The sequence below is a fragment of the Metabacillus rhizolycopersici genome (assembly GCF_020075705.1).
In genome coordinates, this window is the sequence record NZ_JAIQUM010000019.1 from 1 (window position 1) to 57,671 (window position 57,671).

A 57,671-nucleotide genomic window follows, 5' to 3' on the forward strand; every position below is an offset into this window, starting at 1 on the left:
TTCTTCAATCTCTACATTTGAATAGGTGAAATACATACAAAAATCCCTCGTTTTCATTTGATTTACGAGGGATTTTATCGAGATTTTCGCATTTTGTCCATAGACAATTTTGTTTTTCAACAGTATGTAATCTACTAATCTATAGATTAGTAGATTAGGGCTCTTTTTTTTAAGATAAGTATAAATTTTTTGACTTAGTTTTCGTGTCCAGCTCCAGTGCTTTTCTTAAGTGGTTAACCTTAGATGACTTTCATGACATAGACTCCTTTAGCCACATTTCTGTTTCTTTATGCAAGTCTTTCCAAGTGTTTTAAAATTTCATAGGCTAATTTATACTTAATGAAGGTTACACATTATTAGCTGAAATTTCATGTGTAGCCCTATCCTTAAGGACAAGTGAATGAACAGTTTGGCCATGTTAGCATAAAATAGGTTTAAGGTACATTATCGACATAGTCATTTTCTAAAAGTCATCATTATTTAAAACAATTCGAGTAAACCTATCACTTATAAGCGATAATCAGTTCGTTCTCTTATCTGACGTATTAATGCGAGTTTTAGAAAAGCATAATAGACACGCCAGCTTACTCCTAACAAAAGACAAAAGTACGTGATTATTTGACTGAATAATTTTGTTTCTTAAGTAACATTTTTTCTGATAGAATGAAATATAGAATATAAAAATGTCAAATAGATTATAGATACCGATCTTACTGCTTGTTTTGTAATATAATGGAATAAGATCAGTGATTTTGGGTTTTATCGGAGGTGAAATGAATGATTAAGTCTGTAGATAGGGCATTAACAATTATTACACTAGTAAGCAAACATAAAGAAGGTGTAGGTGTAACTGAATTAGCTTCTGATCTTGAAATAAATAAAAGTTCAATATTCAGATTGTTAAGCACACTTGTCAAACATGGATTTATTGAACAAAATCCTGAGACGAAAAAATATCGACTAGGTTATAAATATTTAGAATTAGGTTCAATGCTACTAGAATCCATTGATTTTAGAACTCAGGCAAAACCTTTTCTAGAAGAATTAAATTCGCATATTAATGAAGTGATTCACCTAGTGGTCTATGACCAAGGAGAAGTAGTCTATATTGAAAAAATTGAGGGAAATGAAACTCTCAGAACACATTCACGAGTGGGTAGAAGGGCTCCGTTGCACTGTACAAGTGTTGGTAAAGTCATTTTGGCACATCTTCCAAGTGATGAAATATTAGAACTCATAGATAAGAATGGATTACCAAAACATACTGAACATACAATTACAGATAAAGACGTTTTACTTCAAGAATTGAAAAAGATTAAGGATCAAGGATATGGAACTGAAGTTGAAGAAAACGAGTCAGATATTACTTGTATCGCAGCCCCAATTTTCGATAATCGGAAGAAAATAACTGCAGCAGTTAGTATTTCTGGTCCAAGTATGAGAATGTCAGATGAGAGATTGACTGAAATTAAGCCAATTCTGATTGAGATAGGCAAAAAGATTTCAAGCCGACTCGGATATATAGATAATTAAACAGATTGAATCGAAACGTATTTGACATGTAAAAACTAAGTTTATTTTAAGGCGAATTCTATACGAATCCGTCTTTTTTTTGCTGTTTTCTAAATGATTGTTGTTTTTGGTGGGTAGAAGCCCTAATCAAGGAAAAAAAGCAAAATTGGACAACTTTAAGGGATTTTCGTGACTGATTTCTAAAATATGGAGCCTAGGCGGTCAACTTTAATGTGTTTTCGTGACCGATTTCTGAAATATGGAGCCTTAGCGGACAACTTTAATGTGTTTTCGTGGCCAATTTCTGAAATATGGAGCCGAATCGGTCACTGTTGGTGGCACTCTACATGACAATAGCAACAAAGTTTGCGAAAACAGCCTTCTTTTATAGAAAACTATAAAATTCTCGTACTGCGGATAAGCGCACGACATCCAGTTCCAAGCGCCTAGCCCCTCTTGGGTCTACACAGCCACTTTTGAATTGAAGGCAAAATACACCTTCTATTCAAAACGCCTTATGCTTGCCTTAGGCTGATCAAGGCGCTTCCACTTTTGTCCTTTTCAATAATAAGAATTTTCCGAGGTAGAAAACATGTATAAGTGAAAAAGCGCAGGTAGTCATGATTAAAAGCTTTCTTTAAGAAGGGTAAAACCTGTAGAAGATAATAGAAATGACGTGTGCATTTCTGGGGCCACTGAAAAAGGGATTACTTTGAGAAAGTCATGTGCATATTTATCAATATATAACAAAAAGAAGTTAACCACCTATACAGTAGGTGATTAGCTTTTTTTCTCTTTACATGGACCTTTTTAGTGCCCTCGCATAGAAGGTAAAGTCTATTTGCTAATTCATAAAGTGTATTCTTTTTTGAAAGCGTTCTCTGTTAAAAAAAGAATTTGATAGATTTCAACAAAAAATTATAAAATAATACTTGAAATATTCAGAAAGCGGTGTTAGTATTTAATTACGGAACACAGTTAGCTAATAAGCAACAGATATTAGCCAATAAGCAACAATAATTAAACGATATTTTTTTAATCAAAAATAGAAACGTTGTTGCATAATAAGAAACAAATAGGAGGGTTATTAGTGGCTTTTTCGAAACAAAAGACTGAATTTTATTATGATTTAACTAAGAGTATACGCCGGCACATTGTAAAAATGACGAATCATGCTGGGAGTGGACATCCAGGTGGTTCCTTATCTGCAACAGAACTTTTAGCTGTTCTTTTCAATGACCACATGAACATAGATCCAAAGAACCCAGATTGGGATGATCGTGATTGTTTCTTCCTATCTAAAGGGCATTGTACTCCAGTTTATTATTCTGTATTAGCTGAAAAAGGATTCTTCCCAGTAGAAGAGTTAATGACATTTAGAGATGTAGACGGTAGATTACACGGCCATCCATGTGCAGAACATATTCCTGGTGTTGATATTTCTTCTGGTTCATTAGGCCAAGGTTTATCGGTTGGAAACGGTGTTGCTTTAGCTGCAAAGCTAGATGGAAGCAACAGAAGATCATATGTAATGATCGGTGACGGTGAGCTTCAAGAAGGCCAATTATGGGAAGCAGCAATGACAAGTGCACATTTCAACCTTGATAACGTTTGTGCAATTATCGACTGGAACAAAATCCAACTTGATGATTTTGTAGAAAACGTTAAAGGTCTTAAGAATCTTGGTGACAAATATAGAGCTTTCGGATGGCATGTAATCGAAATTGACGGACATGACATTAACCAAGTAGACGAAGCTTTAAAAGAAGCTAAACGTACGAAAGGTAAACCGACAGCAATCTTAGCTCATACGGTTAAAGGGAAAGGTATTTCTTTCATGGAAGATACACATGACTGGCATGGAATGGCTCCAAATGATGAGCAATTAGAAATCGCTTTAAAGGAGTTGGCATAATATGACTAAAATGGAAGCACCTCGTCAAGGTTTCGCTAACGCGTTAATTAAACTTGGTAAACAACATGAAGATTTAGTAGTTCTTGATGCAGACTGCGCTAAATCAAATATGACAAACTTATTCAAAGCTGAATACCCAAATCGTTTCTTCAATATTGGGATCTCAGAATGTGACATCGTAGGTACTGGAGCAGGTATGGCAGTAGCTGGTAAAGTGCCATTCGTTAATGCTTATGCAAACTTCTTAACTGGTCGTGGGTTCGACCAAATGAGAATTTCAGTATGCTACTCGAACCAAAATGTGAAAATTTGTGGACACAATGCTGGTACTTCAGCTGCTCAAGAAGGAGCAACTCACTTACCACTTGAAGATATTTCATTAATGCGTTCACTTCCACGAATGACTGTAATCGTTCCTGCTGATTCACTTGAAATGGAAAAAGCAGTAGAAGCAGCATACAATTTCGACGGTCCTGTATACCTTCGTGTAGGTAAATTACCTGTACCGATTGTTACTAAACCTGAAGATAAATTTGAAATCGGTAAAGCAATTAAATACCGTGAAGGTTCAGATATTACACTTATTTCAACTGGTATTATGCTAGATGAAACATTCAAAGCTGCTGATGAATTAGAGGCTCTTGGTGTAAGCGCTGAAGTATTACATATTCACACAATTAAACCAATCGATAAAGAAGCTGTGCTTGCTTCAGTTGTAAAAACTAATAAAGTAATCACTGTTGAAGAGCATTCAATCATTGGTGGTTTAGGTAGTGCAGTAGCTGAAGTATTAGCTGAAAATCACCCAGCTGCATTAAGAAGAATTGGTACAAACGACCGCTTCGGTGTATCTGGTAAAATGGATGAGCTTTTAGACTTCTTCGAATTAAGAGCTAGCCGTATCGTGAGAACAGCTAATGAATTATTAGGGGCTAAAGTTACTAACTAATTGTTAATTAGATATAGAAAGGGGGAGGGTTTTTTGACAAACGCAACTCATTATCAAGATATGAAGGATGCATTAGAAAATCCTCTCTTCTCTAAATCAGATGATAGTTTAAGAGGCAAGATCAGAGATCATTTAAAAAAGACAAAACATAAGTTTATCGTTTTAGATGATGATCCAACTGGAGTTCAAACTGTACATGATATTTATGTTATTACGGATTGGAGTAAAGATTGGATAAGAAAAGGCTTATCTGATGAGAGAAGTGTACTTTATATTTTAACAAACACAAGAAGCTACAACGGGGAAAAAGCTGAAAGTATTAATAGAGAGATTGTCAAAAATGTTGTGGCAGTAACGAAAGAAATGGGCATTGACTTCACATTTATTAGTAGAGGTGACTCCACATTAAGAGGACATTATCCACTTGAAATTGATGTGATGCAAGACCAAATGTTGAAATCTGCAAACATTGAGATTTCAGGCCATATAATCGTTCCAGCTTTTTTTGAAGGACATCGTTATACACTTGATAATACACATTATTTAGGAGTAGACGGCAATCTTGTACCTGTTAGTGAAACAGAATTTGCAAACGATTCCGTGTTCGGTTTTAGCACAGCTAATTTACCGGCATGGGTTGAAGAGAAAACGAATGGTGAGGTTAAATCTGACGCAACATTGATTATTTCATTAGAAGATATTCATAATGGCGGAGTAGATAAAGTTTATGAAATTCTGCTTACAGCGAAAGAGAACACTCCTATTATTGTAAATGCTAAATCTTACTATGACTTAGATATTGTATCACTAGCAGTCTTAAAAGCTATTGATTCAGGAAAGCATTTCCTATTTAGAACTGCTGCTTCATTAGTGAAGTCAATTGCTGGTATTAGTGATCGACCTTATTTATCTGCTAATGAAATCGTTGCAGATGATGAAAGTAAAAACAACGGCGGTTTTATTGTTGTCGGTTCACATACAAATAAAACGACTAGTCAAATTAATGAATTAATAAAGAGTTTTCCAATTGAACAAATTGAGATTAATGTTCCTAAAGTTTTAGATGAAGCAACTAGAGCTGAAGAACTAAACCGTGTTTGTCAATTGGTTGATGAAAATATTTCTTCTGGTCGCGATACTCTCGTTTATACAAGTAGGGATGTTATTATCGCAAAAGATAAAGAAGAGAACTTAAAAATTAGTCAATCTGTTTCAGGTTCATTAGTTGAAGTTGTTCAATCATTAAAAGTTAAACCAAAATTTATCATTGCCAAAGGCGGTATAACTTCTAGTGATGTCGCAACTGAAGGTTTGGGAATAAAATATGCAAAAATCTTAGGACAAGCAATTGCCGGTGTTCCAGTATGGTTAACTGGCAGTGAAGCAAAGTTTAAAGATACACCTTATATAGTATTTCCGGGCAATGTTGGGGAAAAAGAATCGATTGCTCAAATCTTTGAAAATATTAAAAACAATCAAAAGGGAGAGATTTAAATGGCTAAACAAAAAATGACTGCTGCAGAATTAATCGCACGATACTTAGAAAAAAGAGGGGTTAAGCATCTTTACGGTGTACCAGGTGCTGCAATTCTTCCATTCTACGATGCAATCAAAGAATTAACGAACATTGAATCGTTTGTTGTTCGTCATGAGCAAACAGGTGCTTTCATGGCTGATGGTTACTCAAGAGCAACAGGTGAAGTTGGTGTGTGTGCCGCGACTTCAGGTCCTGGTGGAACGAACTTCTTAACAGGTCTTTACAGTGCATGGATGGATTCTATCCCAATGATCGCTATCACTGGCCAACAAAAAAATAGTTTAATTGGAACAATGCAATTCCAAGAAGCTCCAATCGTTGAAATGGCTAAGCCTGTTACTAAAGCTTCATACCGTTTAACTGATGGTTCAAAGGCTGCTGAATTTATCCATGAAGCTTGGGTAACAGCTACAACTGGTAGAAAAGGTCCAGTTCTTATTGACTTACCAGTAGACCAACAAAAAGTTGAAATTGAAGTCGATATTGATGCACTTATCGCATCTACTCCAGTAGATAACTTACCACAAGCTACTGACGCTGATATTGAGAAGACGTTAGAACTATTAAAAGATGCTAAGAAACCAGTATTACTTTCTGGCGGTGGGGTTAACCTTGCAAACGCTACAGCTGAATTAAAAGCTTTAGCTGAAGAGCTTCAAATACCTGTTGTAACTTCTGGTATGGGTATGGATACATTCCCTAACGATCATCCATTATTCGCTGGACGTATGGGAACAATGCTTGATACGCCATTCGGTAACAAAACAATTATTGAAGCTGATTTAGTAATCAACCTTGGTGGACGTTTCGCTGACCGATCTACAGGTAATGTTTCTGTATTTGTACAAAACGGTAAGAAAATTATCCACATAAACCTTGATAATAAAGAGATTGGTAAAGTTGTACCAACTGCTTTAGGGATCGTTTCTGATGTAAAAACATTCATGGTTAAACTTACAGAAACGCATAAAGCACTTGGTGCTTATGTAGCTGCAACTGCTGAAGCGGGTACTAAAATCGATTTAAAAGAAGAGCGTGAAAAATGGGCTCGTAAAACTGATTACACATCACTTCCAATCAGACAAGAGCGTGCATTACGCGAACTTCGTGAATTCTTAGATCGCGATGCATTCGTATCACATGACTGCGGTATCAGCCAAATCTGGTCTTGCCAATTATTCGAAACTTACGAACCACGTACTTATTTACTAACTGGTGGAGCAGGTACAATGGGTTGGGGTCTTGGTGCAGCAATGGCAGCGAAACTTGCATTCCCTGAAAGACAAAGTGTAAACATCCTTGGTGACGGAAGCTTAGGTATGTCATTACAAGATATCGCGACAGCTGCAAAACATGATATTCCAGTAATTATTTTCTGCATGAATAACTCATTACTTGGATTAATTCGTCAACAACAAAACTGGTTCTATGATAACCGTCGTATTTCTACAGACTTAGAATATATCAACGAATTATCTGAAGATCAAAATGCACGTGGAATTGATTTCGTTAAAACAGCAGAAGGCATGGGTGTACGTGGCGAACGTGTAACTCATTATGATGATATCAAATCAGCATTACAACGTGCAGTTGATTCAGGCAAACCATATATCATCGAAGTTATTGTAGATGGTGATCCAGAAAAAGCATGCGAATTCTCTAATAACGGTGCAATTAGCGGATTCAAATACTCTAAAGATATCAACTTTTCTTAATAATCATTGCTCTTAATATATGTGAGATTTGAAGCGATGGGTTAATCACCGATTGCTTCAAATCTCGCTAATAAATATCTAATAGTAAGAAAAATGTTATATGTGTTAAGTTGATTGCTACTCAAGTGTGATGAAATGATAAAAAAATTCGAATTATTAAGGGAGGGAAGCCGATCTATCGGCGAATTAATGTCTAATCTTCATAATTCTATGAAAGTCGGAATTGTTCATTTTATGGCTTACCCGGAAACAATGGGTGGAGACGGTCCAACAGTTGAAACAATTAAGAAAATTGTCCAAGATGACTTTTTCTCTGGAATTGAAATTACATCTATTAACAATCTTGAAGATCGTAAAGAGGCAGCTCAAATTCTACAATCTGGTGGAATGACTGTAGGATTTGGTGCACAACCGATTCTATTAAGAAACAAAGGTAACCTTAACTCTTTTGATGAAGCTGAGCGTAGAAGAGCTGTCGATTTAGTTAAAGGTGGAATTGATCAAGCCTACGAATTAAATGCTTCTAAATTTGGTTTCTTAAGTGGTGCTAAACCAGATACTCAACAAGATGTTGCATTACAATTACTAACGGATTCTATCAAAGAATTATGTGAATATGCAAAATCTAAAGGTGATTTAGTCCTTTCACTTGAAACATTTGATGATGAGACAGATAAAAAATGTTTAATCGGTTCGAATGCACTTGCTGTTGAAGTGGCAAAAGAAGTTCGTAAAGTAGATCCTACTTTCGGTTTAATGCTTGATTTAAGTCATTTACCAATGCAACGCGAAACTTCTATTGACGCATTAACTGTTGCTCGTGATTATATTAATCATGCTCATATCGGGAATTGCTATATTAAAGATACTTCTGACCCTGCTTACGGTGATCAGCATCCACGTTTCGGCTATCCAGGAAGTGAAGTTGATGTTCCAGAATTAGCAGAGTACTTACGAGCTCTACTAGAAATTGGTTACATCGGAGAAGGAAATAAGAACATGGTTGCTTTTGAAGTAAAACCTGTAGGTACAGAATCATCAGATATTGTAATTGCACAATCAAAACGTACTCTCGTTGATGCATGGTCATTATTACATTCAAAAAAGGGTCGTTTAGTTAGCCTATCTAAATAGATATTATTTGCATTAATTTAGCGACAAGTATTTTTACTTGTCGCTAATTAATCTAAATTTTAGTTGGTTAATTATTCAGAATTATATATTGTATAGCATCTAACTAGGGTGTTATCATTGTTTAGAAAATAACGAAGTTTTGTAATTAACAATATAAAGTTTTTTTAGATCAAATTGGCAAGGATGTGATTGTTTGGTTAAACTTCAGCAGGACGTTGATGCTAAAAGAATTAGTGCTAGAATCGAAGAACTTGCTACTTGTTCATCTACATCTGTTGGTGTCACAAGACTACCATTTACTGCGGAAAGTACAAAAGCAGAAAAACTAGTCGAAGAGTGGATGAAGGCAGCTGGTATGTCAGTAAGAAAAGATAGCCTTAACAATATAATCGGTCGTTATGAAGGAAAAGATCCTTCAGCTCCAGTCTTAATGATCGGTTCCCATTTAGATAGCGTGATCGAAGCAGGTAAATTTGATGGGATTTTAGGAGTAATAACTGGAATTGAAGTTGTTCAAACTCTTCAAGATAATGGAATTATATTAGACAATCCAATCGAAGTGGTTGGTTTCTGTGATGAGGAAGGAGTAAGATTTCATTCAACTTTCCTTGGAAGTAAGGCAATTGCAGGAACTTTTACTGCTGAAGATTTAGAAAGAGCAGATGAGCAAGGAATAACAATTGCAGAAGCATTAAAAGGAATTGGCATCGCTGACCCTTATGCTTATAAAAACGCTAGTCGTACTCCAGAAGAACTTCTCGCTTATTTAGAACTTCATATCGAACAAGGGCCTGTCCTTGAGAAGAAGAATGAACCTGTTGGTGTAGTTAGTGGGATTGCTGGTGCTACTAGATTTTCTTTTGAAATTATCGGAAAACCTGGACATGCAGGGACAGTTCCTGTTGCGATTAGACAAGATGCACTTTTAGGTGCAAGTGATCTCATATCTTACATTGAGAAAATTGCCATTCAAAATGAACCATTAGTTGCAACGGTTGGTAAACTCACGGTTGGTCCGGGTGCTAGTAATGTTATACCTGGTCTTGTAACAGGAACGCTAGATATCCGTGATTTAAATGTTGAACGTAAACAAAAAGCTATTGATGCTATTTTAACTGAAAGTAAAAGAGTAGCAGAAGCTAGAGGACTTCAAATTACGTTTGACCAAGTCATGGAAGCCGATCCTGTATACTGTAACGAACAAATGATTACATTAATCGAAGAGTCCATTAGTGAGCAAAGTGGAAGCGTTGTCAGACTTGTGAGTGGTGCTGGTCATGATGCAATGGCTATGGCTGATGTAACTAATGTTGCAATGATTTTCGTTCGTTGTAAAGATGGACTTAGTCATCACCCAGACGAATTCGTTACTGTAGAAGATATGGGCGCCGGAGCTAAAGTTCTATACTCCACAGTCATTAAAATAGCTACAAAACAATAACGAATAAGTCAATCTATTAAAAAGAACTTAAATGAAAACTTGTGATTCGATTGTTCGAGTCACAAGTTTTTTCTAACTAGCTAGTTAGAAAGATTTGATATGCGTGTGATAGTTAATCGAAAGCATTTAATCGGTGATATAGAACTTATCACTTGGATCATAATAATGTCTAAAGAAACCTTATTATCAATTAAGGAATAGTAACGAACAATATTTTTAAGAACAGCACTTAATTAAAGGAGGACTTACTTTGAAGCTTGCGTTTATTGGTTTAGGAAATATGGGTTTCCCAATGTCGCGTAATTTAGTAAACGCTGGGTATAGCGTTTATGGTGTAAACAGAAGTAAACAAAGAGAAAACGAGTTTGAGAAAATAGGTGGGTTTGTCGGTAAAACGATTAAAGAACTCGCTAACGAAATGGATGTCATTATGACATGCTTACCTTTACCGAGCGATGTCGAGGATGTTTATCTTGGTGAGGAAGGTTTAATTACACATGGAAGAGAAAATTTAGTGCTAATAGATTTTAGTACGGTCTCACCTAATTTAAATAAAAAGATTAATAATAAAGCAAAAGTAAAAAAAATTGAGTTTCTTGATGCACCCATAAGTGGAGGCACGATAGGGGCAAACGCTGGAACTCTTAGTATTATGGTTGGCGGAGAAAAGACTACATTTGATAAAGTTCTTCCCGTTTTTGATATATTAGGTGAAAATGTTTACCATGTTGGTGATGTAGGTAGTGGTTCAAGTATTAAATTATTAAATCAATATATGGTAAGTGTGCATTCACAGGCTGTCAGTGAGGCTTTTGTTCTTGCAGAAAAGGCAGGAATCAATTTAGAATTACTACATGAAATTTTAAGCGTAAGTTATGCGCAAAGTAAAATATTAACGAGACATTATACAGATTTTATTTCTGTCAATAATTATCAGCCTGGATTTGAATTAGGTTTATTACATAAGGATGTTACAATTGTAAATGAAATGGCAGAAACGTATAATGTTGATCTAGCTTTAGGGGATAAGGTAGTCACCCAACTTAGTGAAGCGCTTGAAGCGGGTCTTGGTAAAGAAGATATGTCAGCGATGATTAAGTTAGTGAGGGAAAAAGTAAAATAAGCTTACAAGAATATTAGTCATACAATAGATGAAATGTCAGAAGCATCCGTTCTCACCTAAAACCGAAAAGCTATTACAAAAATATTGATAGGAAAGATCCAATATGAAATTTAGAACAAAATTATATTTAGGTTTTGGCTTTTTTCTCGCCTTATTTATTGTCCTCTTACTCATTCTTATTATGATGATGAGTCAAATTAATCAAAATATGACTAATACAGTCAAAAACTATGAATACTCAAAGCTAGCTAATACAATTCAAAATTCAGTATATATTAATAGTAGGGAAACTAGGGGCCTCATTGCTAATCCACCTGAAAAACTCAGAAAATCATTTCAAGAACGAAAGGATAAAGCTTTAGCGGATGCTGAAATTGCCATTAAGTCTCTGCTGCAAATAGATAATCGTGAAGAATCTCAGAAATTAGCAAATGAACTTTTAACATTATTAAATAGTTTACGTGAAATTGAGGCTGAAATAAGCCAGCTTAATAGTGAGGGGAAACACCAAGAAGCAATGGAGTTATTTTGGTTCGATAGCTGGAATATTATTGATGCAATGGACAAAGCTGCAGGTGATTTGCAGAAAATACAAGAAAAATCAGTTGAAACGGAATTAAAACGATCAAGCGATACTTATAACTTAGCTGTAATATTAATAGTTGTTTATGCGATTATTGGCTTTTTAGCTTTTATTTTCCTGTTGATATGGATAATGAGAAGTATGACAAAAAATTTAAATCATGTAACATCAATCATGACTTCGGTTACATTTGAAAGTGCCGAAAAGTTACCAAGGATAGAAGTGAAGAGTAAAGATGAAATTGGTGCGATTTCTGTAGCTTATAATAGGATGGCACAAGAGATCGAAGAATATACAAAAAAAGAAAAAGAATTAAAAAATAATGCAGAAGAACAGAGTTGGTTGCAAACTAGAATTGCCAAGATTGCAACGATGTATTCCGGAATAGATCAGTTAGAACAGCTTGCACAGAAGTTAATTACAAAGCTAGCGCCAATGGTTGGTGCTAAATTTGGAATTTTTTATCTTAAGAAGAGAAGTGGGGATGGAGAACGTTTTGAAAAGCTAGCGTCCTATGCAGACAACAATCAGAACATTGGGAAACAAAGCTTTAAATACGGAGAAGGAATTGTTGGTCAATGTGCGTTAGAAAATAAATTAATACAGATTAAGGAAGTACCACATAATTATATTAAGATTACTTCTGGTTTAGGTGATGCAGTTCCAAATTATATTTTAACAATTCCCGTATCTTATGAAGGGGAAGTTCTCGCTGTGATTGAGCTCGCTTCTTTTCATTCTTTTACTGAATTGGAACAAGCTTTATTAAAAGAAGTTATTGGAAATATAGGTATTAATATACAAAGTATCATAAGACAGAATCAAGTGAAAATGCTACTATTAGAATCTCAGTCTTTAACTGAAGAACTGCAAGCTCAATCAGAAGAGCTTAATGTGCAGCAAGAGGAATTAAGAATTGTAAATGAACAATTGGAAAAACAGTATGAACAGTCTGAGCAAAAAACGAAAGAGTTAGAAAAAATAAAAAAAATACTTGAAGAAAAAGCAAATCAACTTTCACTTAGCTCAAAATATAAATCGGAATTCCTTGCTAATATGTCTCATGAACTAAGGACGCCGCTTAATAGCTTACTCATTTTAGCGCAAATATTAGCCAAAAACTCAGAAAATAATTTAACCCAAACACAAATGAAATATGCTAAAACGATTTATTCTTCTGGCAATGATCTATTACATTTAATTAATGACATTTTAGATCTAGCAAAAGTTGAGGCTGGGAAAATGGAAGTTTATTATGCTAAAGTACAAATAGATGAAATTATAAGATTTGTGGAAGAACAATTTAACCATGTTGCACAACAAAAAGGAATTGAGTTTAAGATTGAGTTACAATCTCATTTATCATCATTTATTTGGACGGATAAACAACGTCTACAGCAAATTTTAATGAATTTATTATCAAATGCCTTCAAATTTACAGAGAAAGGCGAAGTCTCTTTATTTATTGGAAGCGAAAAGAGTAATGTCATTGCTGAAAAACAGGTGGATGATGTTGTTACTTTTTCTGTTAAAGATTCAGGAGTGGGGATTTCAATAGAAAACCAGCCTACAATATTTGAGGCTTTCAATCAGGCCGATGGAACTACTAGTCGAAAATATGGTGGCACAGGTTTAGGTCTGTCAATTAGTAGAGAAATTGCCCGTTTGTTGGATGGAGAAATTAAAGTAAGCAGTAGTAAGGGAATAGGAAGCACATTTACTTTATATGTACCTAGTCAAGAACCTCGGATAGAGAAAGAGATTTATAATGCGTTAAATGAAGTAGCTGTTGGTGTTTCGACCGAAAGTGACATACTCTCTGATAAAAACGAACTTGGAAAAGATTATTATGAAGCATATGTAGAGCATTTTGATTCGGAAATGCCGCTCAAAGGTAAAAAAGTTCTAGTTGTAGATGATGATATACGTAATATATTTGCCATTACTACAGCTTTAGAGAGCCGTGAAGTCGAGGTTGATTTTGCGGAAAATGGTAAAGAGGGGATTCAAAAGCTAATCGAGAACCCGACAATTGATCTCATATTAATGGATATTATGATGCCAGAGATGGATGGACTTCAGGCGATTAATGAGATACGAAAAATGGAAGAGTTTAAGGATATCCCGATCATAGTACTTACAGCTAAGGCGATGAAAGATGATAGTAGACAATCTATTGAAGCTGGTGCATCTGACTATATTAGTAAACCGGTGAACATAGAGCAGCTATTCTCGGTAATGAGGGTCTGGCTTTATCCCAGATTAAATAAAAGGTAGTAAACGCTTATTTTAAAGAAACGAAGAGGAATATGTGATTTAGATTAAACTTGAACAATTATACACATGTTTACATGTCCTCTAAGTAATTTTGTAAGGGCTGTCCCATAAGTCAACTTAAGTGACTTATGGGACAGCCCTTTCTTATGCTATAGGAGACTACTGTGGATAAGTGCACGACATCAAGCGCGCTTTTTTTGATTAAAACGCTGCACCTTAAGTGAACGTTGAACGTAAAAGTAAAGCAATGCGTAAATGAAGTGTGTTTTGTGAATCATGAACGGAATAATTTAAAATGTCCTCACATTTTGCAATTCGATATTTGACAGTATTACGATGAACATACAATTTCCTGGCAGTAATCGCAATTTCACAATTGTTATCCAAATATACAAATAATGTATTTACTAAGTCTTCATCATCTCTACTTTTAGGGTATGCCAGTGAGCGCAATGTATTTTCATAAAACTTCCGAAGATCTTTTTCGGGAATTAATCGCATCAGTTCTTTTAATTGCTTTGTTTCGTAAAAGTTTATGAATTTGTTTTGGAACAATGTTTCACCTTGTTTCCATGCATTCACTGCTTCTTCGTAAGTAATCGGAATATAGGTAATGTCATTAAATACGTTGCCGACACCAAATGAAAGTGAAATTTTTAAATGTGAACAAGCTTCATTCTGAAATTCCTTTAGTCTTTCTTCTATTATGCTTTTAATAGGGTCATCAATATTCGTAGGTAATTGCATTAATATGACAAAATAAGCATCCTTCATAAAGACGATGTTTTTTGTATCTATTTTTAAAAATGATTTTTTAAAGAATTTATATAAATAATCGTATAAACTTTTCATAAAATCTGTACTTTTCTGTAAATCTTCTTGCTCATCATTATCAATTTTACATACAATGCAAACATATTTCAGATTGTCGATTAGGCCATGTTGCTTTCCCCTAAGAATCATTTCCTGCTTAGTAGCAATGTTTCCATCAACTAGGGAAGAAAAAAAGTTATTTTGTAGCAAACGACTGTTTTCTTTAATCGCTTCATTTTTAAGTAGCGTGAATGAAATGATTGTTGATGCTTGCTCTATAGCTATTTGTGAAGAAGGATATGCAAGCTTTTCAGGGGAAAAAATAACTAATAAGTATGGATATTGATACATTGTTTTTACTTCGAACATTTTTATCGAAATACTTGAATAGTGTGAATTCTGGATGTCGAGTGTTAGTTCACTTTTTTTATGGTAGTTACCAATATCACTTTTAAGGTGCTCCGCAACATTTTCCATTGCCATTTTCATCGTCTCCGTACGGAAATGGTGGGAAAAGGAAGTAATATCTCCAATAGGATCAAGTAGAAGAACTGGACATTTTAATAAAGATCCAAGGTTTTCGATTAAAGAATGTAAGCTGTAGCCTTTTATCATCATATTAGTAAATTTCTTGTGCACATGGATCGCATAATATAATTCTTCAATCTTATTATCCCATAGGAAGCTTAATAATTGGTGAGCAACCATACCTAATGTTAGCGACGCTGGAATTTGGATAATTGGAAAATTTAGCGAATTAGCTAAGTCAATTACTTCTTGCGGAATTTTATCAATAAACCTTTTTAGTTTTATAGCAATACCTGCACAGGAGCGTTCATTAATTTGTGAAATAAGATTACATAATGTACGAGGGTCGTCTTTAAAGGCATACCCTGTTGTTAATAATAGGGAGTTCTCAGCCAAAAAATGACTAACATCAGGTGTTTCTGAAATCTCTATTGACTCTACTTCTCTAGTAAGTCCGGCATGACCAGCAATAATTTTTGCTTCTTGTAATACATCCACGATAAATAAATCTTCAACTTTTTTCATCATACACCTCTATATCAATCTTTTAGCCATTTTATTTTACGACCTAGGTACGAGTAATTAAATGTACTATTTAGACAAAAAATCAAATGTAAATTAGTTATTTTGAATAATGATTTTGGGAAGAAATTCATATAAAATCAATTGTATAAATAAAGAATCTTTAATGAAACTATTTTTAATAAAATTTTAGAACTTAATTAAGGAGATGCTTATGGATATGGGAATTTTTGCCGTTAAAAGAGTAGTTATTAAAAAAATGTAGGGGGTGGTATGTAATAGAAAATATGGTATATTATTAAAAATAAATTAACTTTTGTACTGCGCAAAAAGTTATTTATATATAATTATACCAAAAATGAAAACGAATACAACCCATGTATTTACATGCGGAAATTGTGGAGCATCCTTTGATCTTACATATCTTAATAATCACACTTTCTGTTTTTTCTTGTTTAATAGTAAGCGCTATTATTTGTGTGTTTTTAATGAGGAGGAAACAACTTGGATTATACTAAACAAAAGTTAGAATTTAGTAAAGACCTATTGCCAACAAAACCTGAAGAAAGAGAATGGAAAGTTGGTAATTATTTTTCTATTTGGATGGGCTCTGTTCACAATATTCCTACTTATGTTACAATCGGCGGCTTTTTTGCGCTTGGACTATCAGTTTGGCAGGTGTTCTGGGCGATTGTGACAGCGTCTATTATTCTTGCAATTTTCATGGTATTAAACGGACATGCAGGTGCCAAATATGGCATACCATTTTCAATACTATTAAGGACATCTTATGGCGTAAAAGGAGCATTATTGCCAGGTATTTTACGTGGATGTATTGCAGCAATCATGTGGTTTGGTTTTCAAACTTACGCAGGTAGTATTGCCTTTACTGTTTTAATTGGGAAGCTTTGGCCTGGCTATTTAGAACTAGGTGGAGGATGGAATCTCTTCGGTCTAAATCTTCCAGGACTAATTTCATTTGGATTATTTTGGGGATTGAATGTGCTATTTATATACGGAGGAATATCTGCACTTGGTAAATTTTTGAAAGTGTTATCACCTCTAGTTTATTTAGTTTTTGGTGGAATGGCAATCTGGGCAATTAACATGGCAGGGGGAATTACTCCAATTCTTCAATATACGCCTAAAGGGATTGAAGGAAATAGTATCATTATTTTCCTTGGATGTGTAAGTGTAATATTAGCAACATGGGCTTCCCCTATTGTAAATGTATCTGATTTTACAAGAGAGGCTAGATCGCAAAGTGATCAGGCGAAAGGACAAATATTGGGACTTATCTTTACATATTTATTATTTGCGTTTACAAGTATTTCGCTTATCGTTGGTTCAGAAATTGCATTGGGCACACCAATATGGAATGTATTGGATGTAATCGAACAATTTGATAGTAAATTTGTCATTGCCATTTCAGTATTAACTATTTGTTTAACATCATTATCTGTGAATATTACAGGGAATATTATTCCAGCTGGTTATCAATTATCAGCGCTGTTCCCGAAAAAACTTACATTTAAAACAGGTGCCCTTGTTGCGGCAGTACTTGGAGTTATGATTATGCCGTGGAAGTTAATGGAAAACCCTACTAGTATTTTTATCTTTTTAAATATTATTGGAGGTCTACTGGGTCCTGTATCTGGAGTCATGCTTGCTCATTACTATGTTATTGAGAAAAAAGAGCTTAATATGAAAGCGTTGTATTCGATTGGTGGACAGTATACATATAATAATGGCTTTCATATTCCAGCTATAGTTGCCACTATTATTGCAGGAGCCTTTAGTTTAATAGGCCAGTTTGTACATACCCTAAAACCAGTATATGAATTATCCTTTTTTTCAGGTACAATACTCGCATTTATAGTATATATTGTTCTTGTTAAGAATCGGTTATTCGTTTCTAAAAAAGAGCAGGAGCAGCAAGATTTACTTAAAGAGGCCTAGGTTAAGTCCTTGCAATACAATTTAAAAAATACTAAATTTTGTATTTCTATAATGAAAAGTTCAAGAATGTTGAAAGCGTTTTAAAAATTTGATCTAAAATTTCTGATTTTTCCCCCATTAAGAAAAATCAGAAATTTCAACTATGATATTAATATTAGGAGGTAATTTATGGGAATGTATGACTTGATCATTAGAAATGGAAATATTGTAACATCAGATGAGATTATTCAAGGAGATATCGCAATTAGCAAAGGGAAAATTAAAGAGATTTCTCGCGGTACAAATCTTAATGCAAAAGCATTGAGAGAAATTAATGCTGAAGACCAGCATATCCTACCTGGATTAATTGATACTCATGTTCATTTTAATGAGCCAGGTAGGACTGAGTGGGAAGGTGTCGAGACAGGAAGCAGAAGTTTAGCAGCGGGTGGGGTAACAACCTATTTTGATATGCCGTTGAATAGTACGCCTCCAACAATTAATAAAGAAAATTTGGAGTTAAAGAGAGCATGTACTGAAGAAAAGTCGATTGTCAATTTTCGCTTCTGGGGTGGATTAGTACCAGAAAATATTGAGGATATTAAGGAGCTTCATGAAAATGGAGTCATTGGCTTTAAAGCTTTTATGTCACCGAGTGGAATTGCCGATTTCAATCATGTCGATGATATTACGATCTTTAAAGGGATGAATGAAATTGCTTCCATCGGTTCTCTTTTAGCCGTACATGCTGAAAGTACAATTATTTGTGATCAGCTTGCCGAAGAGAAACAACGTCAAAATAGTACATCTGCAAAGGATTTTGCGGACTCAAGACCAATTATCTCTGAAATTGAAGCGGTGAGAAGAATCATCTCATATGCTGAAGCAACAGGTTGTAAGCTGCATGTTGTACATGCTAGCAGTCGAAAAGTTGTAGAAATTATTAATGAGGCAAAACAAAAGGGATTAGATATTACAGTTGAAACATGTCCTCATTATTTATCTTTGACATTAAAGGACTTAGAGGAAAAGGGTGGGGTGGCAAAATGTTGCCCTCCATTGAGAGATGATCAAGAGGTCGATCAATTATGGGAGGCTATAGCAAATGGTGAAATTGATGTCATTGCATCAGATCATTCACCCGCACCAGCTGATATGAAAACTGTAGTAGATGGAGATTACTTCGTAGCTTGGGGAGGAATTTCAGGTGCTCAGTCTACATTAAATATTATGTTGACAGAGGGGCATTTTAATCGTCAGCTTTCATTAGAAAGAATTGTAGAATTAACATCTACGAATCCTGCTAAGTTATTTGGACTCTATCCTCAAAAAGGCGTAATCTCCGTTAATAGTGACGCAGATCTTGTCATGGTTGATCTAAATGAAAGCTTTGAGCTAAAAAAGGAAGATTTATTTTATCGCCATAAGCATTCTCCGTATATTGGTAAGGAGTTTAAAGGAAAGGTTACAACAACAATCGTTAATGGTCAGGTTGTCTTTGAAAATGGAAACATTACTTCTGTGGAAAAAGTGGAAAAGTAATGTTTAAGAGAAGGACTTAAATTTAGAACTATAAAATTGAAGCTAATAAAAGGATATAGGGTCTTCCTAAATCCTTTTATTAGCTTATTTTCATTACATAGAGAGTATTAGACAATTATGAGATGAGTGATTGAATGATTAGAAACGAAGAGAGAAGATTCTTTATTCATAATAGACAAAAGCGAAAAGTTATTTTATTCATTAGTGATAATGATTAATGAATTAAAAACAGGTAAAATTTAATCATAAACATAAGAAGATAGTTTGAATTAGTAGTTAATTCATAGTTGAGTAGGCTCCGATACGTTGTCATTTTCACTCGAATTGGAAACGCATTATTCGCTAAATTGCGAAAATGTATAAAGTTTACCGATCGGGTAGAAAGGATTAAATCGTTTAATAGTGTCCTCTATGAATTAGCCAACAAAGAATAATAATTAAAAAGGGAGTTAAAAAAGATGGGTTATCCTAAAGATTTATTATCAAGCAGATCAATAATTGAACATGGTAAGTATGCATTAATTGCACCAGAAGGATTAGTTAATAATGTTATTCCAGGATTTGAGGATTGTGTTATCTCAATTTTGGGTTCACCAAAACTTGGAGCAAGTTTTGTCGATTACGTTGTAACGATGAAAAACGGAGGAAAGAATACAGAAGGATTTGGTGGGCAAGAAGATGTAGAGACATTTGTCTATGTTCTTGAGGGGAAAATTAAAGCTGCTGCAGGTGATCAAGGATTTATTCTTGAAGAAAGCGGTTATTTGTACTGTCCTCCAGGAACAAAAATGTATTTAGAAAACAACTGGGGCGGAGATTCTAAACTATTTCTTTATAAGCAAAAATATCGTCCGCTTGAAGGAAGAAAGCCATGGGTTTATTCAGACCATGCTAACAAGATTGAATATAGAAATTATGATGACATGCATAATGTCAATATTAAAGACCTTTTACCTGCGGACCTCGATTTTGATATGAATTTTCACATTCTTTCTTTTGATCCTGCAGCATGTCATCCATTTATTGAGACACATGTTCAAGAGCATGGAGCTTATCTACTATCAGGCGAAGGTATGTACAATTTAGACAATCAATGGGTTCCAGTGAAAAAAGGAGATTATATTTTTATGGGGCCATACGTACATCAGGCCGCCTATGCAGTAGGTAGAGAAAACTTAACATACGTCTACTCAAAAGATTGTAACCGTGATGCAGCTCTGTAAAAAGTATCATCAGGTAAATCTAAAGTAGTTTCTCTATATTAATACGTATCCGAAAAACTATAAAATAAGAGGTGTTCAGAAGTGGGAGAGAAAGCAACAGTGGTAAACGTAAAAGATATAGTGGCGGAAAGAGTTTTTGAAATTGATAAGATTGCAAAGTTTGATCCAAATGAAGCACAAAAAAACTATTTCTATGAAACGGATAAAACAGTTGGTGCAATATGGTGTCTTGAGCCTGGACAAGATTTATATTTACACTCTCATTCAAATGTTGATGATATTTGGGTTTGCATTGAAGGAGAAGGAACATACTTTCCAGACCTAGAAAATGAAATCCCGATTAGTAAGGGAATGGTATTATTAGCTAAGCCTAATCAGATTCATGGAATGCGAAATACAGGAACAGAACGCTTTGTGTTTGTAGGTATTGCCGCTGGTGAATTACCAATGGATATTACGAGATACTAGGACGAAGCTATAGATATGAAACAATGATAGACTGCTATTGTTTCAAACAACTATGAAAATAAGTGATTAAGGAGAAGCGATTGTTATTAAGACAGTCGCTTCGCTTAATTTTATAATTGTAAAAGTGAAGATTGGGGCTTTAGATAAAAACTTGATGTATAACCCTCTGACTGAAGTTTCACTTTTTAGACAGATTTTATCACAACGATTGCTTTTCAAAGAGGTGATGAGTAAGGTGACAAAGCAAGGGGCTATTGTAACAGTGATGTCCTCTTTACAGTGGCTTTTATTTATTTTTGCCAATACCGTTGTTGTTCCAATATCTATTGGTGCTGCCTTCCAGCTTCCTTCAGAAACGATTGAAATGACAATAAGATGCTCCTTTATCCTTACAGGAATTGCTTGTATTCTACAGGCCCTAATTGGACATCGTTATCCATTATTAGACAGCCATTCGGGGCTAATGTGGGGCTTAATATTAAATATGGGTGTTTCTGCGTCTGCGCTTGGGATGGATTTTGCAACGGTTGGAGGAGGCATTGCAACAGGTATTTTACTTGCAGGTGCTGTAACCGTTCTGATTGCGGCGTTCAATTTCATTTCTTTTATACAGAAAATCATTAAGCCGATGGTAATGAGTGTATATCTATTTTTGCTAACCTTTCAGCTCATTTTTATTTTCTTTAAAGGAATGTTTAAGATAACAGAAAGTGGAACAATTGATCTCCCTGTCAGTCTATTTTCAATTGGAATTGTCATTTTCGTAAGTCTATTAAGGATTAAAGGTGGAAAAGTGCTCAGCAATTTTTCAATCCTGATCGGAATCATTGTAGGATGGTTATTCTATCATATTATTTTTCCGTCAAATCTTCTGATCGAAAGCTCTTCTAGTATGGCATTTACCTTCTTTCCTCTTGGGACTCCAAACTTGGAGATAGGTATCATATTGGTTTCTTTTTTTGCAGTCCTTTTGAATTTAACGAATTCTTTCGCTACCATTCAAGCAACTGCTGAAGTATATAAGGAAAAGGTGGAACAGAATCAATATAGAAGATCCATTTTTGTTACAGGTATTTTTGCTTTTATTACTGCTATTTTTGGCTTGGTTCCTTTTACACCCTTTACATCTACAATAGGGTTTTTACAAAGTACAAAATTATTGAAAAGAGGACCGTTTATTATTAGTGGATTCCTGTTTACTCTTCTTGGAATTATTCCGCCACTAGGCCAGTTTTTAGGAACTATGCCACTAACAGTAGGTAACGCTGTTTTATTTGTCGCTTACCTTCAATTGTTTGGAACAGCTTTAAACAGCTTAAAAGGAACATTTTTTAATTCAGAAACGATATTACGCTTAGCGGGCCCAGTATTAATTGGAGTCAGTATTATGAATGTCCCGCCTGCATTATTCCGCAGTATTCCGGTTCTTTTGCAGCCCTTCATTACAAATGGTCTCGTTATGGGTGTCATACTATCAATCTTTTTAGAAAAATTTATTGATTGGAATAAGCTAACAACAAAATTAGAAGTTGGACGGTAATCAAGTATCTGATCTAATAAAAGAAAAAAGAAAACGAGATTTCGCAGAATGCATATAGTGATAAAAGGAGTGAAAACAACTATGACTGATTTTGGACGTCTAATGACTGCGATGGTAACACCATTTAACGATAAGCTTGAAATTGATTATGAAAAAGCCAAACAATTAATTGAGCATTTGATTCATACAGGAACAGAAACACTTGTTGTATGTGGAACGACAGGAGAACCGTCAACATTATCAAATAAAGAAAAATTGTCGTTATACAAGTTTGTAGTTGAACAAGTACAAGGACGCTGTAAAGTGATGGCAAGTACAGGGTCAAATGATACGAGGTCTTCAATTAAATTAACGAAGGAAGCTCAAAATATAGGGGTTGACGGAATCTTACTTGTTGCTCCATATTATAATAATCCTTCTCAGGAAGGGTTATTTCAGCATTTTAAGTCTATTGCTGAATCTACTGATCTTCCTATTATGCTTTATAATATTCCAGGAAGATCAGTAGTAGATTTAACAGCAGATACGATTCTACGTTTGTCTCAAATCAAAAATATTACATCTATTAAGGAAGCAAGTGGTGATTTTTCTAAGATTGCCTATTTGTTAGAGCAGGCGCCACCAGGCTTTAAAGTTTATTCTGGAGATGATAGTTTAGCATTACCTATTCTAAGCATAGGTGGATACGGGGTTGTAAGTGTAGCAAGTCACATTGTTGGAAAAGAAATAAAGACGATGATGACAACCTTTTTGGATGGGAAGGTTCAAGAATCGGCTAAAATCCATCGAAAGCTATTGCCAATTTTTGAAGGTTTGTTTATTACCACGAGCCCATCACCAGTGAAATATGCTCTAGAGAAATATGGAATCCCTGTCGGGTCTGTTAGATTACCGCTTGTACCAGTCACAAAAGATGAGGCTAACGTTATTGATTCACTTTTAAATAAACTTCATGGTAGTTGGAAGTAAAGTCTTCTTAAAAGTATTAATTATGATCGATTTGTAGGCATTAAATTTATCTTTTCTAGCTAGAAGACCCCCATCTTCAAGACGAGATAGAGGATAAAGGAGTGTCTATTAGATACAAAAGCCTCATTGAATTACCTAAGGCAATTCAATGAGGCTTGCACGTTTACCCTTAAGATAAATGAGGAAAGACTTGGAGGATACATATTCTAATCTTTTCTGATGTACAAAGATAATAAAGTTGTTTAATTTATCAGTTTTAAAATAAAAGCCTTGCTATACATACTTTATGTAACAAGGCTTTTTAGAGTTGTATAATTTTAAAATTATACAATTATGTTTATCCTTAAAAACGATTAATTAAGCTATTTAATTTCTTCAATTAAAGCCCTTGTTCAACAAGAAACTTAAAAAGCCGGTGGGGTCACAGAAAAAAGTATCACAGCATTTTTATTAAAATTATTTTCCCATTTATGCTTCATAAATGCTGGTATTTTGACACTATCACCAGTTTCTAATATGTATTCTTCATTATCTAAAAACACTTTAATTTTCCCCTCTAATACAAAAGCAACTTCTTCTCCTTTGTGTTCCAAAAGTTTGTCAGACGAGGATGTATTAGGAGGAACATTCATAATTGCAGTAGCCAGTGTTCCTGTAAAATCAGGTGATAATAACTCATACGATAGGTTTTCAACAACCATTTTTTTGCGTTCATTTGACCTAACAACTAAATCTTCGGTATTTGTTTCTTCAAGTAAAAAACTAAAGGTAGGAACATCGAGGGCTTTAGCCAAAACCTTTAGAGTCTGGATTGAAGGGTTAGCCAAACCCCGTTCAATTTGACTTAACATTGAAGGTGTTATTTCAGCTTTTTTTGCTAATTCTCTACTGCTCAAACCTTTGGCTGTTCTGTATTTCTCAACTTTTTTACCAATATCTATGTTTTCCATCACATAACTCCTTAAAGTTAATATTAAAAATAATTTAATTTTATTAAATATAAATAAATAATCGATTGGATTTATGTTAAACTATATTTAACGTTTGTTAAATCATATTTTATCATATAATATTTTACAAGTCAGGAGTGAAGAAAGTGAATGATTTCTTTACATTTTTAGTCCTTTCATTATTTGTTGTAATGAGCCCAGGTATCGATACAGCATTAATTACAAAAAGGACCATTTCAGATGGAAGAAAAGATGGATATAAAATGGCTCTAGGTTTATCAACTGGTTCTTTGGTTCATACATTTGCTGCTGCTTTTGGGATTTCAGCTATTTTGATGCAATCTGCTGTTGCTTTTGAAATCGTTAAATATATTGGTGCACTCTACTTGATATACCTCGGATTATCTTCTCTCATCTCAAAAAAGAAAGTTGCTAGTGATGAAAATGAAAATAATCCAGAAATAAAGAAGTCAGCTTTTAAACAAGGTCTCTTCTCGAATGTACTCAATCCCAAGGTCGCAATGTTCTTCTTAACATTTTTACCCCAATTTGTGAAAACAGGGGAAGATGCAACTCAACAACTTATTATGATGGGCGTTATTTATACAGTGCTATCCATCACTTGGTTTTTTGTTTACGTCTTATTAATTAACTATTTACGTGTATGGCTTATGTCTCCGAAAGTGCAAAGGATAATGGATAAAGCAACAGCTCTTGTCTTAATTGGATTTGGATTAAAGTTAGCCTTAGATAAACAACATTAAGATAATAAAAAAACATTGGGATTATAACCCAATGTTTTTTTGCTTTCTTGAACTAACCTGCCATTATAGTTACATAAGACCAAACAAAATATTGTACATACTAGAATTCGTTTAGATAGTGATTCAATATCCAAACCTGTTTTTAAAGAGCATGGCAGTAAAGACAAACCGGTAAACCGTTGTTCTCTCGTATTGGCTCAAATTTATAGTGAAACACTAAATTTAGTTTTGACTCTTCTTTTAAAATATAAGTAAGTTCTAAGAGCTTTAGAAAAAATAGGATAAGTTGAGATCAGATAGCCCCAAAATATCGCTGTGTAATCGCTCGTATATATTTTCCTTTTATCGTTATCAATCGTAACCAGCTTTCCAATAATTTGATCCGAACCAATGGGTTCATCCATATGAGTGTTTGAATCTCCTTTTAAAACAAATTGTAGCTGGTTATCACTTTCTTGAACTTGCAAAAAACGATGGACAACTAATTGTCCTGAGGAAGAGTGGTATAGTAAAATATCGCCCTTTTTAGCCTTATCTAATTCGAAAGCAACAAACCTGCAGATGTTTCCCTTTTTAATAAAAGGATACATGGTCATACTGTAGGAAGGTAAATCCATCCATCCGTAATTTCGCATTGTTTGAATGAAAAGGTCAATTGTGTCTTTATTAAACTGCATGTCGCACCAACCTATATGAGAGATTTGGAGAGAACTAGTATCCTAATAAAATATCCTCTATTAAGAACAAATGTAAAAAATATTTAGCAATAATCTGATATATCCATGCCCTTTTGTTCTATATCAGATTATAAAGGGCTAAAGATAGTATGAAAAGAAAAATCTTCCGACAAAAAAATATGACTTTTGACAAAATTCATAGATAAGTTGTGGGGATTTTAAAAATACAAACAAAAAGAGCATCATTGGCGATCAAAATCACCAAACATGCTCTTAGTTATCAGTATCATTCTTTAGCTTCCATTTGTTAAATTCCAAAAACTCACGAAATTGTTCTTTGGAGACGCCTGATTTCATAGCATCTTGAACGAGTTTTGTCCATTCGTAGTCAAGTTCCTTTGGATCTGTCTCGCTTTGTTCGTCGAGTAATGTGTTCACGGATACACCGAGTACAGTTGAAACTTTTTCTAAAAATTGTACAGAAGGATTTGACTGGAGATTGCGTTCAATCGAACTTAAGTATGATTTTGCAACTCCTGCTCGTTCAGCTAGTTCAGATAAAGATAGATTCTTTTGAGTTCGGTATTTTTTAATTCGTGGACCAATCACGTCAAGTCACCTTCCTTATTAATACTAGTATAACATATAAAGAAGGTAATGTTTTATATGGAGAACGCTTTATTAAAAAAATTTATAAGGATCCCTAAGAGTGAATATATATAGGTAAGTTTTATTTCACTATTAGTTCAGAGCGATCTTTTTTGGCGAAAAAGTCTTTTATCTCATCTACACTAATACCTACTTCAAGCGCCTCTAAAATCATCTCAACCCATTCACGATCAAGCTGGTGGTCCTTCGTTAGTCTATTAATTCTTTCAATATTCACCTTATTCCCTCCTAAAATACTAGACTGTATTTCAGGCAGTCCAGCCGTCATCGTAGTAACATTAGACCTGTGACTTTGCGTCCCTATTTTTCAATAGGTTTGCCCTTTAACTGATGTAAACGTTATTAAATTATAATTACTTTCTACTTATAGTCCTTTTTCTAAGTGTGTCTATGTTCCTACTCTATTATAAAAAGGAATTATCAGGAAGTATGTAGAAACATGTCGAAGGGTTTAAATTTTTAATAATATTTGTAATTTGTAACATTATCGTAACATAAAATAGGCATTTATACCAATTTTTTCTTTGAAAAACGATATTTTTTCCTAGTATTTAACATGAAATTTACAAAAAATTAATAATAGTAAAAGTTCATTTTCGACTTTTGTTGTTAATTTTTGGAAGGTGAATAGGGGACGGTATGCAATTCATTTATAAAAACCAAATAAAGCAATTGGCTCAACCAATCGCTTCAAAGAAAGTAATCGTTTATCCGGCATTAACGGGCAGTAATATCCCCACCTCTAAGCTTGAGTAATCAAAGATGTGAAGGTGGAGGATAAAGAAAACTCCAACTAATGGTCTCGCTTTATCTAAAAATCGCTTGAGGGGTTAAATAAAAGATTCCACCACTTTGCACAGACACGTTAATTTGTGGTTCATAGAGCTCGCGCAAAGCTTCTTTCTCCAAATGGTAGCAGTCTGGTTTTTCATCTACATCTTCATAGAAGTGATCTAGTAGCTCGAGGTCATCATTCCATCTTTGTCTTGCAGCATCTGCCCAGGAATGATTGTCTCTACTAATACTTTGCTCAATAAATTGCTCGATTCGTTTCAGACCGCTTTGTGGTTTTATGAGCGGAATTACATTAAAGCAAAGATCAGGAATTTTCGGTGTAAGTTCGATCTTTTCTAGTTTTTCTTGGAAGTTTTCTACTAATGTCCCACTTACTAAATGTAAGCCAATCGAGTAGTGTTGATCTTTTTTCATATCGCATTGATAGGATACGATGATATTGACACCGAGCCATGGATGTAATGGAATATTTCCATCAGTAGATGAGACTTTTTCAAATAAGCGAATGTAGCTTCCGAGTCTTGTGGTTGAGTGAAAAATTTGATGAAGGCGGGGGGCACCGAAATGCATGACCTCACCTTTCAAATCGTCAGGAACTTGATGCTTATTGGTGATTAATGTTAGTTTCATTGGATTAGGGGCACCGTTCGTTTTTTCAAGATAATGCCAATAGAAAGGTCGATTCATTAATTCTTTATCCATTTCGATTGTTAGTTGAACGGTTAGATAGCCAGGCTCATTTTCGACGATATTACAGGAATTCGCAGTGAAGAAGCTTTCTAAAAAATGATGAATCTGCTCTTGTTGCATGAGGATGCCACCTTTCAATGATATTTAATAAGGCTTTTTTGGATATAGTTTTGTGCTATTATAGGAAACTATAAAATTCTTGTACTGTGGATAAGCGCGCGACGTCCAGCTGCAGCGCCTAGCCCTTTCAAGGCGCTGCAGCTTTTCACTTAGCTACCTTCCTTTGCTCCTGGGCATATTGTGCATAATCAAGGATGGAGGTTAAGTTTTCCATCTTGATCTTCATCTCGCCATCACTTTTCGAATGGTACATAATGTCTTGGATGTGATCTTCGAAATTTTTGATTTCTAGTTTCGTTAAAATTTCATCTAAATCCCCAATGACTTTTTCAAATAAGTTTATTTTTTCATAGAGCAGTTTTAGGATATGTTCTTCCACTGTGCCTCTTGTGGCCATATTGTAGATATGGACATCATGTTCCTGCCCTAGGCGGTGAATACGGCCAATGCGTTGTTCAAGTCGCATTGGATTCCAGGGTAAATCATAGTTGATGATGTTGTGACAAAATTGCAAGTTAATTCCTTCACCACCAGCTTCAGTTGCTATTAACACTTGGACACGGTTTTTAAAGAGATCTTTCATCCAATCCTTTTTTCCACGTTTAAAGCCGCCGCGAAATGGAACCGACGTAATTCCATTTTGCTGTAAAAACCATTGTAGATAAAATTGAGTAGCGCGATATTCTGTGAAAATGATTACTTTATCATCGATGCTTTTTATTAGGTCAACAACCTTTAAAGCCTTTGTGTTTTGTGTCACTCCATCGATAGCGATCATGATGTCTTTAATGACATCAATTGATAAAACGGCTTCATCTTCCTCTGGACGATCAAGCATTTTCTTTAATGTCATGTAAACGGCTTCACGACTACTGCATGCCTCTCGTTGTAAAGTCATGATAGAAAACGTATTTGCAGCGTACTGTGAATACGATTTTAATGCTGTAATTGTGTTGTATAGATTTTGCTCTGTTTCGGAAAAATCAATTGGTACTGTTTCTACATGGCGTTTTGGCCAATCGATTCCAGTGTCACCACGTCGATTTCTGATCATCACTTTGTTCACGAGCTCACGTAAATGTTCGTGGTCCTCCAGAGACCGATCTTTTGCTGAAAAGGATTCATTAAAATAGGCTTCATTACCTAAGTGTCCAGGCTTTAACAGCGAAACGAGATTGAAAATTTCCTCCACTTTATTTTGGACAGGCGTCGCGGTTAGCAATAAGCAATATTTCTTTTTTAAGTTTTGGACAAATTCATAGTTTTTCGTTTTATTATTTTTAAGCTTGTGAGCTTCATCAATAATGACAAGGTCATAGGATTGATCAAGGACGATTTCGCGATGTGGGCTTCGTTTTGCTGTATCAATTGAAGACACAACAACATCACAAGATTCCCATACGTAGCTCTTCTTTTGTTCAACCGCTGGGATGAAAAATTTCTCATTTAATTCGCGTGCCCATTGGGAAACGAGGGAAGCGGGAACTAAAATTAAGACTTTTTTGATAAGGCCACGTATCATATATTCTTTTAAAATCAGCCCAGCTTCAATCGTTTTACCTAAACCAACTTCATCAGCTAAAATAGCTTTCCCGTTCATTTTTTCAACGACGCGCTCTGCAACCTCTAATTGATGTGGTAGTGGGGTGAAGTGTGGAAGGTGCTTTGGTGCTTGTAAGCCTTTAAAGGAGGGAACTGTCGTATGCTGTTGAACTTCAAAGCTGAGTTTATAGAGTTCCCAGTTGGACCAAGGCCCATCACTTTCAAGCTTTTCAAAAAAGCCTTCCTGCCATGACGAATCAAAGTTAGTCTTTATATTCATAATATGACAGTCCTTTCATATTCTAGGCTGTACTTTAAAAATTCATTATTTCTATAGGAAAGGGAAATATTATCCTTACATAGTGTTTATATTTCCTTAAACACGAACATTATAGATTAATTTTATCTTAAATATTAAGAAAAAAAGGGATTGCCGAAACGAAAATCACATGGTAGGATGTTAATTAAGTAAGAAAGTTCTGTTCTTCATATGCTTACTAATGTGTTTCATCTTTTAATGTGTACTGAAATGTCAAAATGTCAAAATGTCAAAATGTCTGAATGTCGAAAAGTCTGTTATAAAAAGTATAACCAGTTTGATAATTAAATATGTGCGGGTGAGAATAAGGGGAGATACTATAGGTACGTGATATAGAGCCGAAGGAGCAAACAATTGTGAATCTCTCAGGCAAAAAGACTCTTATTTGACGCGACTCTGGAGAATGTTTGCCTTTGTTGCAAACTACCAAAGGGGAAAGCTTTATGTAGACATTGTGTTTTTTATTTATCTAGTTGGAAATTTTTTCCAACTAGATACTTTTAAAAAAACACTGTCACATAGAGTAAACTTTCAGGTTAAAAGGACAGAGACTTCCATATTACTAAGTGGGGGTTCTATGTCCTTTTTTTGATCCTAAATTTTCTTCGTGAGCATTCCAATTTTAAAAATAGAAGGGAGTTATCCAACATGTCAGAATTAAAACGAACACCATTATTTGAAATTTATAAAAACTACGGTGCAAAAACGATTGATTTTGGTGGCTGGGATTTACCAGTTCAATTTTCTTCTATTAAAGAAGAGCACGAAGCAGTTCGTACGCGTGCTGGACTGTTCGATGTTTCGCATATGGGTGAGGTAGAGGTCCGTGGGGCAGACAGTCTTGCCTTTTTACAAAAGATTGCGACAAACGATGTTTCGTTAGTAAAAGATGGTGGCGCGCAATACACAGCAATGTGCTATCAAGATGGCGGTACAGTTGACGATTTACTTATTTATAAAAAAGCAGATAATGATTATTTACTCGTTGTTAATGCTTCTAATATTGATAAAGATATAGAATGGCTCACAACAAATGCTTTTGGTGAAGTAACGATTAAAGATCTTTCAAATGACGTTGCATTACTTGCTCTTCAAGGTCCACTAGCTGAACAGGTTCTTCAAAAGCTAACTGATACAAACTTATCTGACATTAAATTTTTTACATTTAATGATGCAGTGAAAATTGCAGGTGTTAATGCATTAATATCAAGAACCGGTTACACAGGTGAGGACGGTTTTGAAATTTACTGTGCTTCAGCTAATGCTATAGAACTGTGGGAGAAGATTTTAGAGGCTGGAAAAGAAGAAGGCGTCGTCCCTTGTGGATTAGGTGCACGTGATACATTGCGTTTTGAAGTGTCTCTACCATTGTACGGTCAGGAGCTTTCGAAGGATATTACTCCGATTGAAGCAGGGATTGGCTTTGCTGTAAAACCAAATAAAGAAGCAGATTTCAATGGAAAAGCTGTATTAAAGGAACAAAAGGAAAATGGCCCAGCACGAAAATTAGTTGGGATAGAATTGTTGGACAAAGGAATTCCACGCTATGGCTATGAAGTATTTGTTAACGATGAGCAAATCGGTGAAGTAACAACAGGTACTCAATCGCCAACGCTAAAGAAAAATATCGGATTAGCGTTAGTGAAATCTGATTTTTCCGAATTAGGAACCGAAGTAGAGGTTCAAATTCGGAAGAAGAGATTGAAAGCTGTTGTGGTGGCAACACCTTTTTACAAACGCCCGAAAAAATAAACATAAGTGGTTTGGTCTAACCGGAAAGAAGGTATTTTTAGAAATTACCTTCTCCACACCCAGTATTGGACCGGATTTTCAATGAAATTTAAATATATTCACCTACGAGAGGGGTTCACAAGCATGAATCATCGTTATTTACCAATGACGGAACAAGATAAGCAGGAAATGCTTCAAGTAATCGGTGTACCATCAGTTGATGAACTGTTTCAAGATATTCCAGAAAGTGTTCGATTTAAAGGCGAATACAACATTAAAAAGGCAAAATCTGAAACGGAGCTTTTAAAGGAGCTCACACAATTAGCAGCTAAAAACAAGGATTTACGAAGCAATGCGTCGTTTTTAGGAGCTGGTGTTTATGATCATTACATGCCAATCATTGTTGATCATGTGATTTCACGCTCTGAGTTTTATACTGCGTACACACCTTATCAACCAGAGATTTCTCAGGGGGAACTGCAAGCTATTTTTGAATTTCAAACGATGATTTGTGAGCTAACTGGAATGGATGTTGCGAACTCATCAATGTATGACGGAGGTACTGCTTTAGCTGAAGCGGCGATGCTTGCAGCTGGTCAAACGAAAAAGAAGAAAATTCTTGTTTCGCAAGCGGTAAATCCTGAATCACGTGATGTAATTAAAACATATGCGAAGGGACAATACATTGAAGTTGTTGAGGTTCCAGTTAAGAATGGTGTAACAGATTTAGAGGCGCTAAAGCAGGAAATGTCTGATGATGTTGCAGCAGTTCTCGTTCAATATCCAAACTTCTTCGGGGCGATTGAACCGTTAAAAGAGATTGAACCTATTGCACATACAGGTAAAAGTATGTTCGTTGTGTCTTCAAATCCTTTAGCATTAGGGGCATTAACACCACCGGGCGCATTTGGAGTAGATATTGTAGCTGGTGATGCACAACCATTCGGAATTCCTACTGCATTTGGTGGACCACACTGTGGTTATTTTGCCGTAACGAATAAGTTATTAAGAAAAGTTCCAGGCCGTCTTGTCGGTCAAACAACAGATGAAAACGGAAAGCGTGGTTTCGTTTTAACGCTTCAAGCACGTGAACAGCATATTCGTCGTGATAAAGCGACATCTAATATTTGTTCAAACCAAGCATTAAACGCACTTGCTGCATCAGTAGCGATGACTGCGCTTGGTAAACAAGGTGTAAAAGAAATGGCGATTCAAAATATCCAAAAAGCAAATTATGCGAAAAATGCATGTATAAAAGCTGGACTCGATGTTCCGTACGCACAACCAATTTTCAATGAATTTGTAGTAAAGCTAACAAAACCAGTTCGTGAAGTAAATAAACAGTTGCTAGAAAAAGGAATCATCGGTGGTTTTGACTTAGGTAAAGTGTATCCTGAGCTTGAAAATCATATGCTTGTTGCTGTAACTGAGCTTCGTACGAAAGAAGAAATCGACACATTAGTGATGGAATTGGGGGATGGCAATGAGTAATCAAGATCAAGCATTAATTTTTGAATTAAGCAAACCAGGCCGTATCGGATATAGCTTACCAGAGCTTGAGGTTGAAGAATTGTCATTACATGATCTCATTCCAAATGATTATATTCGAAGTGAGGAAGCTGAACTACCAGAAGTATCTGAGTTAGATATTATGAGACATTATACGGCGTTATCAAACCGTAATCATGGTGTTGACTCAGGTTTTTATCCATTAGGATCTTGTACGATGAAATACAACCCGAAAATCAATGAAAATGTCGCGCGTATTGCAGGGCTTGCCCATGTACACCCACTGCAGGAAGAAGAAACCGTCCAAGGTGCAATGGAGTTATTGTTTGATCTACAAGAGCATTTGAAAGAAATCACTGGTATGGATGAAGTAACTCTTCAACCAGCAGCAGGAGCACACGGTGAGTGGACAGGATTAATGATGATTCGTGCGTATCATGAGGCAAATAATGATACGAAACGAACAAAAGTAATCGTACCTGACTCTGCACATGGAACAAATCCTGCTTCTGCTACAGTTGCAGGTTATGAAGCAGTGACTGTAAAATCAGATGAAAATGGCTTAGTTGATTTAGAGGATTTAAAACGTGTTGTTGGTGAAGATACAGCTGCCTTAATGCTAACAAATCCGAACACACTTGGCTTGTTCGAAGCAAATATTTTAGAAATGGCACAAATCGTTCATGATGCAGGTGGAAAGCTTTATTATGATGGTGCGAACCTTAACGCAGTATTAAGTAAAGCACGACCAGGGGACATGGGCTTTGATGTAGTCCATCTTAATCTTCATAAAACATTTACAGGACCACATGGTGGTGGTGGACCAGGATCTGGCCCTGTTGGCGTAAAATCAGATCTTATCCCATATTTACCAAAGCCAGTGCTTGTTAAAACAGAAGAAGGCTATCATTTTGATTACGACCGACCACAATCAATTGGCCGCGTAAAGCCTTTCTATGGTAACTTTGGTATTAATGTTCGTGCTTACACGTATATCCGTTCAATGGGACCTGATGGCTTAAAGGCTGTTACAGAGTATGCGGTATTAAATGCAAACTATATGATGCGTCGTCTTGAGCCGCATTACGATTTGCCGTTTAATCAGCATTGCAAACATGAGTTCGTGTTATCAGGAAAGCGTCAAAAGAAGCTAGGCGTGCGTACGCTTGATATCGCTAAACGCTTGCTAGATTTCGGCTATCATCCGCCAACAATCTACTTCCCGTTAAATGTTGAAGAATGTATTATGATTGAGCCAACAGAAACGGAATCAAAAGAAACACTAGACTCATTTATTGAGGCGATGATTCAAATAGCGAGAGAAGCGGAAGAAACACCAGAAATCGTTCAGGAAGCACCACATACTACCGTCATAAAACGTTTAGATGAGACAACTGCTGCAAGAAAACCAATTTTAAGATACCAACGATAAAGTGAGACTTCCATCAGTGGGGGGTTCTTCATCTCCCACTGATGGTTAGCGAGACTTATCACGCTCAAAACGCCACATCCTGTGGCTTCGCCTGACTTGGACGTCCTGTCCTTCGTCGGATCTTTACGGGCAGTTATCTCCCGCTTATCTTCTTTGCTTCTCTCGAATCTTGAAGTGGGAGTTTTACTGCCCGTTAAGGTGGGATAAAGTGAGAACTGACTTGCTGTGTGGGTTTGACCCTTACAGTAGGTCAGTTTTTTGTGGTTCCTTGGCGAAAAGCAAAAAAATCACAAACATTATGACTAGTTTTTAGAAGCTTTGTCGACTTGGAGGAAAACGGTACCACCCTTGAAGAATAAGTAGAGTAAGAAAAAATAAAGGGATGGTGAGGTAGATTGGCTATTAAGTATGTAACGATTTCAAAAGCTGCTTCTCTTATTGGAGAAAAAACATATTTATTAAAAGAGTGGGAAAGAGATTTTTCAGAGTTTATTACCATTGAGCGAGATGAGAAGAACGCAAGAAGATTAACAATGGAAAATATCGAAATTTTACGGAAAATCAAATCGTTTAAAGATAGCAATATGGATGAACAAACAATAAAGCAGCTTTTACAAAATCAAAATGGATCAATAGCTACCTCGAAAACTCAAGTAGATCAGGAAGACGTCACAGAAATCAAAGAGTCTCTTTCGAAAATTACAGCATTTATCGATTCGACAGAGGTGCAACAAGTTCTGGAAATGAATGCACGCTTAAAAGAACTAGAGCAAAATATTGTGTTTTCCATTAGTCAACAAGTGAATGAAACGGCTAAGCTGCAAACGGAAGTAGCAAGAATCGAATTTTCTGATGTTCAGGAAATGATCTCATCTTTATCTGATGCCTCTGTAGTTGAACGGGAAGTATTTAAGGAAGAAGTTCACCGTGAACGCGAACTTTTCCGAAATCAAACAGATTTGCGAGAAGAACGATTCTTGGCCTTTATTAAACAGCACCAAAACAGACAAGAGCGCATTAAACAGGAGCAAAGATCAACAGGCTTGTCGTTTATTAAACAATTTATCGGTTTTGCTAAATAAACTGTAAAAAGGTCGTTCAAGTCGATTGGCGAGAATATCCCCCTGCAGGTAGACAGTGTTATAAGACCATTTTAATTATGCGGTCTTACACTAATGCTTGGAGGGGGCTTTTCTATGACAAAACAGGAAGATTGAACTATATTGTTTTATCCAATATAGTTAACGGGTGGTAACACCTCCATTGATGGAACTCTCTCTGTAAAAATCAAATTATTTAGTAAAGGATGATAAAAATGGAGAATACATCAACAACACTTACGATGACTCGTCGCTTTGATGTGACTGCGGAAAAAGTATTTGATGCCTGGCTGAACCCAGAAATGATGAAAAAATGGTTTTTTACAATGGAACCAACGAATAAAGTGACAAAAAATGATCCTCGTGTGGGTGGATCTTGGGAAATTGTTGACCATAGAGAAGGGAAAGATTACAGGGCAATCGGTGAGTACATAGAAGTTGATCCACCAAGTAAATTGGTTTTCACATTTAAAATGCCGCAATTCAGTGATATGGAGGACAGAATTTCCGTTGAAATTAAACCTGTTGAAAATGGTTGCGAGATGACCTTCACACAAATAATTGTCATTCCTCACGAAGAAGGTTGGACTGAGGGAGACATTGAAAAAGCACATAATGAATATAGTAGTCAAACCGAACAAGGTTGGTATTATATGTTTTTAGGGTTAAAACAATTAGTTGAAACGGGTAAAGTTAAGTATCCATCTTAAAGAACATTCATGAGCAACAAATAAGATGAGTGGGAATAACTGCCGGTAAAATTAACATTATAAACAGAGACATTACTATAAAAGGTAAAGCCATTGTGCTCAGGTTGAATACCGAATCACAATGGCTCTACTTTTTGTTTAGGATCTTGTACTGTGGATAAGCACGCGGCATCCAGATCAGCGCCTAGCCCCTCGAGGTCTTATGCTTGCCTTAGGCTGATCAAGGCGCTTGCACTTTTGTTCTTCCAGTTCAAACTGCAATACTTAGTTCACTTTGTTTTTTACCTTTATTTTTCCTGTCCAACCTTTAAATCCACCTTTTAGGTAGTTTAAATCATTGTAGCCTTTTCGTTTTAGCATTTGTGCTGCACGGCCACTGCGAGTTGTATTTTGGCAATATAAGTACACCGGTTGGTCTGGACGAATTTCTTTATAGCGTTGACGTAATTGGGAAAGTGGTATGTTTCTTGCACCTAAAATATGACCGCCCTCAAATTCATTAGGTTCACGAACATCAATTAATTGCGCTTTGCGATAGCCTGAACGGAATTCTTCTTCTGTTAATTGTTTCATTATCTTCCGTTGGTAGAAAAAAGTAATCGCAGAGTAAATAAGCATCGCTGATGTTAAAATAACTAGTAACAAAACTGTTGTCAAAATGTTCGACCCCTTTATATGTTGTTTTCTTGTTTGTATCCTCAGATAAACTCTAATGTAGACTTCTATTATTATATAGAAGCTTGTCTAAATTGTCATCAGATAACATGCAATATTATTCCCATCCATCCCAAATTCTGCTAGACTAAAATAATAAAGTGCGACTTTCATCAGTGGGTGTTTTCTTTATCCTCCACTGTTTGTAAGCGAGATTTACCTTGGATTTTACGGGCAGTTTTCAAAATTCATAACCTTCACTTTGTAGATTCACTAAAAGTTTATGGTTTGGATGTTACAGTTCGTTAATGCGGGAGAAAATTCAAAAAAAGAAGGGTTATATGATGACGAAAGAAGTTTGGCGGTATATTGATTCAGGCAATTGCTCACCATCCTTTAATATGGCATTGGATGAAGCGTTATTAAAATGGCATAGTGAAGGGGAAATTCCTCCTACAATTAGGTTTTATGGCTGGGACCCTGCCACACTTTCGATTGGGTATTTCCAAAAGGTTGAAAAAGAGATAAATTTAGACGCTGTTAAAAAATATGGCCTAGGGTTTGTCAGAAGACCTACAGGTGGTCGTGCAGTTTTGCATGACAAAGAGCTTACATATAGTGTCATTGTTTCCGAAGAGCATCCGGAAATGCCTCAAACGGTGACTGAAGCCTATCGTGTCATTTCTGAGGGGATTTTAGAAGGTTTTAAAAATTTAGGTCTTGATGCATACTTTGCGATTCCACGGTCAGACGAAGAAAAACAAGGATTAAAATCTCATCGTTCAGCGGTTTGTTTTGATGCACCTTCTTGGTATGAGCTTGTTGTTGAAGGACGTAAAGTAGCTGGAAGTGCACAAACTCGTCAAAAGGGCGTTATCTTACAGCATGGTTCTATTTTGCTAGATCTTGATGAGGATATGTTATTTGACTGTTTTAACTATTCGAATGACAAAGTACGAGAAAGAATGCAACGAGCATTTAAAGGTAAGGCTGTTGCAGCAAATATGCTCCGAGAAGAACCTGTCACAATTGAAGAAGCGAAAAAGGCGTTTAAAGCTGGTTTTGAAAAGGGCTTACAAATTGAATTAGAACCTTATGAGTTATCATCTGAAGAACTTGATTATGTAAAGAAAATTGCTAGGGAAAAGTATGAAAGTGAAGAATGGAATTTTAAGCGTTAAAGTAGGAAGAATAGTCAAAGATGTGATCTTAATGGTCGCATCTTTTTTTTATCTCTACTAACAATAAAATGTTGAAAAAAATTTTTTTCGACAAATCCAGTTAGAAACCTTGTTTTATCAACAATCTACGACAAATTTAACTATGCAAGTTACAAAATTCTTCAAAAACCATTATTTACGGTTTAGAATCTTGGTCAAACTCAAGTTTTCGTCTTTTTTTAACTAGTTATTGATTTGACAAAACAACAACTATTTGACCTATAAATCTATATATGGTATTGGTGGTGGAATGTAATTGCTATATATTGAATTGTGAGATGCGGTATGGTAAATTTAATCAGATGTTTTACTAGAAGGATAGATAGAGGAGTTGGTACAATGACTGTTGGTACTGAGCAGAAGATGAGTCTGAATGTTGAGAAACTAAATAAAGATATTTCCGCATTTCCACAGGTTCATCCAATAACAGAGGATATGAAGTTAACACATAAAGGTGTATCAAGACTGGTTATGCTTGATCGTTATACGTTTAAGGATACGGAGAAGATTACCTTATCTGAAGGGGACTTTGTTGTTCTTACAATTAAAGAGGATCCAAAATTCCCTGCGCGTGGACTTGGTTATATTAAAGAAATAGACTGGGAAGCAAAAACAGCAATCGTTCTTGTAGATGATGAATATCGTCATTCATTAGACAAACCTGAGGAAGTAGAGACAGGTTTCGTAAAACGCTCATTAGACGTCATTGAGAAGCCACTTGAAATCTTTTACGAACAAATTGCCAAACGTAACGCAACTGGCTTAGCATCTGTAGAATCTACGGAAGAGAAACGCAACGAATGGTTCGAGAAGTTTTATCAAGAATTAGTCAGTTTAAACTTTATCCCAGCTGGACGTGTATTGTATGGAGCTGGTGCTGGTACGGACGTTACTTATTTTAATTGTGCGCGCAACGTTGCCTAATACAAAGGACGTGAGAAATCACTCCTCAAAATAGGCGGACATAAAATTAATGTCTAACTTTAGAGATGAATTATTAGGGGAAGTTCCTAACTAGTTTGAATACTGGCAAATTAAGCCTGAGGGTACGACAGGCATAATGAGTACTATCATTTTTGTCTGAAGCTCGTTAACTAGGCGAAAACCGATCCTGAGATGGTAGGGAAGTAGTCGTGGCGCTATAAAAAAGATATGGTGAGAATGTTCCTAAGGAACTGACGAACCTCCGAATGTACGGCTCGTAAAAGTAGGGAGATGAAAATGAACATCTTCACCTGTAAATGCAGGTTCAGTCTTGGTTAAAGTATTGCAGTTTGCTTTGACTAATTTTATCCCTTAGAGGATAAAAGTCTTGAGTCCACCAGTAATGGGCAAAAAGACGGCTGACGGGTTAAAGGATGGCACCTAAGTCTTTATGTAAAGCTAGTCTCTAAGGAACGTTGGAAGCCAACAAGAGAATGTTAAGGAATGGTACTTCCAAAGTCTCTAAACAGTAGGAAATGACTGTTGAATGTTGGTGGCGGTTAGCCCGTAGTAGTGTAGAAATAGGGTAATTCCTATGGAGCGAAGGGGCATAGTCTACCGAACTTTATTAAAAGTTAATAATAAGTAATCTAATTGAAGCTTGTTAAGGAAGCCGTTGTGCAAACCTGACTAAAGCCATACCACCAAAGAAAGGCGGTGGTGCAAAATGGTACAAAAACTTAACTATCCGAACGGTGAGCGTGAATTCAGAAAAATTCAAGATAGATTTTATAAAGAAACGTTGGAATGTATGGAAAAGGGTAACAGAATTTCATTTAAAGGATTAATGGAAATAATAACTTCTGATGCAGTTATTATTAGTGCCATACACAAACTAAAAGCCAACAAGGGGAGCCAAACACCGGGAAGTAATGGGAAAAATATTAGAGATTCTTTTCTAGAACTAGACCTTGAGGTAAGTATAGGGAAAATCAAAAATAGTTTAAGCCATTATAAACCTGGAGATGTAAGAAGAAAGTGGATTCCCAAACCTGGTAAAAGTGAAAAACGTCCACTAGGGATACCTGATATTGAAGATAGAGTCATACAAGAATGTGTAAGGTCAGTAATTGAACCCATTCTAGAGGCACAGTTCTTCAAACACTCATATGGATTTAGACCTATGCGAGACGCAAGTATGGCCCTTGAGAGAGTGTCAGACATAACCCAAAAGACAAATTATCATTGGATAATTGAAGGAGATATCAGTAAATTCTTCGATAAAGTCAACCACACTATTCTCATAAAGAAGCTTTATTCAATGGGGATTAAGGACAGACGAGTTCTAATGATAATTAAGCAAATGCTAAAAGCAGGAATCATGGATGAAATTAAAACTAATGAGCTTGGTACTCCACAAGGTGGAATTATTTCTCCACTACTAGCAAACGTATATTTAAATAGTTTCGACCATTGGATATCCAACCAATGGGAAACTAAACGTACTAGACATAACTATAGTAGGATAGACGGTAAATATGCACAGCTAAAGAAAACCAATCTCATACCATGTTTTCTAATTAGATATGCTGACGATTGGGTTATCGTCACAAATAGTAAGAAAAACGCCGAAAAGCTAACTCTCAAGATTCAAAAATTCTTAAGTGAAAAGTTAAAACTTACCTTGTCGATGGAGAAAACTAAAATAACAAACATCAGAAAACGACACATAACATTTCTTGGTTTCGATTATAAAAAGGTTAAAGGAAATGGAAAATTTGGATGGATATCAAGAAGCAGACCCAATAAAGAAAGATTCCTTAGTAAGATTAATGAGATTAAAAATGACATTTATATGATTAGAAAACGAGATACAATTGAAAAGAAAATCAATGATTTAATCATAGTCAACTCAAAAATTAGAGGGATTTTGAATTATTACAAGTTTGCGACTTGGATAAGTGTGGAGGCTAAGAAATACTCAAGAGTACTGAGCTATGCAGGGTGGAACTCTCTAGCACCAATAGGAGCGAAATGGATTCCAGCCAACCACGTGGATAATCTTAGAAGTGTGCATGGGGAATATACAACCGGCATTCCTGCTATCGAATATGGGGACAACAAAATTAAGATTGGTCTAACTAACTTATCATTTATTAGATGGGAACAAGCCAAACTTAAAAGAGTTAAAGAAACCCCATACACAGAAGAGGGAAGGCAAATATATTTCAAAAGAACATTCAAGAGGCAACCATTGCATAGGGCAGATGATTTACTCAAACACCGACTTTCGCATGCGATAGCATACTCAAATCGTATAGCATCAAAAGCTAAATACAACTTCGAATATATGATGAACAGTTGTTATGCATTTAACAGAGACAAAGGGAAATGTAGGGTCTGTAAGGAATTTCTACTTCCAGAGGAAACACATACCCATCACATAGATCCGAAGTTGCCTTTAGACAAGGTCAACAGAGTGGTGAACTTAGCATCTGTACACAAAGCCTGTCACAAATTAATCCATGAAGATGTAAACCTTAATCTTCTTGAAGAAAAAGTGAAGAAGAACGTTCAAAAGTTTAGAGAAAAGCTAAAGTAACAACAATTAGATAATTTATCGGTAGATGGGGCGCCGTGTGCGGTGAAAGTCGCACGCACGGTGCTAACCGGGGGAAAAGAACGCCTTACATGTAATGGTGAAGGACTGTTCTTACCTATCGGAACTACGTTATGCCATTTGTGCAAGATTCACGAGAAGGTATTTCGGAGCATCGTAAGCAGGTCATGGAAATCATGAGTCGCGGTGGCGGTGTCGGAACAAATGGATCAACATTACGTCCACGAAATACGTTAGCGCGTGGCGTAAACGGGAAATCATCAGGATCTGTATCTTGGTTGGATGATATTGCTAAATTGACACATCTTGTTGAGCAAGGTGGAAGTCGCAGGGGTATGTAGATCATTCAAGTGCTCCTGCGTAAAAAAACCTCGTGAATTGCTGGGAAATCTTTACATGACTTACTGGCTACAACGTAACTGGAAACGGTAAGCGTGAATGCTTAAAAACAGCAAGTGGATAAAGACAATCAGCAGCCAAGCTCCTTAAATGGAGAAGGTTCAACGACCATCGAAAGCACGTCTAGAATGACGGAAGCAAGTAGAGTAGGAATCAAGTGATTCCGAAGTGCGAGGGCACTCACAAAGAGTGTAAGATATGGTCTGAACTCTATGGTGACTTAGAGAGTTGATCTAACGAATCAACGTAACAAAATGGCACAAATGATTATGTTATCAGATTGGCACCCTGACATCATTGAATTCATTATCTCAAAGATGCAAAACCCAAGAATTTTACGTTATTTAATCGAAAACACAAACGATGAAGCGATTAAAAAATACGCTCAAGATAAATTAAAATTCACTCCACTAACGCAACAAGAAATTGATATGTATCAAGGTATTGTGAACTATAAGCAAATTCCTGGCACAGGTGGATTCAGTGAAAAAATTATTAAAGATGCAGAGTTAAAGCTAATGACAGGTGGAACATACAGTGTCCATAATTCGGAATTTTTAACTGGTGCAAACATTTCTGTCACGTTAACAAAAGATTTTATGGATGCAGTTGAAAAAGATGCTGACTATGAACTGCGTTTCCCAGATGTGGAAAGCTACAACGAAGAAAACATGAAAGCATACAATGAAAACTGGCATAAAGTTGGCGATGTCCGCGAGTGGGAAAAAGAGGGCTATAAGGTACGTACGTATCGGAAAATCAAAGCAAAAGAGCTATGGAACCTTATAAACATTTGTGCGACCTATTCAGCAGAGCCAGGTATTTTCTTCATCGATAACGCAAATGATATGACGAATGCAAAAGCATACGGTCAACAAGTTGTTGCAACAAATCCGTGTGGTGAACAACCTCTCGCACCATTTTCTGTTTGTAATTTAGCTGCTGTAAACTTAGCAGAGATGGCTGACAAAGAAACTAAAACAGTTAACTTTGAAAAGCTGAAAAAAACAGTTGAAGTCGGAGTCAGAATGCAAGACAACGTGATCGATGCCACTCCATACTTTTTAGAAGAAAATAAAAAGCAAGCATTAGGCGAACGCCGCGTGGGCTTAGGTGTAATGGGCTTACATGATTTGCTCATTTACTGTGAAACGGAGTACGGTTCAGAAAAAGGAAACAAGCTTGTTGACAAAGTGTTCGAAACAATTGCAACAACAGCTTACCGTGCTTCGATTGAATTGGCGAAGGAAAAAGGAAGCTTCCCTTTCTTAGTCGGTGAAGGCGAAGAAACAAATCGTCTTCGTGAAGCATTTACACAAACTGGCTTCATGAGTAAAATGCCTTCTGATATTTTAGAAGGTGTGAAAAAGTTTGGGATTCGTAATTCACATTTATTAACTGTTGCTCCGACTGGATCTACTGGGACCATGGTTGGCGTATCAACAGGCTTAGAACCTTACTTCTCATTTTCTTACTTCCGTAGTGGAAGATTAGGGAAATTCATTGAAGTGAAAGCAGATATTGTTCAAGAATATTTGGACCAGCATCCAGAAGTGGATTCAACTAATTTACCGTCTTGGTTTATTTCAGCAATGGAATTACCTGCAGAGGCACATGCTGATGTACAATGTATTATCCAACGCTGGATTGATAGTTCAATTAGTAAAACTGTAAATGCTCCAAAAGGGTATACAGTTGAGCAAGTTGAAAAAGTGTATGAGCGTTTATATAAAGGTGGTGCCAAAGGTGGTACTGTTTATGTAGACGGAAGTCGTGACACACAAGTATTAACGTTAAAAGCAGAAGAAAATACTTTTGATGAGACTGAGAACGAAGTGACGAAAGAAAAAGGGAAAGTCGTACTTGTTGATACAATTAATGATTTACGCTCAACAGATGTAACAATCGGGAATGAAGTAGGAAATACATGTCCAGTATGTCGAGAGGGTACAATAGAAGACCTGGGTGGCTGTAATACATGCACTAGCTGTGGCACACAGCTAAAATGTGGGCTATAAGGAATCGTTTGCAAAGAGGGTCTGACTTTTGTCAGACCCTCTTAATCACTAGTTCAAACACCTAACAGATTGTGGTCATTTGACGCTTAGGAATTGGAGGTGTAAAACACGTTTTCATTCTTGAATATCTTATTTCCCCTAGACTGCCCAAGGTGTTTACGCTCTTCTACCACTTGTAATGATGAACAATCTCATGTAAAATTAAGGTTGATTTTGTTTTAAAAAGATGGGCTATTTGGAGGAGAACGCATGCCAACACCAAGCATGGAAGATTATATAGAACAAATTTATATACTAATTGAAGATAAAGGATATGCTCGTGTTTCAGACATAGCAGAAGCATTGGCTGTCCATCCCTCCTCAGTCACAAAGATGGTTCAAAAATTAGATAAAGATGAATATTTAATTTATGAAAAATATCGTGGACTTGTTTTAACGAATAAGGGGAAAAAGATGGGGCAACGACTCGTTTTTCGTCACGATTTACTTGAGCAATTTTTGAAAATTATAGGAGTAGACGAAGACAAAATATATAATGATGTTGAAGGAATCGAGCATCACTTAAGCTGGAATGCGATTGATCGCATTGGTGATCTTGTTCAATATTTTGAAGAGAATGAACAAAGAGTCGATACTTTGCGGAGCATACAAAAAAATAATGAAGAATAAATGAAGGAGAGACAGTAGTAGTCTCTTTTTTTTGTTGCTTAGTGTAAACAATAAAATTCTTGAACTGTGGCTAAGCGCACGACATCCACATCCAGAGATTTTGTTCTTGTTTAGGAAACTATAAAATTCTTGTATTGTGGCTAAGCGCATGACATCCAGCTCCAGCGCCTAGCCCCCTCGAGGTCATAAGCCACTTTTGAATTGAAGGCAAAGTACGCCTTCTATTCAAAAGTGGCTTATGCTTGTCGGGGCTGATCAAGGCGCTTGCGCTTTTGTTCTTAATAGAGATCTCGCTAATAATGTAAATAAACAAAAAAGAAGACTTATGTTATCGTTGTCCGTTTCATAAAATGGTCTAATTTCCCCTCAAAATTCTTACACTATAATGTAGGAAGGCTGAGAGGGGGAAGTCGAGATGGAAATTGACGGTGTTTTCTCAGGTGGTGGCATTAAGGGCTTTGCGCTTATTGGTGCCTATCAGGTCATCGAACAGAAGGGATTTACATTTAAGCGTATTGCTGGAACAAGTGCTGGTTCGATTATTTCCGCTTTTATTATCGCTGGTTATACAGCGGATGAAATATTAGAAATGATGGATGAGGTTGACTTGAAAACTTTTTTAGATGCCCGTAAAATGTTTTTACCGTTTTCACTAACAAAATGGATTTCGTTATATTGGAATCTGGGATTATATAGAGGGGTTAAGCTAGAAGAATGGTTGATCGCAAAATTGAAAGATCGAGGGATCTCAACGTTTGCTGATATTCCGCAGGGAGCGTTACGGGTCATTGCTTCTGATTTAACAAATGGCAGATTGATTGTCTTACCAGATGATCTCCCTAAATATGGAATAAATCCTGCTTCATTCTCAGTAGCGAGAGCCGTTAGAATGAGCTGTGGCTTACCATATTTTTTTGAACCAGTTCGGTTAGCGTCATCAACAGGTTTCAATCTTGTTGTAGATGGTGGAGTACTAAGTAATTTCCCGATTTGGTTGTTTTATCAAAAGAAAAAACACAATAAAAAAAGACCTGTCCTTGGCATTAAGCTAAGCTCCAACGAACAGGAACGACCGAAGAGAAAGATTCGTAATGCGATTGAGATGTTTAGCGGCTTATTTGAGACAATGAAAGATGCTCATGATGAAAGACATATATCTAGCAGGCATGAAAAGGATATTATTTTTATCCCTGTGGAAAACATCGTTTCCACCGAATTTCAGTTGAATGAAGAAAAAAAACTAGCCCTTTTAGAGCTAGGTCGAAATCGAACGAATGATTTTCTTACGAACTGGACGTTCTAAAAAGACGCTCGGTTTTTCTTTTTGCCTTTTTTTCCTTCAATCACTGTTAAATGTGTTGTTGGATTTTTTTTCCTAATTGCGGTCGTCTTTATTGCCTTTTTAGCGTGTGCAATATTTCTTACTTTTGTTCCACGGGACTTTTTGTCGTCGAAACGTCTTTTGGACCTCTTAGCGGCTTTTGTATAAGAGGAATATACTGAGCCGGTGCTTTTTCTTATAAATAGTCGGTAGAGAAGATAAATGACACCGGCTATTGCAGCATAGATAGCAATTTGTTTAAAGAACCCTAGTGGATTTGTGACTAGGGTTGTTATCAGTCCAATTGCACCTAACATAATAATTGCCAAGACGATCCCGTTCATTACACGACGATTCATCTAAACCCACCTCCAAGAAAAGATACCAATCATTATACAAATACATGACATAAGCTGATTTGTTAATTTTGCTATCACTTCGATATCCATAACAAAGAGCTTATTAAAACCTATGTTAGCTACTTCAACATTTAATTGATTAGTTGTTAGTAGCAGTTGAAAGGCTGTGATAGCCTGGAAAACGTAATATTAGAATTTCACGTAGTTGATTCAATTCCTGTCATTATTCTAATGATAACCGTAGTAAGGTTCATAGTTGTACGAATTGATTTACGAATTTACCGTCGGGTAGCATGATAGAAGTAACTTACTTCCGCTTCAGTCATATTAACAGATATTACGCTGAATGTTTTCAACAAAGACTTCAAAATTAGTCCCATAAGCTGAAAACAAATGACCAATTAATGATTTAAAGGATATAGCATATATATGCGAGTAATAACAAAAGTTTAAACTTCCTAATCAATTTAACGGATTCGATGCTGTGAATCGGCACTCGAATATGTTACATTCCATCAAATACAATACTTTTTATCACTTCTTTAGCCCCCTATTTGCAAGCATGTAAACAACATTAACCACTCAATTCTAATTCATTGCTACAGAAAGCATTGGTACATTAGAAGTAATATTATCTATATTCTACAGAATCAAATCGAAATCCTCTACAAAGATGATGAGTATTGGGAAAATGATTTCAAACAAACGAATTGATCCCACATTAACGAACGGTCATTCCCATCACCTACTCCAAAGGGAATGATGTAGCGAAGGTGGGGATACCTGCCTGTAAAGTTCAAATACGTCTCGCTTTATAGAAATAATTCTGTTGGAGTCTGTTTTTGCTAGATTAATTTGAAAATAAAGGCGATTTTAGGTGTTGATTGGAAATAATCCCTTTATTTACATTATACCCAGGCTTTCACTTCCTAGACTTCTAATTTTGATGTTATAAAAATTTTAATGAAAAACATGACTTTTTAAAAAATGGACATAGTAGTAATGGAGGTGTAGGTAGATGTCAAATGAAAAAAATAAAACAGATAGGAAAAATAATGAGAAAGCTAATCCAAACCTAGAGCAGAACAAAAAGGAGCCCCCAGTTTCGTCCGTTAATAAAGCGATTGTAACAGGTTTTATCGGTGGAATTTTTTGGAGCTTATTGGCATACTTAGCGCATATATTGAATTTTACTGAAATTAGTCCTAATCTTATCCTCCAACCGTTTGCATTAGGAGATTGGAAGAATGGAACGCTTGGCAATTTCATAGGAGTTGTTTTAATCGGCATCCTTTCAATTGGGGCCGCGTTGATTTATTATGCTATTTTAAAGCGATTTACCTCAATGTGGGTTGGAATCATTTATGGTGTGATGTTGTTTGCGCTTGTCTTTTTTCTGTTAAATCCAATCTTTCCTAATTTACAAACTGTTTTTGAACTACCGCGAGGAACAGTTGTAACGACCGTATGTGTCTATATTTTATTTGGGGTTTTTGTTGGCTATTCGATCTCCTTTGATTACAATGAATTAAATGCTGATGTTGAAAAACCGTAGGAAAACATAGTGTGATGGTGATTCTTTATGATAGAATGTTCAATAACTGAACATTCTTTTTTTAGTTTAGGAAATTATAAAATTGTTGTACTTTGGATAAGCGCACGGCATCCAGCTCCAGCGCCTAGCCCCTCTTGAGTCTAAGCCACTTTTGAATTGAAGGCAAAAAGCACCTTCTATTCAAAAGCGTCTTATGCTTGTCGGGGCTGATCAAGGCGCTTGCGCTTTTGTTCCTGTACTATTCAGTTTAAAAGTCTTGCTTGAGCACTAGGCACTTATAAGATGAAGGTGAAACATGTCTTCTGATTGTGAAGATTTTAGTTGCAATAGGCTTCTGCTGAGTCTCCGATTTTTTAATGAAACGAGGTGTAGTATTTATTATGAAGATTTTAGTGATAAATGGACCAAATTTAAACCGACTTGGTTTACGCGAGCCTACGATTTATGGATCTAACACATTAACCGATTTAGAAAAAAACTTGTTAGTGTTCGCAGAAACTGAACAAGTGGAAGTCGCTTGTTTTCAATCAAATCATGAAGGAGATATCATTGATGCCATCCATGAAGCAGAAGGTCAATTCGATGGTATTGTCTTAAATCCTGGTGCTTTTACCCATTATAGCTATGCTATTCGTGATGCAATTGCAAGCATAACACTTCCTGTCATCGAAGTACATATTTCAAATGTTCATGCCAGAGAGGAATTCCGGCACACTTCAGTAACGGCTCCTGTCGTTAGTGGTCAAATTGTTGGATTAGGGTTTAAAGGGTATGAATTAGCGATGCTTGCGCTAAAAGAACAGGTAGGAGGGAAAAATCGATGAAATTAGAAAAAATTCGTAATCGATTCAAAGAACTTTCTATTAATGGATTATTAATTACGAGCGATTATAATCGACGGTATATGACTGGATTTACAGGTACTGCAGGTGTTGCAGTTATTTCGGAACAAAAGGCTGTTTTTATTACTGATTTCCGTTATACTGAGCAAGCGGCCAAGCAAATTCAAGGTTATGAAATTATCCAGCATTCAGGACCAATCATCGAGGAAGTTGCAAAGGTTGTTAATGATTTAGGGATTGAAAAGCTTGGATTTGAGCAGGATCATCTAACATATCAGGCTTATGCTTCCTATAAAAAGGAATTGTCGAACTCCGAATTCGTCCCTGTATCAGGTGCAGTTGAAAAGTTACGCTTGATTAAGTCCCCTTCAGAGATTAAGATATTAAAGGAAGCAGCGGAGATTGCTGATGCTGCATATAAGCATATTCTAACGTATGTGAAACCTGGTTTAAAAGAAATTGAAGTTGCAAATGAACTTGAATTTTTTATGAGAAAAAATGGTGCTGTATCATCATCCTTTGATATTATTGTTGCTTCAGGTTATCGTTCGGCATTACCGCACGGGGTAGCAAGCGATAAATTAATTGAAAAAGGCGATTTTGTAACGCTTGATTTTGGTGCATACTATAAAGGTTACTGTTCCGATATCACTAGAACGTTTGCAGTTGGAGAACCGAGTGATGAGTTGAAGAAAATTTATTCGACTGTTCTAAAAGCGCAGTTACGTGGCATGGATGGGATTAAACCAGGAATGACAGGTAAAGAGGCAGATGCTCTAACACGTGATTACATAAAAGAACAAGGGTATGGAGAATATTTCGGACATTCAACAGGTCATGGTTTGGGAATGGAAGTTCATGAAGGTCCTGCATTATCGTTTAGATCTGACACTGTTCTTGAACAAGGAATGGTTGTCACAGTAGAACCTGGCATTTATGTTGCTGGTCTCGGTGGCGTAAGAATTGAAGATGATATTGTTATCACAGAAAATGGGAATGAGTCACTAACTCATTCGTCAAAAGAACTTATTATTTTGTAATAGGGAAGACATGTTCTTTACATATAAGAATGAAAATTTTTTCTAAGAGCGATTTATGCTAACATAAGCATATTTTGTTCTTAATTCCTTATTTAAGCTATTTATAGGAGGCTTTTTTATGATTTCAGTTAATGATTTTCGTACAGGACTAACAATTGAGGTTGATAACGGCATTTGGCGTGTAATGGATTTCCAACACGTAAAACCTGGTAAAGGTGCAGCATTTGTCCGTTCGAAACTACGTAATCTACGCACAGGAGCTGTTCAAGAGAAAACATTCCGTGCAGGTGAAAAAGTAGCAAAAGCGCAAATTGAAACACGTAAAATGCAATATCTATATGCAAATGGCGATCAACATGCATTCATGGATACAGAAACATATGATCAAATTGAATTACCATCAACTCAAATTGAAGATGAGTTAAAATTCTTAAAAGAAAACATGGAAATTCAAATTATGATGTTCGGTACTGAAACTTTAGGTGTGGAATTACCAAAATCAGTTGAATTAGAGGTTGCTGAAACAGAACCTGGTATTAAAGGTGATACATCATCAGGTGGTACGAAGACGGCCGTTTTAGAAACTGGTTTATCTGTCCAAGTTCCATTCTTTATTAACCAAGGGGATAAACTTATTATTAATACGAGCGAAGGTTCTTACGTTTCACGTGCGTAAACAATCAAACTCAAAATAGAGATGTGAAAAAGAAGTTAATCGCCTACTTAGTATAGGTAGTTAACTTCTTTTTTTTATGGGGAATTTGCGATGAAACAAAATGAATGTTTAAAATAATATCGCTTTCGAAGGGTTCTTTCTTGTAAACTTCGTGATCCATTAGACTAATTCCTCATTAAAAGAGTAGAGCATTAATGCTTACTTACCCAATTAGTAAGTTTACTCTCCAAACCCAGTAGCACAGGACATGCGTTTTTGAATGTAACTTACATTAAGCAGTACCTTTATCGATTGCCTTCATCAAAGCTTTAGCAGCTTTTTTTACACCACTTCGTTGATCATCAACATATTCTTCAGCAATTCCTCTGATCTCAAGTATACATTCTGGAGCACTTTTACATACATTTAATAGTCCAGTTAGAACTCGACCACGATGTTTTCCTTCCCACATTAAAAGTGTTTCCTTTAAAATCGGAAAGGCTGTAAGAGCTTCTTGCTCACCGATTTCTGCATAATTACAAACGGTTTGGACTGAGTAATCTCTTACAATTGTACTTTTGTCAGATTCAATGAGTTTCTTTATTTTTGGTAATAGAAGAGAAATTTGCGTTGGTATGTTTGTCGTGATTAACGATATTGCATGAATAGCTTCCCAACGAATACGTGTTGTTTTTGATGAAAGTAATGGTAGTAAATGATCAGTAAAGGGGACAACTAATTCTGGTTTCTTTTCTGCCACCATTGTAAATACTTCCGCACAATCACCAATAAGTGCTTTGTCTTTACTTGTTAAGCCATCTTTAATTTCCTTTAGAAGGGTAGGGTTTTGGATACATTCCTTAGCAACGAATCGATTTCCTTCTTCTGTTTTTTCTCCAACTTGAGATGAGAGCAATGAAACAATCGTCATTTTGATACTCCTCGTTTTTGTTATTCATTATTATTATATTTCCCTCAGCCTTCTTTGTCTAAAACTCTTCACTTAAGCATATGGTGTACAAACCGTATCTGAGGAGGAACCCATGAAACGAATTTTTTCACACATCGATTCAACTGTCTTAACGATGGCAGGTTTACGTTTCTTGTCTGCATCGATTGAATTAACCGCAGCTATCTTAATGCTCATGCTCAATGATGTAAAAAAAGCAGTGACGATCAATTCATTATTAGCAATCGTAGGTCCTGTCATTTTTATTGCGACGATGACGATTGGTATTTTCCAGATTGCTGATCAATTATCTTACGCAAAATTGATTTTTATAGGACTTGGAGTATTTTTTATTTTGTTTGGAATTTACAAGTAAAATACCAGATGAATGATGAGGAAATCATCCTGACAATTATGTCATGAATAAGGCCAAGCTTGCATACATTGGAAATAACGAAATGGCAAATAGGAGGAAGCGATATGAAGGAAATAATCGAGATGCTTCCGGAATCACTCAGTAACCAATTAGTGAAACTTCATCCTTCAAGTTTAGCTCGAATTGAGGAAATTCGGATTCGTGTGATGAAGCGGGTTGAAGTCATCATTTCAGGCAAACCTGTATTTCTTTCCTATGTGACGACATACGAGGACTCAATTAACCTGCTAAACGAGCTAAGCCACTATTCAATTTATACGTTAGAGGAAGAGTTAAAGAAGGGCTATATAACAGTTCGTGGAGGGCATCGTGTCGGACTATCTGGAAGAGTTATTACTGAAAATGGACGAGTTAAAGCGATTCGTGACGTTACATCATTCAATATTCGGATTGCGAAAGAAAAGATAGGTATTGGAGAGAAATATGTTCCATATCTTTATGAGAAGAAGTGGTTGAATACATTAATTATCGGACCGCCACAAACAGGGAAGACAACATTGCTGAGAGATTTTGCAAGAGTTATCAGCAGTGGGTATAAAGAGATTGATTCTAAAAAAGTAGGTATCGTTGATGAACGATCTGAAATCGCTGGATGTGTGAAAGGGGTTCCACAGTATGAACTCGGTGAACGGATTGATGTCCTTGACGCTTGCCCAAAGGCTGAGGGCATGATGATGATGATTCGTTCAATGAGTCCTGAGGTGTTGATTGTCGATGAGATTGGGACGAAGGAAGATGCAGATGCAGTAATGGAGGCTGTCCATGCAGGTGTACAGTTATTTGTCACAGTCCATGGTTATCAAGCTAGTGAACTTTTTAAACGTCCTACGTTAAAAATGTTATTTGAAGCAAATGTGTTCGAACGCTACATGGAATTGTCAAGAAAGAATGGACCTGGGACCGTCCAGCAAATTCTGAATCAGCATGGTCAGCATTTTATGATAGAAAGAAGTGTGACCTAAATGATCAAGTGGATGGGTGCAGTACTAATTATTGTTGCAACGACTTGGGCCGGTTTTGAAGCAGCCAAGCACCTAAGTGAAAGAACTCGGCAGCTAAGGCAGCTTAAAGTTGCCCTTCAATCATTAGAAGCTGAGATTATGTTTGGTCATACGTCATTAATTGTGGCCGCGCAAAATATTTCAAAGCAATTACCGAAGCCTTTATCTTTGTTTTTTGACCAATTTGCCAAAAAGCTTGTCAAAGGTCATACGAGTGTGAAAGGTGCATGGGAGGAAAGTCTTCAAGAGGTTTGGCGCTACACCGCATTTAAACAAGGTGAGTATGAAGTGTTAAAACAGTTTGGTGAAACACTTGGTCAGCATGATCGCATTTCACAGCAAAAACATATTAAGTTAACGCTTTCGCATTTAGAACGAGAAGAAGCGGATGCAATTGATCGCCAAAATCGATATGAACGAATGATGAAAAGCCTAGGAGTTTTGTCCGGAGTGCTCCTAGTTATTTTATTGATGTAGTTGTAGAAGGGAGTTGGCTTTAGGTGGGCGTAGATATTAACACAATCTTTCAAATTGCCGGGATAGGAATCGTTGTTGCATTCCTCCACACAATTTTAGATCAAATGGGAAAAAAAGAATATGCACAATGGGTAACACTTATCGGCTTCATCTATATTTTGTTCATGGTCGCTTCGATTGTAGATGATTTATTCAATAAGATAAAATCGGTGTTTCTTTTTCAGGGGTAAGGGGGGCTTCTCATCGAAATCATTCAAATCGTTGGCCTGGGGTTAATTGCGACCTTTCTTGCCCTCATCATAAAAGAACAAAAGCCCACCTTTGCCTTTATGTTAGTTGTCTTTGTTGGCTGTGTCATTTTTTTATTTTTGGTCGATCAAATATATGAAATTATTAGAATGGTAGAGAGAATTGCGATTAATGCAAGTGTTAATCTCATTTATGTAGAAACCATTTTAAAAATAATAGGGATTGCTTATATTGCCGAATTTGGCGCGCAAATCACGAAAGATGCCGGCCAAGGTGCGATTGCTTCAAAGATCGAACTAGGAGGGAAAATTCTTATCCTAACAATGGCAATCCCTATATTAACTGTCATTATTGAAACGGTACTTGGAATGATCCCAGGAACATAATCGTAGAGGGAAACCTAGTATTGTCTTGAAGATTCATTCCAATGAGGAGTGGAACGTGCAAGCTACATGATGATGTTTTAAGAAAGCCAATCTATTTGCAGATTTGTTCCACTGCAAAGAATATGTAAGCGGGTGCCGTCCCCTTACCATTGGAGGTGTGTGAATGCGAACTTTCCTTTCTACGATTCTTGTTTTAATTTTTCTAGCAAACTCGTTAAATGTACAAGCCCAGGAGCCACCCCAACAAAACCAACAGCCTGACATACCCAATGCAGATATTATTGTGGAGGAGCAGGTTGGAAAACTTGAAATTAGTGATATTAAAAAATATTGGGACGAAGTAATGACAGAATATGGCGGATTTTTACCTGAAAGCCAAAAGGGAAGCTTACTTCAATTTTTAAGTGGGGAAAAAGAACTGTCCTTCCAAGAGTGGATGATGGCGTTTCTAAAATTTTTATTTCACGAGTTAATTGCCAATGGAAAACTGTTAGGAACGCTAATCTTGTTAACTGTTTTCAGTATGCTTTTACAATTATTACAAAATGCGTTTAATCAAAGCACGGTAAGTAAGGTTGCTTATGCACTCGTATACATGGTTTTAATAATTATCGCCTTAAATAGCTTTCATGTTGCGATTCAATATACGAACGATGCCATACAATCGATGACCAATTTCATCCTTGCGTTAATTCCTCTTCTGTTAGCTTTAATGGCATCCTCAGGTGGACTAGCCTCAGCAGCCTTTTTTCATCCGGTCATTATTTTTTTAACGAACACAAGCGGCTTTTTAATTCAGCATGTCGTGTTACCACTTCTATTTCTCTCAGCGTTACTAAGCATTGTAAGTACAATGACAGATCATTATAAGGTTACCCAGCTTGCAGGCATGTTAAGAAATATAAGTATCGGGCTTTTAGCCTCATTTTTAACGATCTTCCTTGGAGTTATTTCTGTACAAGGAGCTTCAGCAGCTGTCACCGATGGAATTACAATCCGTACAGCAAAGTTTATTACGGGGAACTTTGTTCCTATCCTCGGAAGAATGTTTACCGATGCGACAGATACTGTCATTAGTGCTTCTGTCTTATTAAAGAATACGGTGGGAGTGATCGGGGTTTCCGTCCTGTTATTTATTGCTGCTTTTCCCGCACTTAAAGTGCTATCACTTGCTTTCATTTATAAATTTGCTGCCGCGATTCTACAACCACTTGGTGGAGGACCTGTTATCAAATGCTTGGACATAATCAGTAAAAGTGTCATTTATATTTTCGCAGCATTGGCCATCGTCTCACTTATGTTTTTTTTAAGTCTAACAGTCATCATTGTCGCTAGTAATCTAACAATTATGATGCGGTAAGCGAGACTTCCATCAGTAAGATTTTTCTAATGGTTAGCGAAACTTCCATTAATATGGGAAGGGGGATCTACCGTGTCATTTTTAACAGAATGGATTACCAATATTATCGTATTTATTTTACTCGCCGTTATTATTGATTTGCTTTTACCAAATTCATCAATGCAAAAGTATGCAAAAATGGTCATTAGTCTTTTATTAATTATGGTCATTATCAATCCAATCTTTAAACTTTTCTCTGCAGATATGAATGAATTCCTTGCAGAAGTCCAGTTGGGAGACTCCACACAAGAAAATGACACAAAAAATTTAATAGATTTGCAGAAAAATGAAATACAAGCCTCACAACGTGCATATATTTTAGAACAAATGGCTGTCCAAATGAAGACGATGGCGAATGAGGAGCTGGTGCAAAAATATGAAGTAACAATCGATCAAATCCTTCTTTCCGAATCAGAACAAGCAGTCGACATTTATTCTCATGAGGATCTGCAACATATTCAAGTTATTTTACAAAGTAATGCAGCAACGGAAGTAGTAGGTACTGTAGCTGTGGAAGACGTCCAGTCAATATCCATAGATACAAAAAAGGAGCAAGTAACAGACGATCAAGCAGATAATCTAAATTCTGCAGAAATTGCAGCTTTCTTAGCAAAAATTTGGGAAGTAAAAGAAGAAAAAATCACACTAGAATTGGAAGGGGGGGAGGAGTCATTAGATGAGCAATAAAGAAGGCTTCATTCAAAAGCTAAAGTCAATATTAGGTCAATCAAACTCTAAGAAACCATCAAAATATCAATACTTTATACTTGTTCTCGTGTTAGGGGTGGCATTTATGCTTGTCAGTAACCTTTTTACAAGTGGGGAAGAACAAGCAAATAATGTTTTACCAGTTGCGTCTACTTCCTCGGAAGAAAGTACTGAAGTGTTTAAGCAATCGAAAGGTAGAAGTACTGACTCCATCTCTGATTATGAAGCAGAATATGAAAATCAATTAAAAGAAGCACTAGAAACGATATCTGGTGTTGGAACTGTTTCTGTCGTTGTAAATGTTGAATCAGCTGGCGAAAAAATTGTAGAGAAAAATAGGATAACGGGGAATCAGGTGACGAAAGAAACTGACCGTGAAGGTGGCAAGCGAGAAGTAGAAGATCAATCAACAGATGAACAAGTTGTCATCATTCAAGACGGTGAAAAGGAAACTCCGATTGTCGTGCAAACAAAAAAGCCTGAAATTCGCGGAGTGTTAATCGTCGCCCAAGGTGCTGACAACATTTATATAAAGAAAACAATTATTGAATCAGTTACACGAGTATTAGGTGTACCTAGTCATCGTGTAGCCGTGGCATCGAAAAAAATGAAGGAGGATGAATAGATAATGTTGAAAAAACAAACAGTTTGGCTTTTAACAATGCTAAGTTTAGTGGTGGTATTATCTGTCTATTACGTAACATCTCCAGAAGGTGGAACAAGTGATATGGTCATGACAGAAGAGAGTCAAAAGTCAGGTGAAACGGCAGTAGATGAAAAGATAGAATCAGAAGAGAATCAAAAGTCAAGTGAAACGGCAGTAGATGAAAAGATAAAATCAGAAGATGAATTAGCAATGGAAGAGCAAATGGCTGAAGAAACTCCAGCAAAAGAAAGTACTGATGGTGCAGCTACAGAAGAGGTTGAGGATCAAGGTGAAACGGAAGATAAAGGTGCTGTAGAAGGTGAAACTGGGGCTGAGGAAAGCAAAGTACAAACGGAAAAGTTTAAAGATGGTACAGAGATATCTAGTATTTCAAGTGATGAGCTATT

47 protein-coding genes, 4 pseudogenes and 2 riboswitches (1 of these 53 running past the window's edge) are annotated in these 57,671 nt (G+C 36.1%); of the genes and pseudogenes, 41 read left to right on the forward strand and 10 right to left on the reverse strand.

Features of this window, described 5'->3' with window-relative positions:
- The first annotated feature begins 777 nt into the window (after positions 1-777).
- The 9 genes from K9V48_RS10615 (at position 778) to K9V48_RS10655 (ending at position 14,186) form a co-directional block, all read left to right on the forward strand.
- The gene (locus K9V48_RS10615) at positions 778-1,533 is read left to right on the forward strand and encodes an IclR family transcriptional regulator (RefSeq protein WP_224138982.1); all 756 of its coding nucleotides are present in this window, start codon (positions 778-780) and stop codon (positions 1,531-1,533) included.
- Positions 1,534-2,602: 1,069 nt separating this feature from the next.
- Complete coding sequence (locus K9V48_RS10620; RefSeq protein ID WP_224138983.1) at positions 2,603-3,427, forward strand: transketolase; 825 nt, start codon at positions 2,603-2,605, stop codon at positions 3,425-3,427.
- A 1-nt stretch (position 3,428) separates the two neighbouring features.
- Complete coding sequence (locus K9V48_RS10625) at positions 3,429-4,376, forward strand: transketolase family protein (RefSeq protein ID WP_224138984.1); 948 nt, start codon at positions 3,429-3,431, stop codon at positions 4,374-4,376.
- 33 nt (positions 4,377-4,409) lie between these two features.
- The gene (locus tag K9V48_RS10630) at positions 4,410-5,870 is read left to right on the forward strand and encodes a four-carbon acid sugar kinase family protein (RefSeq protein WP_224138985.1); all 1,461 of its coding nucleotides are present in this window, start codon (positions 4,410-4,412) and stop codon (positions 5,868-5,870) included.
- A complete protein-coding gene (locus K9V48_RS10635; RefSeq protein WP_224138986.1) occupies positions 5,871-7,628 on the forward strand; it encodes a thiamine pyrophosphate-binding protein in 1,758 nt (585 codons plus the stop codon).
- Between the two features lie 135 nt (positions 7,629-7,763).
- Positions 7,764-8,762, forward strand: a complete 999-nt coding sequence (locus K9V48_RS10640) for a sugar phosphate isomerase/epimerase family protein (RefSeq protein ID WP_224138987.1) — start codon at positions 7,764-7,766, stop codon at positions 8,760-8,762.
- Positions 8,763-8,955: 193 nt separating this feature from the next.
- The gene (locus K9V48_RS10645; RefSeq protein WP_224138988.1) at positions 8,956-10,203 is read left to right on the forward strand and encodes an allantoate amidohydrolase; all 1,248 of its coding nucleotides are present in this window, start codon (positions 8,956-8,958) and stop codon (positions 10,201-10,203) included.
- A gap of 250 nt (positions 10,204-10,453) precedes the next feature.
- Entirely contained in the window at positions 10,454-11,326 is an 873-nt protein-coding gene (locus K9V48_RS10650; RefSeq protein ID WP_224138989.1) for an NAD(P)-dependent oxidoreductase, read from the forward strand.
- A 103-nt stretch (positions 11,327-11,429) separates the two neighbouring features.
- The gene (locus K9V48_RS10655) at positions 11,430-14,186 is read left to right on the forward strand and encodes a response regulator (protein ID WP_224138990.1); all 2,757 of its coding nucleotides are present in this window, start codon (positions 11,430-11,432) and stop codon (positions 14,184-14,186) included.
- Positions 14,187-14,402: 216 nt separating this feature from the next.
- Here K9V48_RS10655 and K9V48_RS10660 read toward each other — a convergent pair whose 3' ends face one another.
- Positions 14,403-16,052: a PucR family transcriptional regulator gene (locus K9V48_RS10660; protein ID WP_224138991.1), complete on the reverse strand. Its 1,650-nt coding sequence runs from the start codon at positions 16,050-16,052 to the stop codon at positions 14,403-14,405.
- Between the two features lie 501 nt (positions 16,053-16,553).
- Between K9V48_RS10660 and allW the strand changes: the two genes are divergently transcribed.
- The 6 genes from allW (at position 16,554) to dapA (ending at position 23,729) form a co-directional block, all read left to right on the forward strand.
- Entirely contained in the window at positions 16,554-18,008 is a 1,455-nt protein-coding gene (gene allW, locus K9V48_RS10665) for an allantoin permease (protein ID WP_224138992.1), read from the forward strand.
- Between the two features lie 168 nt (positions 18,009-18,176).
- Positions 18,177-19,529, forward strand: coding sequence for an allantoinase (locus K9V48_RS10670; protein ID WP_224138993.1), 1,353 nt, complete (start codon positions 18,177-18,179; stop codon positions 19,527-19,529).
- A gap of 458 nt (positions 19,530-19,987) precedes the next feature.
- On the forward strand, positions 19,988-20,752 hold the full coding sequence (gene allE, locus K9V48_RS10675; RefSeq protein WP_224138994.1) for a (S)-ureidoglycine aminohydrolase: 765 nt from the start codon (positions 19,988-19,990) through the stop codon (positions 20,750-20,752).
- An 81-nt stretch (positions 20,753-20,833) separates the two neighbouring features.
- Positions 20,834-21,220: a cupin domain-containing protein gene (locus K9V48_RS29405; RefSeq protein ID WP_224138995.1), complete on the forward strand. Its 387-nt coding sequence runs from the start codon at positions 20,834-20,836 to the stop codon at positions 21,218-21,220.
- Between the two features lie 235 nt (positions 21,221-21,455).
- On the forward strand, positions 21,456-22,760 hold the full coding sequence (locus tag K9V48_RS10685) for a uracil/xanthine transporter (protein WP_224138996.1): 1,305 nt from the start codon (positions 21,456-21,458) through the stop codon (positions 22,758-22,760).
- An 81-nt stretch (positions 22,761-22,841) separates the two neighbouring features.
- A complete protein-coding gene (gene dapA / locus K9V48_RS10690) occupies positions 22,842-23,729 on the forward strand; it encodes a 4-hydroxy-tetrahydrodipicolinate synthase (RefSeq protein WP_224138997.1) in 888 nt (295 codons plus the stop codon).
- Positions 23,730-24,133: 404 nt separating this feature from the next.
- Here dapA and K9V48_RS10695 read toward each other — a convergent pair whose 3' ends face one another.
- The gene (locus K9V48_RS10695) at positions 24,134-24,679 is read right to left on the reverse strand and encodes a helix-turn-helix domain-containing protein (RefSeq protein ID WP_224138998.1); all 546 of its coding nucleotides are present in this window, start codon (positions 24,677-24,679) and stop codon (positions 24,134-24,136) included.
- Positions 24,680-24,825: 146 nt separating this feature from the next.
- Between K9V48_RS10695 and K9V48_RS10700 the strand changes: the two genes are divergently transcribed.
- Positions 24,826-25,443, forward strand: coding sequence for a LysE family translocator (locus K9V48_RS10700; protein ID WP_224138999.1), 618 nt, complete (start codon positions 24,826-24,828; stop codon positions 25,441-25,443).
- A 203-nt stretch (positions 25,444-25,646) separates the two neighbouring features.
- Here K9V48_RS10700 and K9V48_RS10705 read toward each other — a convergent pair whose 3' ends face one another.
- The 5 genes from K9V48_RS10705 to K9V48_RS10725 all read right to left on the reverse strand — a co-directional run bounded on the left by K9V48_RS10705 (position 25,647) and on the right by K9V48_RS10725 (position 30,216).
- Positions 25,647-26,120, reverse strand: a complete 474-nt coding sequence (locus tag K9V48_RS10705; RefSeq protein WP_224139000.1) for a signal peptidase I — start codon at positions 26,118-26,120, stop codon at positions 25,647-25,649.
- Positions 26,121-26,393: 273 nt separating this feature from the next.
- Positions 26,394-26,729, reverse strand: a complete 336-nt coding sequence (locus tag K9V48_RS10710) for a helix-turn-helix domain-containing protein (protein ID WP_111614097.1) — start codon at positions 26,727-26,729, stop codon at positions 26,394-26,396.
- Positions 26,730-26,850: 121 nt separating this feature from the next.
- A complete protein-coding gene (locus tag K9V48_RS10715; RefSeq protein ID WP_438803885.1) occupies positions 26,851-27,006 on the reverse strand; it encodes an anti-repressor SinI family protein in 156 nt (51 codons plus the stop codon).
- 31 nt (positions 27,007-27,037) lie between these two features.
- Positions 27,038-27,120: riboswitch (cyclic di-GMP riboswitch) on the reverse strand.
- Between the two features lie 476 nt (positions 27,121-27,596).
- Positions 27,597-28,394 carry a YqhG family protein gene (locus K9V48_RS10720; RefSeq protein ID WP_224139001.1) on the reverse strand — a complete coding sequence of 266 codons (798 nt, stop codon included), beginning with the start codon at positions 28,392-28,394 and terminating at the stop codon, positions 27,597-27,599.
- Between the two features lie 145 nt (positions 28,395-28,539).
- The gene (locus tag K9V48_RS10725; RefSeq protein WP_224139002.1) at positions 28,540-30,216 is read right to left on the reverse strand and encodes a DEAD/DEAH box helicase; all 1,677 of its coding nucleotides are present in this window, start codon (positions 30,214-30,216) and stop codon (positions 28,540-28,542) included.
- Between the two features lie 337 nt (positions 30,217-30,553).
- Positions 30,554-30,646, forward strand: a riboswitch (glycine riboswitch).
- Between the two features lie 257 nt (positions 30,647-30,903).
- On the opposite strand from K9V48_RS10725, the gene gcvT reads away from it, so the two are divergent.
- The 5 genes from gcvT to K9V48_RS10750 all read left to right on the forward strand — a co-directional run bounded on the left by gcvT (position 30,904) and on the right by K9V48_RS10750 (position 36,737).
- Entirely contained in the window at positions 30,904-32,007 is a 1,104-nt protein-coding gene (gene gcvT / locus K9V48_RS10730; RefSeq protein ID WP_224139003.1) for a glycine cleavage system aminomethyltransferase GcvT, read from the forward strand.
- Positions 32,008-32,130: 123 nt separating this feature from the next.
- Positions 32,131-33,477 (forward strand): aminomethyl-transferring glycine dehydrogenase subunit GcvPA, encoded by a 1,347-nt coding sequence (gcvPA, locus tag K9V48_RS10735; protein ID WP_224139004.1) that lies wholly within the window; start codon positions 32,131-32,133, stop codon positions 33,475-33,477.
- Positions 33,470-34,927, forward strand: a complete 1,458-nt coding sequence (gene gcvPB, locus K9V48_RS10740) for an aminomethyl-transferring glycine dehydrogenase subunit GcvPB (RefSeq protein WP_224139005.1) — start codon at positions 33,470-33,472, stop codon at positions 34,925-34,927. The genes gcvPA and gcvPB overlap by 8 nt, the downstream gene beginning before the upstream one ends.
- Before the next feature lie 395 nt (positions 34,928-35,322).
- Positions 35,323-36,009 carry a MerR family transcriptional regulator gene (locus tag K9V48_RS10745; RefSeq protein ID WP_224139006.1) on the forward strand — a complete coding sequence of 229 codons (687 nt, stop codon included), beginning with the start codon at positions 35,323-35,325 and terminating at the stop codon, positions 36,007-36,009.
- Positions 36,010-36,242: 233 nt separating this feature from the next.
- A complete protein-coding gene (locus K9V48_RS10750; protein ID WP_224139007.1) occupies positions 36,243-36,737 on the forward strand; it encodes an SRPBCC family protein in 495 nt (164 codons plus the stop codon).
- 264 nt (positions 36,738-37,001) lie between these two features.
- On the opposite strand, the gene K9V48_RS10755 is transcribed toward K9V48_RS10750, so the two are convergent.
- Entirely contained in the window at positions 37,002-37,355 is a 354-nt protein-coding gene (locus tag K9V48_RS10755; protein WP_224139035.1) for a rhodanese-like domain-containing protein, read from the reverse strand.
- Between the two features lie 380 nt (positions 37,356-37,735).
- On the opposite strand from K9V48_RS10755, the gene K9V48_RS10760 reads away from it, so the two are divergent.
- The 7 genes and pseudogenes from K9V48_RS10760 (at position 37,736) to K9V48_RS10790 (ending at position 46,544) form a co-directional block, all read left to right on the forward strand.
- Positions 37,736-38,572 (forward strand): lipoate--protein ligase family protein, encoded by an 837-nt coding sequence (locus K9V48_RS10760; protein WP_224139008.1) that lies wholly within the window; start codon positions 37,736-37,738, stop codon positions 38,570-38,572.
- 378 nt (positions 38,573-38,950) lie between these two features.
- Positions 38,951-39,517: pseudogene (locus K9V48_RS10765) on the forward strand (ribonucleotide reductase N-terminal alpha domain-containing protein); the annotation flags it as partial.
- A 745-nt stretch (positions 39,518-40,262) separates the two neighbouring features.
- Positions 40,263-42,137 (forward strand): group II intron reverse transcriptase/maturase, encoded by a 1,875-nt coding sequence (ltrA, locus tag K9V48_RS10770; protein ID WP_224139009.1) that lies wholly within the window; start codon positions 40,263-40,265, stop codon positions 42,135-42,137.
- 104 nt (positions 42,138-42,241) lie between these two features.
- Positions 42,242-42,490 (forward strand): annotated as a pseudogene (locus tag K9V48_RS10775) (ribonucleotide reductase barrel domain-containing protein); the annotation flags it as partial.
- 321 nt (positions 42,491-42,811) lie between these two features.
- Positions 42,812-44,572, forward strand: a pseudogene (locus K9V48_RS10780) (vitamin B12-dependent ribonucleotide reductase); the annotation flags it as partial.
- 249 nt (positions 44,573-44,821) lie between these two features.
- Positions 44,822-45,241 (forward strand): transcriptional regulator MntR, encoded by a 420-nt coding sequence (gene mntR / locus K9V48_RS10785; protein ID WP_111614107.1) that lies wholly within the window; start codon positions 44,822-44,824, stop codon positions 45,239-45,241.
- A gap of 415 nt (positions 45,242-45,656) precedes the next feature.
- Entirely contained in the window at positions 45,657-46,544 is an 888-nt protein-coding gene (locus K9V48_RS10790; RefSeq protein ID WP_224139010.1) for a patatin-like phospholipase family protein, read from the forward strand.
- Here the strand turns inward: K9V48_RS10790 and K9V48_RS10795 are convergent.
- Positions 46,541-46,921: an SA1362 family protein gene (locus K9V48_RS10795; protein WP_224139011.1), complete on the reverse strand. Its 381-nt coding sequence runs from the start codon at positions 46,919-46,921 to the stop codon at positions 46,541-46,543. The genes K9V48_RS10790 and K9V48_RS10795 overlap by 4 nt on opposite strands.
- Positions 46,922-47,939: 1,018 nt before the next feature.
- On the opposite strand from K9V48_RS10795, the gene K9V48_RS10800 reads away from it, so the two are divergent.
- From K9V48_RS10800 to efp, 4 genes are all read left to right on the forward strand, one after another.
- Positions 47,940-48,476 carry a YqhR family membrane protein gene (locus K9V48_RS10800; RefSeq protein WP_224139012.1) on the forward strand — a complete coding sequence of 179 codons (537 nt, stop codon included), beginning with the start codon at positions 47,940-47,942 and terminating at the stop codon, positions 48,474-48,476.
- Positions 48,477-48,856: 380 nt separating this feature from the next.
- Positions 48,857-49,300 (forward strand): type II 3-dehydroquinate dehydratase, encoded by a 444-nt coding sequence (gene aroQ / locus K9V48_RS10805; protein WP_438803886.1) that lies wholly within the window; start codon positions 48,857-48,859, stop codon positions 49,298-49,300.
- Positions 49,297-50,358, forward strand: a complete 1,062-nt coding sequence (locus tag K9V48_RS10810; protein WP_224139013.1) for a M24 family metallopeptidase — start codon at positions 49,297-49,299, stop codon at positions 50,356-50,358. The genes aroQ and K9V48_RS10810 overlap by 4 nt, the downstream gene beginning before the upstream one ends.
- A 118-nt stretch (positions 50,359-50,476) precedes the next feature.
- Entirely contained in the window at positions 50,477-51,034 is a 558-nt protein-coding gene (gene efp, locus K9V48_RS10815) for an elongation factor P (protein WP_111614113.1), read from the forward strand.
- 271 nt (positions 51,035-51,305) lie between these two features.
- Here the strand turns inward: efp and K9V48_RS10820 are convergent, their stop codons facing one another.
- Complete coding sequence (locus K9V48_RS10820) at positions 51,306-51,944, reverse strand: hypothetical protein (RefSeq protein WP_224139014.1); 639 nt, start codon at positions 51,942-51,944, stop codon at positions 51,306-51,308.
- 112 nt (positions 51,945-52,056) lie between these two features.
- On the opposite strand from K9V48_RS10820, the gene K9V48_RS10825 reads away from it, so the two are divergent.
- The 9 genes and pseudogenes from K9V48_RS10825 to K9V48_RS10865 form a co-directional block, all read left to right on the forward strand.
- Complete coding sequence (locus K9V48_RS10825; protein WP_224139015.1) at positions 52,057-52,338, forward strand: YqhV family protein; 282 nt, start codon at positions 52,057-52,059, stop codon at positions 52,336-52,338.
- 104 nt (positions 52,339-52,442) lie between these two features.
- Positions 52,443-53,360 (forward strand): stage III sporulation protein AA, encoded by a 918-nt coding sequence (spoIIIAA, locus tag K9V48_RS10830; RefSeq protein ID WP_224139016.1) that lies wholly within the window; start codon positions 52,443-52,445, stop codon positions 53,358-53,360.
- Complete coding sequence (spoIIIAB, locus tag K9V48_RS10835; protein WP_224139017.1) at positions 53,361-53,876, forward strand: stage III sporulation protein SpoIIIAB; 516 nt, start codon at positions 53,361-53,363, stop codon at positions 53,874-53,876.
- A gap of 23 nt (positions 53,877-53,899) precedes the next feature.
- Entirely contained in the window at positions 53,900-54,106 is a 207-nt protein-coding gene (spoIIIAC, locus tag K9V48_RS10840) for a stage III sporulation protein AC (RefSeq protein ID WP_111614118.1), read from the forward strand.
- Between the two features lie 12 nt (positions 54,107-54,118).
- Entirely contained in the window at positions 54,119-54,511 is a 393-nt protein-coding gene (gene spoIIIAD, locus K9V48_RS10845) for a stage III sporulation protein AD (RefSeq protein ID WP_308012556.1), read from the forward strand.
- A gap of 163 nt (positions 54,512-54,674) precedes the next feature.
- A pseudogene (gene spoIIIAE, locus K9V48_RS10850) lies at positions 54,675-55,832 on the forward strand (stage III sporulation protein AE); the annotation flags it as partial.
- A 111-nt stretch (positions 55,833-55,943) separates the two neighbouring features.
- Positions 55,944-56,597, forward strand: coding sequence for a stage III sporulation protein AF (gene spoIIIAF, locus K9V48_RS10855; protein ID WP_224139019.1), 654 nt, complete (start codon positions 55,944-55,946; stop codon positions 56,595-56,597).
- Positions 56,587-57,243, forward strand: a complete 657-nt coding sequence (gene spoIIIAG / locus K9V48_RS10860) for a stage III sporulation protein AG (protein WP_224139020.1) — start codon at positions 56,587-56,589, stop codon at positions 57,241-57,243. The genes spoIIIAF and spoIIIAG overlap by 11 nt, the downstream gene beginning before the upstream one ends.
- A gap of 3 nt (positions 57,244-57,246) precedes the next feature.
- Positions 57,247-57,671 carry the 5' portion of a SpoIIIAH-like family protein gene (locus K9V48_RS10865; protein WP_224139021.1) on the forward strand. Its footprint extends 334 nt past the window's final position, so 425 of the gene's 759 nt are visible here — the first part of the coding sequence; it begins with the start codon at positions 57,247-57,249; the stop codon falls past the right edge of the window.

Excerpts from the sequence above, each read along its gene's own strand:
- K9V48_RS10695 (WP_224138998.1), bottom strand. The coding sequence starts at position 24,679 with ATGGAAAACATAGATATTGGTAAAAAAGTTGAGAAATACAGAACAGCC.
- ltrA (WP_224139009.1), top strand. The coding sequence starts at position 40,263 with ATGGTACAAAAACTTAACTATCCGAACGGTGAGCGTGAATTCAGAAAA.
- gcvT (WP_224139003.1), top strand. The coding sequence starts at position 30,904 with ATGTCAGAATTAAAACGAACACCATTATTTGAAATTTATAAAAACTAC.
- K9V48_RS10655 (WP_224138990.1), top strand. The coding sequence starts at position 11,430 with ATGAAATTTAGAACAAAATTATATTTAGGTTTTGGCTTTTTTCTCGCC.
- K9V48_RS10820 (WP_224139014.1), bottom strand. The coding sequence starts at position 51,944 with ATGACGATTGTTTCATTGCTCTCATCTCAAGTTGGAGAAAAAACAGAA.
- K9V48_RS10625 (WP_224138984.1), top strand. The coding sequence starts at position 3,429 with ATGACTAAAATGGAAGCACCTCGTCAAGGTTTCGCTAACGCGTTAATT.
- K9V48_RS10810 (WP_224139013.1), top strand. The coding sequence starts at position 49,297 with ATGAAATTAGAAAAAATTCGTAATCGATTCAAAGAACTTTCTATTAAT.
- K9V48_RS10705 (WP_224139000.1), bottom strand. The coding sequence starts at position 26,120 with ATGCAGTTTAATAAAGACACAATTGACCTTTTCATTCAAACAATGCGA.
- spoIIIAA (WP_224139016.1), top strand. The coding sequence starts at position 52,443 with ATGAAGGAAATAATCGAGATGCTTCCGGAATCACTCAGTAACCAATTA.
- K9V48_RS10660 (WP_224138991.1), bottom strand. The coding sequence starts at position 16,052 with ATGAAAAAAGTTGAAGATTTATTTATCGTGGATGTATTACAAGAAGCA.
- dapA (WP_224138997.1), top strand. The coding sequence starts at position 22,842 with ATGACTGATTTTGGACGTCTAATGACTGCGATGGTAACACCATTTAAC.
- K9V48_RS10790 (WP_224139010.1), top strand. The coding sequence starts at position 45,657 with ATGGAAATTGACGGTGTTTTCTCAGGTGGTGGCATTAAGGGCTTTGCG.
- gcvPA (WP_224139004.1), top strand. The coding sequence starts at position 32,131 with ATGAATCATCGTTATTTACCAATGACGGAACAAGATAAGCAGGAAATG.
- K9V48_RS10760 (WP_224139008.1), top strand. The coding sequence starts at position 37,736 with ATGACGAAAGAAGTTTGGCGGTATATTGATTCAGGCAATTGCTCACCA.
- K9V48_RS10670 (WP_224138993.1), top strand. The coding sequence starts at position 18,177 with ATGGGAATGTATGACTTGATCATTAGAAATGGAAATATTGTAACATCA.
- spoIIIAB (WP_224139017.1), top strand. The coding sequence starts at position 53,361 with ATGATCAAGTGGATGGGTGCAGTACTAATTATTGTTGCAACGACTTGG.
- K9V48_RS10795 (WP_224139011.1), bottom strand. The coding sequence starts at position 46,921 with ATGAATCGTCGTGTAATGAACGGGATCGTCTTGGCAATTATTATGTTA.
- K9V48_RS10800 (WP_224139012.1), top strand. The coding sequence starts at position 47,940 with ATGTCAAATGAAAAAAATAAAACAGATAGGAAAAATAATGAGAAAGCT.
- K9V48_RS10825 (WP_224139015.1), top strand. The coding sequence starts at position 52,057 with ATGAAACGAATTTTTTCACACATCGATTCAACTGTCTTAACGATGGCA.
- K9V48_RS10720 (WP_224139001.1), bottom strand. The coding sequence starts at position 28,394 with ATGCAACAAGAGCAGATTCATCATTTTTTAGAAAGCTTCTTCACTGCG.
- K9V48_RS10615 (WP_224138982.1), top strand. The coding sequence starts at position 778 with ATGATTAAGTCTGTAGATAGGGCATTAACAATTATTACACTAGTAAGC.
- K9V48_RS10640 (WP_224138987.1), top strand. The coding sequence starts at position 7,764 with ATGATAAAAAAATTCGAATTATTAAGGGAGGGAAGCCGATCTATCGGC.
- K9V48_RS10635 (WP_224138986.1), top strand. The coding sequence starts at position 5,871 with ATGGCTAAACAAAAAATGACTGCTGCAGAATTAATCGCACGATACTTA.
- K9V48_RS10750 (WP_224139007.1), top strand. The coding sequence starts at position 36,243 with ATGGAGAATACATCAACAACACTTACGATGACTCGTCGCTTTGATGTG.
- spoIIIAG (WP_224139020.1), top strand. The coding sequence starts at position 56,587 with ATGAGCAATAAAGAAGGCTTCATTCAAAAGCTAAAGTCAATATTAGGT.
- K9V48_RS10725 (WP_224139002.1), bottom strand. The coding sequence starts at position 30,216 with ATGAATATAAAGACTAACTTTGATTCGTCATGGCAGGAAGGCTTTTTT.
- aroQ (WP_438803886.1), top strand. The coding sequence starts at position 48,857 with ATGAAGATTTTAGTGATAAATGGACCAAATTTAAACCGACTTGGTTTA.
- gcvPB (WP_224139005.1), top strand. The coding sequence starts at position 33,470 with ATGAGTAATCAAGATCAAGCATTAATTTTTGAATTAAGCAAACCAGGC.
- mntR (WP_111614107.1), top strand. The coding sequence starts at position 44,822 with ATGCCAACACCAAGCATGGAAGATTATATAGAACAAATTTATATACTA.
- allE (WP_224138994.1), top strand. The coding sequence starts at position 19,988 with ATGGGTTATCCTAAAGATTTATTATCAAGCAGATCAATAATTGAACAT.
- efp (WP_111614113.1), top strand. The coding sequence starts at position 50,477 with ATGATTTCAGTTAATGATTTTCGTACAGGACTAACAATTGAGGTTGAT.
- K9V48_RS10755 (WP_224139035.1), bottom strand. The coding sequence starts at position 37,355 with ATGCTTATTTACTCTGCGATTACTTTTTTCTACCAACGGAAGATAATG.